The following is a 57,671-nucleotide window of genomic DNA, read 5'->3' as shown; positions in this document are numbered from 1 at the left end:
GATCGGGGACCCGTGTCGGGTGCCGTGGCCGTCGACGGTCGCCTGCTCGCGACATGGGGCGAGCCGGATCGGGCCGATCTGACTTTCAGCATCGCGAAGACGTATCTGGCGCTGCTTGCGGGCGTTGCGCACGATCGCGGCCTGCTGCCCGATCCCGACGAACCCGTTTGCGCCCGCGTGCGCGGCATCGGGTTCGACGACGCGCACAACGCGTCCATCACCTGGACCCATTTGCTGCAACAGACGAGCGAATGGCAGGGCCACTGCTTCGGGCTCTCCGATCAGGCCGACCACTATCGCGCCGTCACGTTCGGCGAGCCGCCCGATGGCAGGAAAGGCGACTTGCGCCCGTTGCGGCAGCCCGGCACCTACTGGGAATACAACGACGTGCGGATCAACCAGCTGTCGCTGGCGCTATTGCATCTGTTCGCACGGCCGCTGCCTGACGTGTTCCGCGAGGCGATCATGCGCCCCGTCGGCGCAAGCGAAAACTGGCGGTGGGTCGGCTATCACGATGCGTGGGTCGAGATTTGCGGCCAGCGGGTGCAATCGGTGCCGGGCGGCTCGCATTGGGGCGGCGGCATGTCGGTCAGTGCGAACGACCAGCTGAAAGTCGCGCAGATGCTGCTCGACGACGGACTCGCCAATGGACGCCGCGTGCTGTCGTCGCAATGGATCGCGCGCATGCGCACGCCATGTGCACTCGCGCCGTACTACGGCTACCTAGTCTGGCTCAATGCCGCGCAGCGCGTGTTTCCGAGCGTGCCCGAATCGAGCTATTTCGGCGTCGGAGCGGGCAGCTCGTTCATGTGGATCGAACCCGGGCGAAAGATTGCACTGATCGTGCGATGGCTCGATTCGCAGTTCGCCGATGCGTTCTTCGGCAAGATGGTGGCGGCCATCGATGCCGTCTGTGCGCGGTAGACCATCGCCGTCCGGATGGCGCGCAGCCGGGCGATGCCGCTATGCCGCGCGGCTCAGTTCGAAGCGTCGGTGCGTGAGTCGATTGCCGTCAGAATCTTGTGCGCGGCGGCGACGCGATCGGCAATCGGAAAATTGCGGTTGCCCAGAATCACGATGCCCATGCGTTTGCCCGGCACGAACGCGACATACGAGCCGAAACCGTTCGTCGATCCCGTCTTGTTGATCCAGACGTTTTGCTGCGGCGCGAGAGGCGGCCGGATCGGCGTGACGGGCGTCGCGTCGAGCGCCATCGACGGGCCGTTGCCTTCCAGCAGCGACTTCAGCGCGACGGGATACGGGTACTGCTCCCAGATCAGATCCTGCGTCATCGGACCGGCGTCGAAGTAGCCGCTGTGCGTGTCGGTGATGGCGCGCTGCAAGGCGCCGTCGAGCTTGAGCATATCCATGTTGGCGGCGATGAAACGCAGCATGTCGGCAGCCGTCGATTTGACGCCGTAGGCCTCCGGCGCCAGCACGCCGCCCGTCATGCGGATCGGCTTGCCGTCCTTCGTGTAGCCCTGCGCGTAGTCGCCCGCCTTGTCGACGGGAATGTCGATGAAGCTGTTTCGCAGCCCGAGCGCGGGAAAAAGACGCCGCTCGATCAGCACGGTGAAGTCCTGCTGCATGCTGGTCGCCGCGATCAGACCCAGCGCGCCGATGCCGGGATTGGCATAGGTGCGGTACGTACCCGGCGCGTGGGCCGGGCGCCACGCCGCGAAGTAGCGCATCAGTTGCGCGTCGTCGTGGATCTCGTCGGGCACCTGCAGCGGCAAGCCGCCCGGCGTGTGCGTGCCGAGATCGAGCAGCGTCACGCTGCCGAACGGCGTGCCGCGCAGCACGGGCAGATACTTGCCGACCTTATCGGACAGCGACAGCCGGTTGTCGACCTGGGCCCACGCCGTCAGCGTCGCCGTGAAGGTCTTGCTCACCGAGCCGAGTTCGAAAAGCGTCTCCCCTGTGACAGGCCGGCGGCTTTGCGTCGACGCGACGCCGTAGTTGAAGACGCGCGGCTTGCCGTCGACGATCACGCCCACGGCCATGCCTGGAATCCCGTCTTTCGACATCATCGGCTCGATAGCCGCATCGACGGCCTGTCTGACATGATCCGCCCGGCCGCCCGCTGCGTGACTCGCGCCGGGGATCATACAAAGCGCGCAAAGCATCGCGGCGATGCGCGCGCGTGTCGTTGCCAACTTCATCTGCTGCTTCTCCTGTTCGGTTTTTTGGCGGCAAGCGCACGAGCGTCAATGTTCGCCGATGATGGCCGCGCCGCATGGTCAAGGCGTCCGAGCCGCAACGCCAGCTAACCCACGCGCGGCCACGGAACAAGGCGCGCCCTCCCCGTGTCAGCGTTGTGCATGCTCGAAGAGCCGCCACTATCGCGTTTTCGAAGCCGCCTGACAAACGATGATAAATTGCCCGATGACCCAGAAAATCTAATGACCGGACCATGCGACCCTATCTGCCTCTTAATGCGCTGCGCGCGTTCGAATCGTCGGCGCGGCATCTGAGCTTCACGCGCGCCGCGCTCGAACTGAACGTCACGCAGGCGGCCGTGAGCCAGCAGGTGCGCATGCTCGAGGAGCGGCTCGGCGCGACGCTCTTCAAGCGCCTGCCGCGCGGGCTCGCGATTACGGACGAAGGGCTCGCGCTGCGCCCCGTGCTGAGCGACGCGTTCGACCGCATCGAAGCCGTATTGCGGCAGTTCGAAGGCGGGCATTTTCACGAGGTGCTGACGGTCGGCGCGGTCGGCACGTTTGCCGTCGGTTGGCTAATGCCGCGCCTGAAGGCGTTTCACGACGCGCATCCGTTCGTCGAACTGCGCATGATGACGAACAACAACCTGGTCGATCTGGCCAGCGAAGGTCTCGATTTCGCGATCCGCTTCGGCGACGGCACATGGCCGGGCTCGCGCGCGCAAAAGCTGTTCGACGCGCCGCTATCCGTGCTGTGCGCGCCGGAGATCGCGCAACGCCTGGGCACGCCTGCCGATCTCGCAGGCGAAACGCTGCTGCGCTCCTATCGCGCGGACGACTGGGCAAGCTGGTTCGGCGCGGCGGGCCTCGCCCCGCGCACCGTGCGCGGCCCCGTGTTCGATTCGTCGCGGTTGATGGTGGAAGCCGCGATGCAGGGCGCGGGCGTCGCGCTCGCGCCGTCGGCGATGTTCGAACGCGATCTGTCGATGGGGCGGCTCGAGCGTCCGTTCGATATCGACGTGCAGGCGGGCAGCTACTGGCTCACCTGGCAAAAGGCGAAGCCCGCGACACCTGCGATGCGCGCGTTCAGCCAATGGATCATGGCGGAAGCCGAATGCACGGATGCACGCGACGACGCCCCGCTCAGAACCGATGCGCCAAACCCGTCACTGCAAGCGTCTGGCTCCTCCCGAGGCCCGACACCGTGACGCCCGGCCAGCTCATCGTCGACGTGCCGTTGTTCCGGATGTAGCCGGCGCGTGCATAGATCAAGGTCCGCTTCGACAGACTGTGCTCCGCGCCCAGCTGCACGCCCCACGCATTGTCATGCACGCCACGCGCGACGCGCTGGATGCCCGCGAGCTGGATGGCGTCGACCGCCGTGGCCTGGACGGTCGCGCCCGCCTCCATGACGCTGAACGGATGCGCTGCGTTGAGCCGCGCGGCGAGCGAGCCGGCGGGCGCATCCGCGGGGCGGTGATATACGTAGTTGAACGATAGATTCACGATGCCCACGCGATACGCGAGCGCACCCGTGAAGTGTTCCGTGGACAGCGACGGCAGCGCCGACGGCAAACCGGGAACTGTCTTCAGACCCGGATGCTGTTTCTGATACGCGAGGGCGGCGTACAGGCCGTACCCGGTGTACGTGACGGCGAGATCGAGCATATTGCCCGTCGTGGCCGGCAGCGGCTGCGTGACGCTCGCCGCGAGCGCATACATGCCCCACAACTGCACGCCGCCGACATTCGGGCTTTTGTACACCATCGCGTTGCTCGATCGGCCGCCGCCCGTCTGCACGGCGAACGTGTTGCGGTCCACCGCGGTCGCGGCAGCGGCGAGCGGCGACAGCACCTCGTTCGCGCGAAATGGATCGGTGGGATAGATCGCCCAGAACGTCGGCTGATACTGGCGGCCGAACGAGATCGAGCCGTACCTGTCGTGCGAAAGCCCGACCCATGCCTGACGATAGAACATCGCCGTCGAATCGACGAACGACGTCCCGTTGTTGATGTTGAAGCCGTTTTCGAGCGTGAAGACGGCTTTGACGCCGTTGCCAAGATCCTCGCTGCCTTTCAACCCGAAGTTCGAGCCGCTGCTGCCGCCGCTGCGCTGCGACCACGAACCCATTCCGCCGTTGTTCAGATACTGGACGAATACGTCGGCCAGACCGTACAACGTGACGCTGGTTTGCGCCTCGACGCCGCTCGCGGCGGCGAACAGCGCCGCGCCGACCATCATCCGCCTGCTGGAATGCATGTTGTCTCCCTTGTGTACGTCTGCCGGACGCGCGCGCTACTCAAAACGTCGGCAGCAGAACTGTTCGAATGCAATGCGCGGGCCGACGAAAGCGCAACACCTTACGTCGACCTTGCAGACGACAGTGTGCCCGGGAGGATAGCCGGAGAACCTACCCTAAAGGAGGGGGGAACAGCAGGCAGGGAAAAACAGCGGCGGCCCGCAGCAGGGCCGCGCCATGCGTGCCTGGTCGGAAGGTGCGGCGCAAGGCGCGGCGAACCGCGCCGGGCGATCACATTTCGGTCAGATGCGCGGCCGCCGGGGTCTCGCGCGGCTGGCCGCCGAGCTTGATCGGCGGCACCAGCATCACCGACAGGACGGCACCCGCGCAGATCACGAAGATCGACAGGAAGGTCAGATGCAGCGAGTGATGCAGCGCGGCGCGCACCATGTCGTTGCCTGCAAGCGACGCTTGCGCGGCGCCGGGCGTTGCGTCGAGCAGCGAGCGCAACTGTTCGGAGGTGATCGACATGCCCTTGAAATGGCTCAGGCCGAAGTTCAGCACCGCGCCGAAAATAGCCGCGCCGAGCGTGCTGCCCAGATTGCGCGAAAAGAGGTTCGAAGCGGTTGCAGAGCCTCGTTGCAGCGGCTGCACGATTTCCTGGATCAGCATCAGCGAGCTGACGCTGACCATGCCCATGCCGAGGCCCATCACGAGCGAGCCGACGCCCGCCAGCACGGGCGAGCTCTGCGGATTGAGCACGGCGAACGGCACGGCGCCGAGCGGCAGAAAAAAGCTGCCGCCCACCAGCATGCGCCGCAGCCCGAGACGATGGAGCGATCTCGCGGCAAAAGTCGCGCCCGACGGCCAGCCGACCATCATCATCGTCAGCGCGAGGCCCGCGACGACGGGCGACTGATGCAGCACGCCCTGCACGTACATCGGCAGAAATGTGGTGAGGCCCATCAGCGCCATGCCCGACAGCACGGTCGCGGCGTTACACGCGGCGATGGGCCGGTGGCTCCACAGCGAAAACGAGATCATCGGCTCCTGCACGCGGCGCTCGTGCCAGGCGAACAGCGCGCCCGACACCACGAAGAGCGCGACTTCGAACAGCGCGCGGCCGTCGTTTTCCGAGCCGGCGTCGGTGAGCGCCATCATCAGCGCGCCGATCGCGATGGTGAACAGCACCGCACCGAGCATGTCGATCGAGGGACGCTGATGACGCTTCTCTTCATGCAGATACGAGACGAAGCCGCACGCGGCAAGCAGGCCAATGGGCACGTTGATCCAGAAGATCCACGACCACGACAGATCGCGGATCAGCAGGCCCCCCGCCATCGGTCCGATCACGGCGGAAATGGCCCAGACGCTTGCGAGGTAACCCTGGATCTTGCCGCGCTCGCGGGCGGGATAGAGGTCGCCGACGATGGTCAGCGTCACCGGCTGGATCGCGCCCGCGCCGATACCCTGAATCAGCCGGAACACGATCATGGCCGGCATCGACCACGCGAAGCCCGCACCGAGCGAGCCGATCAGGAAAATCGCAATGCCCACCAGCACGGTCGGCTTGCGGCCATACAGGTCGGCGAGCTTGCCGAACACGACGGTCATCGCCGTCTGCGCGAGCAGGAACGATGAAAAGACCCAGCTATACAGGCGCAAGCCGCCGAGCTGCGTGACGATCTGCGGCATGGCCGTGGAGACGATGGTGGCCTCGATGGCCACCATCGCCATCGACGCCATCACCGACGCGATGACGAGATGGCGCTTCGTCTGAGGGTGGTTCGACATGGGGAGATTTCGTTGTGTACGGCGCGCGATGGGTTGCAAACCCGCTTGCAGACCTATTTGCAGGCCCGTTTGCAAGCCCATGCGCAGCCGGCGCGCAAACCCGGCTGGCTTCTTGCGTTTCGACGTGCATTTCGACGCAGCCAGGCGACGCGCCCAAAGAATTGTATGCTAGCGCTTAATTCGCGCCCTTGCACTTGGTTGTGCGTGCATCCACGCTGCCCGAATGGATTTCCGCCCCGGCGAAAGCGCACGGAAAGCTCAGTCAGCCAATGCCGCGAGCGTGCGCGCCAGCGCCTGCGCACCCGGCATGTCGAGGCGCAGCGACGCGTACGCGCTGCGCTTCACGTCGTCGGGCAAGGTCCAGTCCCATTTCTCGTTGTCGATGTTGCCGATCGCGCGCAGCGCGTCGGCGATTTGCGCGGGCGTCGATACGGCGATGCGCTGCAGCGTGTCCTTCAGCGATTGCGCGCCCGCCATGCGCACGCTCACGAGCGGCCCCAGATTCCATGCGTCGAGTCCTTCGGCGCGCAGCAGCATGACGAGGGCATCGTTGATCCAGTCGCCCGACCAGGTCGCGAGTATCGTGTTGCCGCCGTGTCTGAACACCGAGCGCGTAGCCAGTTCGTTCGACGCGAAATACCGCCGCGCCTCTTCGAGCAGCTCGCGGCCCGTGGTGTCGAGAAACACGACGGGCGCGCCATCCTTCAGCACGTTGAACATCTCGCGGCGCACTTCGTCGTGCACGAGCGAGCCGCCGCCGTCGAACACGGGCGGCACGCCGCCCTGGTCGGCTGTCACGTAGACGGTTTTCTTGCCCGCGTCGACTTCCTGCACACGCCAGCGCTGGCCGCCGAACACGAGGCCCTGCCCGGCCGTCAGCGGCCGCGCGACGGGCAGCGAACCGAGCACCTTCGCGCCCGCGACGATGCGAAACTCGTCGTCGGCGCTGAAGGACGCGTAGAACTCGTAGTGATTGACGAGCCGCTCGCCCGCCACGCCGTGCAGCAGCAGTCCGCCCGCTTCCTGCACGAGCAGATCCTTCGCGCCCAGGCTGCGCAGGATCGCGGCGAAACTGGGCTTGTCGATTGCGCCGAACGGGCCTTGTGCGACGAGCGTGTCCCACAGCTCGCCCGCATGCGCGCCGCCGCGCTCGGCGACGATCGACAGGATCTGCTGCACGAGCGTCGACGGATGCATGCCGCCCGCGCGCGGCGGCTCGAACCAGCCGCGCAGCAGCAGATTCACCATCGCCACCGACTGCACGAGACTCTCGCGCAGCCGGTCCGACAGATCGGAGCCACTGTGCAGTTCCGCTTCGACGCAGTAGCCGCGCAAGATCGCGGCCTCGCCTTTCCGGCGCCCGGAGCGTCCGAGCCGCTGACGCAAGCTCGCCACGGACGGCGGCGCGCCGACCTGCACGACGCTCTTCACCGCGCCGATGTCGATGCCGAGTTCGAGCGTCGTCGTGCAGACGGCGCTCGCGGGCCGGTCGCCCGCCTTCAGCGCCTGCTCGGTCTGCTCGCGCAACTCCTTCGACAGGCTGCCGTGGTGCGGCCAGAACTCGTTCGGATAGCCGTCGCGCTCGCACGCGCGGCGCAGCAGGTCGGCGTACAGCTCGACCTGGCGGCGGCTGTTCGGAAAGATCAGATTGTTCGAGCCGCGCAGCACCTTGACCATGTGATTCGCGACTTCGACGGTGCTCAGCGGCACCATGTCTTCGAGTCCGGGTTGTTCGATGTCAGGTTCGAACTGGATGCGCGGCGGCTTCTCGACGTAGCCCTTGATGAGGATCTTGAGTTCCTGCCCCGTGTTGCCCGATTCGATGATCTGCACATCCTGCGCGCCTCGCGGGCGCAGAAATTCCGCGGCGAGCCGCATGTCGCCGAGCGTCGCCGACAGCCCGACGCGCGGCACGCGTCGGCCGCACGCGCGATCGACGCGCTGCATCAGCGACTGCAGTTGCATGCCGCGCTCGGAACCGATGAACGCATGCAGTTCGTCGACGACCACATAGCGCAGCGCGGCAAACGTGTCCGCGAGCGCGGCGCCGCGCGTGACGAACATCGCTTCGAGCGATTCGGGCGTGATCAGCAGCACGCCCGTGGGCTTTTTCAGGAAGCGCTGCTTGCGGCCCGACGACACGTCGCCGTGCCACCCCGTCACGGGAATGTCGAGCGATGCGCACAGGTTGTCGAGCCGCTGCCACTGATCGTTGATCAGCGCCTTCAGGGGACTGATGTACAGCACGCAGCCGCTGCACGGCTCGTCGCGCAGCAGGTTAGAAAGAACCGGCAGAAATGCGGCCTCCGTCTTGCCCGCCGCCGTCGCTGCCGCGATGATCGCGTCGCGTTTGGCGTCCAGCAACACCGGGACGGCGCGTTCCTGCGCATCGCGCAACTCGGTCCAGCCTTCGCGCCAGATCCAGCGGCGAATGCGCTCGTCGAGCAGGTCGAAGCTGCGCGAATCAGTTGAGCCGGAAGCTGGCGAGCTCATCGTCGCTGTCGGAAGCGGCGTCGCTGACGATGTCCGCCGCGCCGCCCGTGTCGCGCTCGATCTCCATGCTGCCGATCAGCGCGCGCCAATCCGCCGACGGGTTCTGCTCCAGCACGGCCAGAAAGTTGATGAACGCGGTGATCGTCGTGCGCGGCGTGCGAAAGTACGCGTCGCCCAGACGCGTCGCGCAATGCGCCATGAAGGCGGGAATCGCTTCCTCGGGCACGAGCGCCTTGTTCGCGTCGCCGAACGCGTACACGAGGCGCAGCTTGTCGAGCAGCACGTAGAAGTCTTCCGGCGTGAGCGCGGCGAGGCGGATCACGGGGCCGCTGTAATCGACGAGGCCATCCGTCGCAAATGCGTTTTCGGCCAGACGCGACTGCAGCGCCGCATAGCTGTACAGGCCGCGCCGCGTGTCGAGCAGAAACTCGGGCGTGCCGCCGAGCACGAAGCCGAGCCCTTCGGCCGTGCCTTGCAGCGAGTCGTTGAGAATGCGCAAAAGCTGCTCGTAGTTCGCGTTGCGCGCCTGCACGTTGGCGAGCTTGTACAGGTTCACCATTTCGTCGAGGCACACCATCAGGCCGCTGTAGCCCGCGAGGCGCACGAAACGGCCCAGCAGCTTCAGCTGGTCGTACATGTTCGCGTCGTCGACGATGGTGCGCACGCCGAGCGCCTGGCGCGCGTCGGTGCGCGTGGCGAATTCGCCGCGCAGCCAGCGCACGGCGTCGCTCTTGAGCTTCTCGTTGCCTTCCTCGAAGCCGCGGCAATACGCGGCGATCACGTCGGCGAAGTCGTAGCCGTTGACCATCTCCGTCAATTGCGACAACTGCGCGCGGATCAGGTCGTCGCTCGCGCGGCCCGTCGCTTTGGCTTCCGTCTTGGCCTGGCCGATGAACTTCTCGACCACGCCGGACAGCGCGCCGCCTTCGGGCTTGGTGCGCGTCGCCATGTTCTTCACGAGTTCCGCGTACAGCGAGCGCGCCTGGCCGCCCGACGCGTGCAGCCGCCGGTCGGGATTCAGGTCGCCGTGCACGGTGACGAGCTTTTTCTCGAGCGCGATCGCGCGCACGAGGTTCAGGAAGAACGTCTTGCCCGCACCGTACTCGCCGACGACGATGCGAAACCCCGAGCCGCCGTCCGCCACGCGCTCGACGTCCGTCAGCATGGCTTCGAGTTCGCGTGCGCGCCCGACCTGGATCAGATGTTGCCCGATGCGCGGCACGACGCCGGCACGCAGGGATTGCAGGACCGCGTCGCGGTCCCTGGGGCGAATCGTTGTCATGCAGCCAACCTCTGTGCGACTTCCTGATTGATTTCGACGGGATCATCACCGTCCGTGAGCGGCTCGTCCCAATGATCGAGCGAGGCCTCGTTCACCTGTTCGATCGCGCCGTCCAGCATCAGTTCGAGATGCGACGCGGCATCGGCGAGCTCGGCGCGCGTCCACGATGCGCGTGTCACCAGCAGGCGCAGGAAGGACGAATGCGCGTCGTCGAGCCCGAGCAGCGCTTCAGGTGCATCCGTCGGCCCTTCCGGCATGGCCGCTTCGCGCGTCGGCGGCGCTTGCTGCGCGAGCGTCACCGCCTCTCCGGCAGCCGCCGGTTCAGCCGGCAGGACGTCCTGTTGCGCGGCGTGCGCAACCGTCTGTCGAACCGTCTGTCGTTCATGCGCCGACACAGGCGCCGACACCGGCGCCGACACCGGCGCGGGCGCGGGCGCCTCGTGCGCTTCCTCGACGAACACGTCGGCCAGCATCGACGACACGCGCGCCGTCTCTTCCTTCAGCGCGGCGATGCGGGCGGCGTCGAGCACGAATTCGTGCTTCGCAGCCGCGCGCTGTGGCGCGCCCTTGTGCTCGCTGATGTGCTCGCTGATGTGCTCGCTTCTGCTTGCCTTCGTGCCGGCCTTCGCGCTGCTATCCGGAACGGGCGCCCCGCTCGCATGCTGGTGCAGATCGGTGTACAGGCGCTGCGAATCGATGCCGAGCAGCCGGTAGACTTTTTCGAGCAACCGAACCTCCTCGCGCGACACAACGCCGTCCGCGTTCGCCGTATGCACGAGGAACGACGCGATGGTCGCCTTCACGTCCGGCGACAGCGGCGCGAGCTTCTTTTTCAGGCCGGCGCTGGCCGTGGGCTGCGCAAGCTGCACGCGATTGCGCGCCTTGAGCCGCGTGCGCTGCGCCTGCGACAGATGCGGCCACGCATCGATCTGCCACTCGATCACGGCCCGCTCGCGCTGCGTGGCGTCGCCGTCCGCACGCGCCACCGTTGCCGCGAGATCGACGATGATGGTCGCGACCTCGTATGCGTCGTCGACGGATAGCGGATTCGGGCCAGGCTCGGCCGCAAATAGCGCGACGGCGTCGGTCGGCTTCGGCGTGCGCGCGCCCAACCGCACGTCAGGCTCGATCGCGATGCCCGCCGCCGCCAGCGCCGTGACGAACACGACGGCCTTGTCGCGCGTCATCTTGCCGCCCGAGCCGAAACGCGCCAGCACCGCGCCGAACGTGCTGACGGCCGTTTCGTGCGCGACGTCGGCGCGAGCGAGCCGATGGCATCGTGCGTGGCCTGCGGCCACAGGCCCGGCGGCAACGTCAGCGTGGCTTCCAGCGTGCCCTGCGCTTCCGGATAGCGGCCCAGATAGCGGCTGTACGCATCGAGCGCGGCGGCGCTTTCGTGCATCAGCAGTTGCAGCTTGTTGCGCGTGCCGTTGACGGCGGCGATGTCGGGCAGACCGACGAGAAAGCCCGGCACGGGCACGCTTTTCAGCGCGCGAAACGACGGCTGCGGCGATGCGTCAAGCTTCGTCCGGTTCTGCGGCAACAGCATGCCCGCGCCGAAGCGGTCGCGGTACTGACGCATGAACACACGGTCGAATTCTTCGGGGCAACGCGCGACAGCCGTGCGCCGCACCATCATCGGATCGAGCTTGACCCAGGCGAGCGCCCAGTCGGCCGGCAGCGGATGCTGGTCGAGCGCCGCCTGTCCGAACGCGACGCGCACGTTCAGCGGCACCTGATACCCCGTGGCGAGCCCGTCGGGCGCCGGCTGCAGATACATCCGCGTGTGCCGCGACGCCATCAGCGCCACCGAATCGAGGAGCCCTCGCACGTGCTTTTGCCAGCCGTAGTTGGCATCCAGATTGAGCAGGCGCCGCAATTCCCGCGCGATCGCGTCGAATTCGTCGGCGCCGACCTTGCCCGCCGCGCCGTCGACGAGCACGCGCCGCTCCAGTCCGTACAGATAGAAGAACAGGTAGCCCGCGTTGATGTCCGATTTCTTGCGCTCGGAGGCCAGCCATTCGAGATACGCGCGGCGCTGCTCCGGCGTGAGCGCGCCATAGCTGAGCGCGACGCTGCCGAGTCCGGCCGCCGGGTCGGCGGCTTCGCGGGCGAGGTCGAAGCGCGCATCGAGCACGCACGCCTCGATCGAATCGGCGTGAGAGCGCCAGCACGTCGCCCGTGTAGAAAAAGCCTCCCGCGATCGTGAGATCGTGGATATCGACGCGCTCGCCCGGCCTCACCCAGCGCGCGGCCACGCGCGCAGCCGTGCGCGCGCCGCCCGGCGCGTGGCCGATGCGATAGGCGTCGGCGGCAGCGCCCGCCGTGCTGATCGATACCATCGGCTCGTCTTCGTATGAGCCGGGAGAACTTGTCATGAAATAGTCTGGCTCCTTCGAGCCCTGTGATATCCGGAAGAAAACCGCGACGCGGCATATGACGCAACCCCGCCACGCCAAGCGCCCGACTTGGGCCGCCGGCGAGGACACGCACCGACGCGGTTCGAACTGCGCCCCCGACAGGCGGTGCGAAGCGCAACGTGTCGTTCGATGCAAGCTTCAGGGAAACATCGGGGAAACATCGGGAAAACCAGCGGAACCCGCACTAGCCGGCCCCCAAGGCGGGCGCCGCAGCGACGGGAAGTGCCCAGTGCACCCGCCCGTCCGGCGCAGGGACGGCCGACGCCAGCCATGCAGGCATCGCGCCGATGACGACGGCTGCGCCCTCCCGATACTGCTTCGCCCGGCTCGTTGCTCTCCCGTCCGCACCGCCCTAAATCCGTTGTCCATCGCGGCCGCGACCTTTGATTATATGTTCTTTTCCGGGATCGCTCCCGCGGCGCCAAAACGGTTCCGCGTAGCCGACGCGACTGCCCGACAGCGCGTTCGGTACCGCCTTGTTTTGCGCAAAGCTTACAGACGACTTGGTGCGCGAGCGCACCATCCGGCCCTAACTAATTCGCATATTTTGCAAGCTCTTTTTGCTAACTGGGGTTACACTCAAGCCCATGCCACGCGCGCGCGGAATCGCGCTTGCGCGCCGCAGAATCGGAAGTCCGACGCGTTACGTTCGACTTTCGCACCGTCTCTCAGGTTCTGGACGGCCCTCGGAATGCCAGAACCTATTCACGCCAGCGGAAGCTGGCGTCTTTTTGTGCGCGGCCGGAGGGACACATTCTGTCCCGCCGCGACCACACCTTGCGCGCCCTGCACGCTTTGCGCACGTTGTGTTACCGGTGCCGGCGCTGCGCCCGACCCGGCCAGCGCGATCGGGCGACGCCGCACCGTGGCGTAGGTGGCGAGCGCGAGTCCGCACCAGATCAGCCCGTATCCCGTCAGGTCGATGGCCGTCAGCCGTTCGTGGAAAACCGTCAGCGCGAGGATGAACGTGACGGTCGGCGTCACGTACTGCATCACGGCCGACTCCGTCAGCGACACGAGCGGCATCGCGTACGCATAGAGCGCGAGCGGCACGACCGTCAGCGGGCCGGCGAGCATCATCAGCACGGCCGCGTCGATGCCCGCCGACGCGAACGCCAGTGAATGCCGCGACGCGAGAAATCCGAAATAGCCGAGCGCGAGCGGCATCATCACGACCGTCTCGCGCCACGTGCTGACGATCGCATTGCGCGTCGGCCAAACCTTGCGGACCAGACCGAGCAGCGAGAACGTCAGGGTCAGCATCACCGCGAACATGGGCAGACCGCCGTGCGCAACGCACTGCACGATGGTGCCCGCAAGGCCGAGCGCCAACGCCGCCGCTTTCAGGCCGTTGAGCCGTTCCTTGAGAAAGAGGATGCCGAGCGCAGCCGACATCAGCGGATTCAGGAAATAGCCGAGGCTCGCCTGCAGCGCATTGCCCGAGACGGACGCGAGGATATACACGACCCAGTTCCCCGACAGCAGGATTGCCGGCAGCAGCGCCAGCGCGAACGTGCGCCAGCCGCCGATTTGCCGCCGCAGCGCGGGCTTGAGCGCAATCACGGCCGACAGCAGTGCAAACGACCAGAACACGCGATGCGCGAGCATCTCCGGCGCGCTCACTGCCTTCAGATGCCAGTAGTACAGCGGCATCAAGCCCCACCAGCACAGCGCGACAAGCAGCGCGGCATAGCCCGGGCCCTCTTTCTGTTTTTGATCGTTAGGGTTCATGGCTGTAGCGCCTCGTCGAGTCGATCCATCAGAAGTTCCACTTCGTTCATGCCGAAGATCAACGGCGGCGACAGGCGCAGCGAATCCGGCGAAGCGGAATTCGGCATGGCCAGCACGCCGCCGTCGATCAGATCGAGCCATATGTCCGACATGCGCTTGTTCGTCGCGGCGCCGGGCGTGAGGCTCAGCGCGAGCCCCTTGCCGTGCACGCTCAGGCGCGGGCCGAAGCGTTGCGCCAGCTGCGCGCGATCAGTTCGCCCATCGCGGCCGCGTTCTCGACGAGACGTCCGCTCTCGACGAGTTCGAGCACGATCAGCCCGCACTGCATCGCGAGCCGGTTGCCGCCGAACGTCGAGCCCTGCACTTTCGCCTTGCCGGGTGCGCCGAACACGGCGTCGAAGTCGCCGTCGTTCATCAGCACGGCCGACAGCGGCACGAGGCCGCCCGTCAGTCCCTTCGAGACGGCGACCATGTCGGGCACGGCGCCGCCCGTCGTGCCGTCCATGCCGATCGCGTCGAAGCCGAACCAGCTGCCTGTGCGGCCGAGCCCGCAATAGACTTCGTCGGCGATCAGCTTCGTGCCCGTCGAGCGGCACAGCGCGGCGAGCCGCGCCGACGTCCGCGCCGTCCAGTGCTGCGCCGACGACGAGCCCGCCACCGGCTCGAACACGACGGCCGCCACCTTGCGGCTCGACAGCAGGTCTTCGAGCGCTGCGAAGCTGGCGGCGTCGACGTGATGGACGTTGCCAGGTTTCCACGGCAGCGCTTCCGTCCAGAATGGATTGCCCGTCATGAACGACGAGAACATCGACAGGCCATGAAACGAGCCGTGAAACGCGACGACGTCGGTGCGCGCGGTGGCCGTCATCGCGAACTTCACCGCGCTTTCGACCGCCTCCGCGCCCGTCGTCGCGAAGAACACTTTCTGGAAGCGCTGGCCGCTGAGCGCGAGCAGCTTGCTGGCGAGCGCGAGTTGCGATTGCGCGCACTCGAACGGGAACACGTTCACCGACGTGTGCTGCAGGGCATGCGCGAAACGCGCGAGCAACGGCGCATGCGCATGCCCGAGATTCGCGGTGCCGAAACCCGCGAGGCAATCGAGCAGCACGCGGCCGTCCGGCGTTTCGATGTAGCAGCCGTTGCCGCGCGCGCCCGTCATGTCGAGGCCCGCATCGTCGAGAAACGTCTCCCAGTACGGATTGACGGGATCGAAGCGCGAGCCGTGCGCCGCATCGCCGTCAGGCGCGCGTTCAGACTTCAAGCGCCCTCCTGCCGTTGCGGATGCCATGAAACTGGAGCCGCGTCTGATCACCATAGAAGAACGCGACGCTCTCCAGTTGCCGCATGTTCACTTCGAGGATGAAAAGCGCGGCTTCCAGGCTGTAGCGCTGCTGCTGCGCGCTCACGTGCGACACGTCGGCGAGGAACAGTCGCGACAGGCTCGGATGATTCAGTTCGTCGTTCGTCTCGCTGTGCTTCGCGACGACGTCGCCCGCATGCAGCGCGTTTTCGACGAGCGAGGCGATGTGCTCGTGCACGGGACTGTGCTGGTCGCGCAAGCCTTCCGTGACCATGATCGACGCGAAGAACGCAGTGGGCAGACGCTGCGCGAGCACCGTGTAAGCGTCGATATATAGCGCCGTCAGCGGCAGCGGCACGGACGCGCGCACGTCGGCTTCGCGCATGCCGAGCGCGACGCAGGTGGCAAGCTCGAACGCTTCATGACCGTACTCTTCCTGAAAGTACTGGAAGAGCCGCGCGCGCAGATTGCGCTTCAGACGCCGCGACAGCAGCGGCCCGAGAATCTCGACGAAGCGGTTGGTGACGTGGTACTGCTCGATGTACAGGCCCTTCACGAGCGGCGTGATCGCGTTGCTCGCGAGCGCGGCCGCTGAGTAGCCGTTGTTGCCGAGCTGATCGAGCGCCCTCAGCAGCAGACGCTCCGCGCGCGCCGCGAGCGCGAGGCCGCTGCACGGTTCGCTCAAACCCTTCGTCTGCGCGGACGTCATGCGCCTGCCGACGCGCAGCGGCGCGATTTCGACGAAATGCGCAAACGACAGCAGATATGTTTCGAGATCGACGGGATCGAGTGATGCGATGTCGCGCAGGCGGTCGGACGTGGAATCGCGCGTCATGGTCGTGGACGTTGTGACCGTCGCGAGATGCCCGCCGGCGTGCCGGGACACTTCGCGCAACACCTGCTGCCACGCGACAATGAGCGGCGGCGCATGACGGCGCGCGTATGAGATCTGGAAATGCAGTGCCTGCAGCGCGAAGTTGCCGGCGAAAGGCGCGCGCGCTTCGTCCGCGTCCGCGTCCGCGTCTGCGTCTTCGTCCGAGAACGGGAACGCCTGTGTCGTTGCGTCGTGGTCGTCCGCTTCGCTCGCGAGCATCCTGTCGACGAGATCGAGCACGCCGCGATACATCTGCACCCGCCGCCCGACGACAGCGCCAAGACGCCGCCCCACGTCGTCGCACAGCGCGATGGCTTGCTGCGCCTCGCGCGCGACGCTGTCGATGCCGGCATCCGTCTCCTCGATCAGCGACAGCGCATCGAGCTGCACCGTCAGCGCGCGGACCCACGCGGGGCAGGCGCCCGCGCCGAGCTTCACCCAGATGTCGGACGAAGGCCGCATTAGCTGGGCAACCACGTCTGCCACTTCGCCACCGCCGATACCTTCGAACGACAGATCGACGATCGTCGCGCTGCCGATCGTCAGGCGCCCGTCGCCCGGCGACATCTCGCACGGCACCAGCGCCGGCCGCGTGTATCGATCGATATCCCAGCGTTCCATGACGGCTCTCAGGCGAAGATGCGCGGTTTGACGATGGACTGTTTGCCGTAGTGATCGAGAATCTGGTTCTCTTGCAGCACCATCGTTTCGATGGCCAGCATGAGGTGCTTTTTCACCGTCATCTGTTCTTCCGGCGAGACTGACTCGATTTCGGCAAGCAGGCTGAGCGAAATGTCGTCGTGATCGAACTCGTCGTTGATCGACGCGTGACGGACGATCGGACGCCAGAAGCCTTCGGGGATGCGCGTCTCGCGGCAATAGTTCGCGAGTTCGATGTGAAAGCTCGCGCTCGGCTGCTCGAACAGGAACAGCAGCGACTTGAAGCTCAACGGGTGCTGCCGCGCGTACACGCCCAGCGACGCACACAGCGCGAACGTCGCGGGCAACGGCACCAGATGCTCGAGGTTGTCGGTGCGGATGGAAACGGCTTGCAGCGACTGACGCAGCATGTCGTCGTGATTCAGCTCCGAGGCGAGAAAGCCTTGCAGCAGCTTCTGCACCTTGACGGGCCCCGCATGCGCGAGCGCGGGCGCGATCAGCCCAGGCGCCTCGCGCACGATGTAGAAGTATTCGAGCGCATAGCCGATCAGCGCGCTCCTTGGCAGCGTACGGTCGCATAGCCCCTGATAGAGCCGCGACTTCGAGTTCGCTTCGACCGTGTCGGCGGCGAATTTTCTGAGCCGGTGATAAAACTCGACGCCCGACAAACAGCCTTTCGGCTCGGCGAACGCGCTCTCCGTCAACAGGCCGAGGCGATCGAACTCCTCGATCAGCCCGTCGATTTCCGGAGCGAGCTCGGGATGGCGGCGCTTGAGCTCCGGGATCGACGTGTCGCCGCGTCTGAGCGAATCGACGAACGCTTTCAGCGCGCCCTGCCCGTCGGTTTCGACGGAACATGACTGCTCGCGATAGTCCAGCGTCAGCCCGTCGTCGTCCTCGATCATCTGCACGCCGGCGCGAAAGCGCGGCGCGGCGAAAAGGTCTGCTGCTGTCGTGGCCCGCATCACGCTTCTCCCTCGACATCGAGCTTGCGCAATAGCATCGGCGACGTCGAATAGTGTTCCCAGATGCCCGCGTAGAACTGGTCGTATAGCTCGATGAACAGGTGCGTCTGCGCGCGCATGCGTTGCACGTCGGCTTCGTTAATCGCGGGAATGCGCGCGAAGATCTTGCGCGTGAGGCTGCCGTGGCCGCCGTTCAGATTGATGTCCGAATGCGCCTTCACGGGCTTGAGCAGCACGGGATCGACGCCGATCCGGTACGCCGCGTCGAGGAAGGAATCCTGCTTGATGTCCTTGCCTTCGAGAATGCCGAGCGTCGAGAAGAAGAACAGCGGATCGCTGTGCGCCCAGAATGCGAGCGCGTTGCACAGCGCCATCGTCTGCGGCAGCGGCACCGTGCGCGCGAGGTCTTCGCGCGTGACACCGAGCGTTCCCAGCGACTTGAGCAGCAGTTCGTCGTGACCGTACTCTTCTGCGTAGAACTCGTTCATCGCGAGCCGCACGCCCGTATTCGCGACATACGACAAAACGGGCGCGTCGAAATAGCTTTCGCGGAACAGGAAGTGATAGTTCTCCACGATCATGCCGTGGACCACGTTCAGGGGAATATCGTCGCGTGCGCCCGCCGACGTGCACTTCTCCCAGAACACGTTCGCATAGAGCGTGCGATACAGCAGTTCGTTGGCGAGGTCTTCGAGTTCGAGCAGCACGTCGAGGCCGCTGCGGGCGAGCGCCGGCTTCACCGCGCGCACCAGTTGCAGCTCCTTCAGACGGTCGAACACTTGCTGTTCATAAGCCGAATGGCGCACGAGCACGTCTTGCGCCTTCAGACCCGAGCGCAGTGCGCGGATGAGGGGCGCCGCGTCGTCACCTTCGGCGGACGCCGGAAATTCATATTGATGCTCGTCGTCTTCGATGACGAGCGAAGGCGACGTGCTGAGACACCTTCCCGCCAGCACAAACGCTTGAGGTTCAAAAATGTCGTCGACCACGAGAGCCTCCGTTCGCGGCCGGCACGCGACGATGCCGGCCAGGTTCATTACAGATGAACGGGAATCAGCACCGGGCGCGCCTTGCGCGGCTTGACCACGACCGTGATCTTCCTGTCTTCCTGCCTGGCGGTTTGCGACTGCGTCTGAGCTTGTTGTTGTGGCGGGACTTGTTGAACCTGCGTTTGCGTCGTCATTGCGATTCTCCTTCGGTTGGCATTAACTTTGCACTGCTTAACAAGCTGTCCACCAAAGTGGCCAGTCCTTCACACCTGGAGCCAGAAACCCAACTCGTGTGGCGCGCAGCATCGCCGCCGCCGTGGCCGCGGGCGATGAGCGCAACAGGCAATCGTGTAGCCCCGTTATCCGTCGTCAATGTCGACCGGGGCGCGGCTTCCACAGCCCGGTTCCGGTTCGCTCAGACGGTGTGTTTTCCAGCCGATGCCGCTCTTCGCCTCCCAATGCGGTCATGCGCGCTGTGGTCGAATGCGTGCCCGAGTGTCGCACTCGAGGCCGCGGCCAGACTCTGCCGACGTGCAAAAGGGAGCGCTCCCGCGATGGGGAGCGCACCTCAAGGTCGATTCAGCCTGGGCGGTCCGGTTGGATTCTCGTTATCGCCGCTCTTCGATGTTGCTCTCAGGTTCTGCTCTCTCAGGTTCTGCTGGGACGCGTCTTTTGCACGCCCTCGGAAAATTTCTCGCTGCACAATTCCGCTTTTGCGATTCCGGACAAAGTGTTCGTTCTTTTTTCACAGTGTCCGCCGAAATTGTCTAATCTTATATAAACCACTGATTTCACACGTATTAGCGCGGACAATCCGGACAAACAAACTCGCTCGTTGGGCCTATTGTTCCGGTAAACTGCCGGGACTGGAATGAACACTTTTAATCAATTTGCGTGAAGTGTTCGGCGAACTTGGCTGAACACTTTGTCCGCAATCAGGTTTGATGAGACCCGCGCGCGGGCGCAAGCCAGCGCTCGGTACAGGGAGGCGAATGAAGATCACCCTCGACGTCGCGACCTCCACGCCGCTGACGGAACAGATCGTCGGACAGGTCGAAGCGCTGATTCTGTCGCGCGAACTGCGCGTCGGCATGCGGTTGCCGTCCATCCGCAAATTCGCGGCGGAGCACAACATCAGCCGCTTTCCCGTGATCGAGGCGTACGACCGTCTCGCCACGCGCGGCCTGCTGCAGCCCAAGCACGGCTCCGGCTACTACGTGGCTGAACAGTTCGACAAGGCGCCGCGCGCCACGCGCGGGCTGGATGCGATTCGCTCGACGCCCGAGTCCGACCAGATCCTCAGGCAATTCGAGCGGCCGGACGAAGTGCTCAACCTCTCGATCGGCTTCATTCCCGAGGCGTGGCGCGACGTCGAAGGCATCGCGCAGGCGATCCGCGAGGCTTCGCGCAAGGACGCGCGCAGTCTGATCGACTACGCGATTCCGCAAGGCGACCCCGTGCTGCGGCTGCAGATCGAGCAGCGTCTCTCGTTCGTCGGCGTGGCGGCGGAGCCGCAGAACATCATGGTGACCAACAGCGCGAGCGAGGCGCTCGACCTCGTCGTGCGGATGCTGCTCAAGCCGGGCGACACCGTGTTCGTCGAAGATCCCGGCTATTTCAACCTGTTCGGGCTGCTCAAGCTACAGGGGATGGAACTGGTCGGCGTACCGCGCCTGTCGACGGGACCCGACGTCGATGCCGTCGAGGCGCTCCTCAGGCAGCACCGGCCCAAGCTCTTTTTCATCAACACGGTCTTTCACAACCCGACGGGCACGAACGTCGCGCCGCACGTCGGCTTCCGGCTGCTGCAGCTTGCGCAGGAGCACGACTTCATGATCGTCGAGGACGACGTCTACGCGGATTTCCAGGCCATTCCGACGCAGCGCCTCGCGTCGCTCGACCGGCTCAGGCGCGTGGTCTATATCGGCGGATTTTCGAAGAGTCTGTCGTCGTCGCTGCGGCTCGGCTATATCGCCGCCGAAGCGGCCCTCGTCAAGCATTTCGTCGAAGTCAAGGCGCTGACGAGCCTGGGCGGCACGCGCTTTAGCGAGCGCGTCGTCGCCGCGCTGCTCGAGCGCGGCACCTATCGCAAGCATCTGGAGCGGCTGCGGCGTCGCGTGAACGGCGCGATTTCAACGGCCGTCGAACTGCTCGCGCATCTGGGCTGGGAAGTGTTCGACGAGCCGTGCGGCGGCACGCTGCTGTGGGCGCGCGTGCCAAGCGTGCCGAACTCCGACGTGTTCGTCGCCGAAGCGGCGCGGGCGGGGATCACCGTGCAGCCGGGCAGCTACTATCGGCCGCACGGCGAGCCGACGCCCTGGGTGCGCTTTAACACGGCGTATCTCGACAACGAGCGCGCAGTGGGATTTCTGCGGCGAGCGGCGGAACTGGGCGAGTGAGAAGCGCCGCACACGGTCGGTTATCAGCCCACCGCTAACCTCGGGCCGTTGAGCACAGACCGCTGAACACAGACCGTCGAGTCAGGCGTGACGGGGAAACGGCGGGCGGACGATTCAGCCGCCCTTCTGCCGCGCGAGCCGCGCGCGCGCATCGCCGAGATTCTCGAAGCGGTCGTCTTCGTCGTTAAACACGGCGATGCGTCCGTGTCCGATGTCGTAGACCCAGCCCTGAATGTCGAGGCGCTTTTGCGCGAGCCGCCCTGCGACGGACGGATGCGTGCGCAGATGCATCAGCTGCAGCCGGATGTTCTCTTCGACGAGCGCCTGCACGAGGTGCTCGCTGTCGACGTTGCGCGCCTGCACGACGCTGCGCGCCGTCTCGGCGTTGCGCAGCCACGCATTGACGGTCGGCATGTCTTCCGCCGTCATGGGCGCCGTGCCCGCGAGGCCGCGCATCGCGCCGCAGTCGCTGTGCCCGCACACCACGATCTGCCGCACGTTCAGCGCCAGCACGGCATATTCGACGACGGCCGACACGCCGCCCAGCATCTCCCCGTAAGCCGGAACGATATTGCCGATATTGCGGCAGACGAACAGTTCGCCCGGATGCGTCTGGGTAATCATTTCCGGCGACACGCGCGAATCGGCGCAGGTGATGAACAGCGTGTGCGGCGCCTGCCCTTGCGCAAGGCTTTCGAACAGCGCCTGATTGGAAGGGAACACTTCGTCGCTGAACTGTTCGACGCCGTCCAGCAGATGCAGCAGGTCCGACCTCGCAGGATCACGAAGCCGACTGATGTTGAGCATATCGTCCGACATGGGGCCGTCTCCCTTCGCAGCGCATCTGAATGTGATGGATGAAGGAGTGTACGACGGGAATGCGTCAGCAGGCGCTCATGCGTCACGCCGAGTCGCCCGGACTACCGCTCGCGCAGCACGGCTGCACGATGAACGCGCGACCTGCACGCGCCATAAAAGAAGCCCCGGCCGGACGTGATCTGAGCGGCGCGGGGCTCGACAAAAGCTCGCCTGTTCTCAAGAGGCAAGCTCACGTTACGCGCGTCAAAAAAGCTGGGCAACCGAAAAAAACCCCGGGCGCCGGGTGGCGGCGACCGGGGGAAGCTCTCTCGCGCGCGACGGGTTCACATCGCGCACGGTCACCACTCTATCGGCTCGTGCGACGCGGATTAAGCCGTCGTGAGGAAACACTCCTTTCCGGGGCGCGCAATGCGCGTCGGCACGTCAGCGGCAACGCTTCGCGCGAGGCGTCACCGGGCGTGGCGGCGCCGCAACTGCGCAGCCGCATCGTCATTTCACGCGCGGCCTCGCGGGATGCACGCGCGCCGCGCATTCCCCGCACACGCCCTGCAACGCGAGCGTCTTGCCGACAAGATGCAAGCCGAACTTCTTCGCGATCACGACGCGCCTGTGGTCGATCGTCGGGTCGGAAAATTCTTCGACGCGGCCGCACACGACGCACACGAGATGATCGTGCGCCCTGCCCGTGTTCAGTTCGTACAGACTGTGATGCTTGCCGAGCGGGACGTTCGCGACAAAACCGGCCTCGACCAGCTGATTGAGCACGCGATAGGTGGTCGAGAGATTCATGCGGTCGCCGTCGGCGGCGATACGCCGGTGAATCTCCTCGGCGCTGAAATGGCCGTGCTCCGCGCGCCGCAGATAGTCGAGCACGGCGACCTGCGCCGCCGTGCCTGGCAGGCCGGCGCGCCGGAGCGCATCGAGAATACGTGTCGGGGAGGAGGAACGAGGCGGCATGCGCGGCCGTTCTGGATCGAATCGTTGGGGACCGGCTTTCAGCCTATGACATCGGCACGAAGTTTTCCGGAACCTAGTTGATTGCGATTCGCATTCGACAGAATGGCCACACACGCGCGAACGAGTGCGTGGCGCAGCGGGACAACTCAGCGCGAACGGCGCCGTCCGGCAGCATCGCCGCGACGCCTGGCCGCATGTTCGGCGGGTTGCAGCACGGCGTCCTTGTGCCATGCGCCGCGCCGGTTGCGCACGAGTTCGGCCGCTTGCCACGAAGCCAGCGCAAGACAGCCGAACACCACTTCGCGCATGCGCTTGACGAGCGCAAGCGATAGCGCCGTCTGCTCGTCGACGCCGAACATCCGCGCAAGCAGCACGACGACGGCTTCCTGCACGCCGACGCCCGACGGCACGAAGAACGCTGCATGGCGTGCCGCCTGCGTGAGCGCCTCGACGGCGAGCGCGCCGCCTGGCGACACAGGATGCCCGAGCATCCACAGCGCGAGGTACACCTCGGACGCGCCGACGGCATACCCGGCGAATTGCCAGATGAACGCGCGCAGCAGCAGAGGCGGCTCGCGCAAGAGCGCATCGATGGCGGCGTCGAGCCGCGCGCCGCCGATGCGCCCGACATCCCAATGCGCGCTGACGGGCAGCCGCGCGCACCAGCGTTCGATGGCATGAAACAGCCCGCCACGCCGCAGCAGCACGAACACGACGACAGGCAGCGGCACGGACAGCAGCAACGCCGCGCCGATCGTCACGAGCAGATCGTCGTGTCCCGTCTGCGCGACGATCAGCACGAGTCCGAGCGCGGCGAACACATACTGGACGGCGAGCGTCACCAGCACCTCGACGATCACCGAGGCGGCGACCACGCCCGTGTCGTCGAGCCGCCAGCGCGCCAGCCGCACGCCGACGATCTCGCCGCCGATGCTCGCCACGGGCAAGAGCCTGCTAACGGCCTCGCGCACCGTCGCGACCCACCACAGATACGCGAGCGACACGCGCTTGCCGAGCAGCACCCACCACGCCTGCGCATCGAGCAGCAGCGGCAGCGCGTGCAGCGGCACGAGCCACAGCAGCGCGAAGCCCGCCGAACGGATGGCGTGCAGCACGTCGCCCACGCCGCCATGCAGCGCGAGCGCGATCAGCACCGCGATGCCCGCGGGAAGGCCCAGCCATTTGAGCCACTTCATCATTCGTAAATGCGTTGCGCGAACACATCGGCGAAACCGCCCGTGATCGCGCCGCTCGCGGCAATCGCCGCGGCGACGCGCGCGGACAGCAGCGCGTCGAGTTCGTCGCTGTGCCGATAGGTCTGCATTGTCGGCGTGATCGGTTCCGCGCCCGCCACGGCGGGATGACTGTAGACTTCGCCGACGCCGTCCGGCAGCCGCGCGAGCGCGTCGAGCAGCGCGGCTTCGTCGAGGTGTCCTGTCTGCGACAGGCCGATCACATAGTCGTTATGTGCGATCCCTGCATTATCCAGTTGCTTGCGCATGCGCGCCATCCAGGGCCTGATCCAGCGCGGCGCGCCCGCTTCGTACGGCAGCCGCATCGCCTGCAGTCCGTAGTCGCGGCCCACCTCGATGATCAGCGCCAGCACCGTCGGATGCAGATGAAAATGCTTGTGCGTGTTCACGTGATCGAGCTTGAGCCCCGTGCGCGCGAACGCCTGGAACTGCGCGCGGATCTCCGCCTTCAGTTGCCGGCGAACTTCGGGCAGCAGAAAAAAGCGAAAGCCGTCGCGCACCATCCGGTCGCCGAGCCGCCCGTGCCGGTTGACGAGCGCGGGCACGAGATGGGTTGCGAGCATCGGCGCGCCATCGGCGAGCACGATATGCAAGCCGACGCGCAGCGTGGGATTGCGCTGCGCGCGGCGCACGGCGTCGAGCGCCGCGGGCGCCGACACCATCAGGCTCGCCGCCGTCAGCACGCCGTTCTGATGCGCGCGCTCGACGGCCTCGTTGATCCGCAGATGCAGCCCGAAGTCGTCGGCCGTCACGATCAGCGCGCGTCGCGGCTTGTGCGTCGCGTCTTGCGACGAGGCTCGCGGCGAACTTCGTGTCATGCCTCGTGAGCCCGCAGGAAGCGGAAGAATTCGACGCCTTCGCGCAGGCGCCGCTTCATCATTTCCCAGCTCACCAGCATTTCGCGGACGATTTCCCAGATTTTCGACGGCCGGAAATAGAACTGCCGGTAGAACTGCTCGAGATGGTGATAGATCTCTTCGCGCGACAGGTGCGCATAGCCGATCGCCGCGAGCTGGACGCCTTCCTTGCTCACCAGGTTGATCACCTTGTTCTCTTCGAGCCAGCCGTTCTCGACGGCCTGCTTGTAGAGCGTCGTGCCGGGATACGGCGCGGCGAGCGACACCTGAATGGTGTGCGGATTGATTTCCTTCGCGTACTCGATGGTCTTCTGGATCGTCTCTTTCGTTTCACCGGGCAAACCGAGAATGAAGGTGCCGTGTATCTTGATGCCGAGCTTGCGGCAGTCTTCGGAGAAACGCCGCGCGATGTCGGTGCGCAAGCCCTTCTTGATGTTCAGCAGGATCTGGTCATCGCCCGATTCGTAGCCGACCAGCAGCAGGCGCAGGCCGTTTTCCTTCATGATCTTGAGCGTCGAATACGGCACGTTCGCCTTCGCGTTGCACGACCACGTAACGCCGAGCTTGCCGAGCCCGCGCGCGATTTCTTCGACGCGCGGCTTGAAGTCGGTGAACGTGTCGTCGTCGAACATGATCTCCTTCACTTCGGGCATGTTGTCGCGAATCCACTTCACTTCTTCGAGCACGTTCTCGACGGAGCGCGTCCGATAGCGATGCCCGCCCACCGTCTGCGGCCACAGGCAGAACGTGCAGCGCGAGCGGCAGCCGCGCCCCGTGTAGATCGACACGTACGGGTGCTTCAGATAGCCGATGAAGTAGTTGTCGATCTTCAGGTCGCGCTTGTAGACAGGCGCGACGAACGGCAGCTCGTCCATGTTCTCGAGGATGGGCCGCGCTTCGTTGTGTTCGATCGAGCCGTCGGCGGCGCGATAGCTCAGGCCCTTGATCTGCGCGAACGGCAGACCTTGCGCGATCTCCATGCAGGTGAAATCGAACTCTTCGCGGCAGACGAAATCGATCGCGTCGCTCGCCGTCAGCGAGTTGTGCGGATCGACGGCCACCTTCGCGCCGACCATGCCGACCAGCACATTCGGCGCACGCTCTTTCAGGTGCTCGGCGAACAGCGCGTCGGTCGGAAACGACGGCGTGCTCGTGTGGATCACGACGAGGTCGTATTCCTGCGCGATCGCGAGCGACGCGTCGACGGACAGGCCGTCGGCGGGCGCGTCGAGCACGCGGCTGCCCGGCACGAGGGCAGCCGGCTGCGCGAGCCACGTCGGATACCAGAACGAGCGGATCTCGCGCTTGGCCTGATAGCGCGACCCCGCGCCGCCGTCGAATCCGTCATACGACGGCGCCTGCAAGAACAAAGTCTTCTTCATGTTCGCATTTCCACGAGTTTTTGATTGAGCCGACCGCATGCGACGCGCGCCGCGCATCCGTGCGTCAGTGTCCTTCCGTTACTTCGAGTGCTTCGACAGGCTCGCGCCGGAAAACCGCCGCGTTCTCCGTCTCCACGACAGGCACGCGCACGCCGCGCCACACCACCGTCGAGCCGAATGATCCCGCCACCCATTGCGCAAACAGCAGCACGTCGCGCACGGGCAGCAGCGCGAGATCGCGCCAGAACCCGTCGCGCCCGCCGCGCATCATCGAATGCAGGATGACACGCGCGGCGATGCCCGCGACTGTCGCCACCGCGAGCCCGCCCGACAGCATGGCGTGCGCGCCCTGCAGCGCATACGCGAGCCATGCGCCGCACAGCATCCACGGCAGTGTGATCGTCACGAACAGGAATGTGAAGCCCGCGCGATTCACCGAGCGGATCGTGCGCAGCCAGCGCGTCTCGCGGTCCCAGAGCGCGCCGAGCGTGTTTTCCGTCACGTCCGTTTCGACGACGACGGGCGACAGCACCGTTTGCAGTCCCAACTCGCGCACGTGGCCCGCGAGCCAGAAATCGTCGGCGAGCGTGTTGCGCAAGCGCTGGAAACCGCCGATGCGCTCGAGCGTCGTGCGCCGTAGCGCGAGCGTCGCGCCGAATCCGAAGCGCGTCGAGCCGAACAGATGCGCGACGCGCACCGACGGCACGAACCATTCGTTGATGAACTGCGCACCCACGCGCGACCAGTACCCGGCGATGCCCTTCGCACGATACAGGCACGTGACGATGCCCACGCGCGCATCGGACAGCGGCGCGCACACGCGCATCAGATAGTCGGCCTCGACGGCGATGTCGCTGTCGGCGAGCACGAACACGTCATGATGCGCCCACTCGGCAAGGTTGATCAGATTGCTGACCTTCAGATTCGTACCATGAATGCGCGGATCGACGACGAGCGAAATCCGGCATCGCGGATACGCGGCCTGCAACTGGTGCACGATCGCGATGGCGGGATCATCGTCGCGCGACACGCCGCAGATCAGTTCGAAGCAGGGATGCGTCTGCTCGCAGAATGTCGCGAGGTTTTCGAACAGACGTGGCTCGGCGCCGCACAGCGGTTTGAGCACGCTGACGGATGTCGGCGCGGCAGGTCTTTCGGCAGCAGCAGCGCGCGCCGCCGATACGAGCGATGCCATCACCGCGAGCACGGCATACGCCGCGGCGCCGAACGCCAACGCTGTCGGCAGCCAGTAAAAGTGCAGCAGCGTGTCCTGCATGATTTCAATCGCTCCGGCTTCGAATAAGGATGGCCATCAAGTCAACGTCACGGCCACAGCGACCATTCGGAGACCAACTGGCGGCGGCGTCACCAGCCCGTTGCATCGACGGCAACGTAAGGCATCCCGGTGAAACGCAGATGAAGCATCACGAGTCCCCGCGCCGGACAGACACTCGATACGCTCACGGCGTCGCGCGCCGGCCCGACAAAACGTGCGTGACGGCGCTTCACAGCCGCGCGGAACGCGACCTGTGCCGCATGGCGCGTCGCCAGAACGACAGCCAGCAACAAGACGAACGTAAGGAGCCGGAACGACGTTGTCTCGAACAGCGTCTGCGGATACCGGCTGAAAACAAGCAGGCTTACGACAGCGGCGTCGATCGTCGTCGCGGCAACGGAGGCAGTGACGAGATGCGCGCGGATCATCTGAACGGTGGTTTGCTTCATTACACGACCGGCTCGACAGGGTGCGCACCGGGCGCTGCTTATTGCGCGAATGTGAAGCGAGCGTGACGGTGCGACGGATTCGGGCGTGTCCACGCTCGTGGACACGGCACACCGATGTTAGCGAGACGAATCTGAAGGGAATATTAAGCCCCTCAATGGTTGAAGCCATTCATTCACCTTGCAGCGCATTGCTGGCAGCTTGCGCATCGGACGCCAGAAGAGGCACGCATCGACGGGCGTCGATGCGGCGATGCTAGCGGCGTGATCCTGAAGAAATCCTTAAGGCCCTCGAATCACGGTAAGCGCGAAACCACCCACGGCATTCCCGCGCTAGACTGCCGTGGAACACGTACATTGCCAAATCCATGCGCATTCTTCTCATTGAGGACGACGACCTGATCGGCAGCGGACTGGAAGTCGCACTGCGCAACGCCGGCTTTACCGTCGACTGGGCGCGCGATGGACAGCATGCCGACCTCGCGCTCGCCACCACGCACTATGTGCTGGCGATTCTCGACCTCGGCTTGCCCAAGCTGTCCGGGATGGATCTGCTCAAGGCCCTGCGCTTGCGCGGCGACGCCACGCCCGTACTCGTGCTGACGGCGAAAGACACGGCCGCCGACAAAGTGCACGGTCTCGACGCCGGCGCCGACGACTATCTGGGCAAGCCCTTCGATCTTGCCGAACTCGTGTCGCGCTGCCGCGCGCTGATCCGCCGCTCGCAGGGACGCGGCGCCGAGCTGATCTCATGGCGCGGCCTGAGCGTCGACCCCGTCGCACAGACAGTATCGAAAGACGGCGCGCGCGTGCCGCTCACCGCGCGCGAATGGGCCGTGCTGATTCACCTCCTGACGAATGCGGGCGTGCCGCAGCCGCGCGCGCGCATCGAGGAAAGCCTGTATGGATGGCACGAGGAAGTCGAGAGCAATGCCGTAGAAGTGCACGTGTCGAACCTGCGCAAGAAGCTCGGCGTCGACGTGATCCGCACCGTGCGCGGTTTCGGCTACATCGTGGACAAGAACTGATGCGAACGCGCCCGACGTCGATCCGCCGCCGCCTGATGGGGCTGATCCTCGTCAGCGTCGGCGCGGTGTGGGCCGTGATGTTCGCGTGGAGCGTCAACAATGCGGCGCGCGAAGTGGACGAATGGGACGACGCGCGCCTCATCCAGCTCGCGCATCTGCTCGTCCAGCTCGACGGCCCTGACCTCGCGCGCCTCGCCGCCGCGGGCCTCGACGTGCGCAACGAATACACGCGCGCGTCGCGCGCGTGCACGACGACTCAGACGCGCAACCGCGCGACGCGCTCTTCGAGGTGCGCAACGCGGCGGGCGAAGTGATAGCCGCGAGTCCGGACATCGCGGCGCTGCGCGAGCCGATCGCGCGCGACGAAACGGCTGAAGGCGTGCACAGGCTCACGCTGCACGGCGAATCGTGGCTCGCATACGCGCTCGCCGACAGCGCGACGGGACGCCGCGTGCGCGTGCTCGAACCCGCCAACCTGCGCAGCGATCTGACCTCGGGCGTCTCCAGCCGCATCGCACGACCGATCGTCTTTGCGCTGCCCGTGCTCGCCCTGCTCGTCTGGTTCAGCATCGGGCACAGTTTCCGGCCGCTGTCGGCGATCTCCAAGGCCGTGCGCACGCGCGATGCGCGCAATCTAGAGCCGATCCACGTCGATCCGTCGCCCGCCGAAGTGCGGCCGCTCGTCGACGCCATCAACCAGTTGCTCGCGCGCGTGCAGCAGTCGATCCAGCGCGAACGCGCCTTCACGGCCGACGCCGCCCACGAGCTGAAAACGCCGCTCGCTGCGATCAAGGTCCAGGCGCAGGTGGCCCTCGCCGCGCACGACGGCGCGCAGCAACAGCAGGCGATGCAGCGCGTGGTTCAGGGCGTGGACCGCAGTGCGCATCTCGCCGAGCAGCTGCTGCTGCTCGCGCGGCTCGACGAGCGCGAGACGCTCGTACATTCACGCGTGCGGCTGCACGAAGTCGCGAGCGAGGCGGTTGCGTTTCGCGCGCCGCATGCCGAACAGAAGTCGATGGCCGTTGCGCTGACGGGCGAGCGCGACGCGGAAGTCCACGCGGACCGCGCGCTCGCGCGCACACTGATCGACAATCTGCTCGACAACGCGATCAAGTACGGCGACGTGGGCGGTCGCGTGCACATCAGCGTGCTCGCGGACGCGCAAACGGTATCGGTGACGGTGTCCGACAACGGCCCCGGCGTCAACGACGAGGAGCGCGCGCGTCTGACCGACCGCTTCTTTCGCGGCGCGTCGGCTTCGGCGAGCGGCAATGGCAGCGGCCTCGGCCTGTCGATCGTTTCTCGCATCGCGGCGCATTCGAACGCGCGGATTCATATCGGTTCGGGCATCGGCCGGCGCGGGCTCGCGGTGCAGATCGCGTTTCCGCGCGCGCCCGATTTGCGAGCGAAGGCCGCGGAGAAATCGTGAGCGCATGAGCGGTCGACGTAATCGGCCGACACGCGAAAGCATGCGTCTGTCGGTCCGTTTTCAACAGCTGGGTCCCGTATGCGCGCCTCGAGTCGGGACACACGCGTGATTAACTGCAACAGCAGCAGAAGCAGGAGTGAAAGCGGACGGGACGGCGCCATAGCCGCGCATCGTCCGACGACGCGCGCGGAAACGGGCTCAGGGAAAAAGCGGCAAGGACATCGGCCGTTCGACGCCCGATGACTGCTGTCGAGCGGGCCTCGCGGCGCGGGGCTGATTGCGGGACTGAATACGGAGCGTATCGCCGGGCTTTTGCTGGCGCATCGCCGAACTCGCGCGCTCGAGGCCTCGGCGTACGCGGGCCAGCGCGGACGAGAACGATGCCGGCTGCGCCATCAGCGACGGCAACGAAGCCTCCAGTTCCATCAGCAACATCGGCAAGCTCGGCGCCGGGGATGGTCGGGTCTTCCGTGGTCGGTTTGTCATGGACGCCTCTCGAGAACGCTGCGCGCACTGTAGCACAGTGCCGCTTCGCGCTTCCCGGGCGGGACGGGTGGCATCGCGCAGCGCCTTTGCGCGGCGTCGGCGCGCCAGACAGAGCGCTATATACCCAACGAAAAGCACGGAAACCGACAGGGGCGCTAGACGAGCGCTTCGTCGGCGACGGCGAGCATCGTGCCGCGGCATGCAGGCGATCCGCAGCGGCAAACATATTGCCGGCGTGTCTCTTCATCCTCGGGATCATCGACGCACAGACCGTACGAAATCAGCAGCTCCTCGCCACACTGGATATCGACCGCCGCTTCGATGAACACGCGCCCGTCCACTTCGACGGCCTCGCAGTTCGCACTGCACGCATGATTCAGCCACCGCGCGCTATTACCGCCGATGCTGCCGTCGATCACCCGTCCATCGGACAGCCCGAATACGAATGTATGCCCATACTCGCCGCTGCCCTGCACGATGCGCTTCGCGGCGCGTCGCCATGACGTCACCTCGCCCTTGTACTCGATGATGCGCTCGCCGGCTGCGAGCGTGCATAGCGCGAACACACCTTTGCCGTGAATCGGCGACCGCCTGACTGATAAACGACGCATGGGCTGCTTTCGATGAGGGACGATCGATGCAGTATAGGGCGCGAAAAAAAATCCGCTGTTATCGATGTGCGTATATTCGTCCTCGCGCGCGCATCGAAATCGTGAGGATGCGCCGTTGCTTCCCTCGCCTGTCGCAAGGGCGTTGCCGCTATACGCGTCTGACGGTCGCAAAGCTCATGGCGATCGAACCGCGCGCGTTTGCGCTGCGCGGCTCGAATGTCGCGGCACCGGCATGCGATGCGCGCGCGAGCCGCGCATACAGATCGGGACGCCGCGCGTCGAGCCAGCGCTGCCCAGGGCTCGTGCCGATCAGCGCGGGATCGAGGTCCGCGACGATCATGCCGTCCGTCGGCTGCCCCATGTTCGCCTCGCGCGACGATGCGCCCGAACGGATCGACGATTGCGCCGTAACCGCCGTCGCTGTAGACGACGAACATACCGTTGTCGAGCGCACGCGCGGGCAAGGCGTGGCGCGTCCACGCGTTCGTTTCGTCCGCTTCGCTGCCCATCGTCGCCGCGTCTGGGCACGCGTGCGGCGCAACCAGCAATGCCGCGCCGAGCAGCGACGCCATCCGCGCGTTCTCCACCAGATAGTGGTCGCCGCCCACCAGCACCGCGAGCCGCCAGCCGGCGGGCGTATCGAACACGGTGAAGCCGTCGCCGCGCGCGATGTGAGGCTGGCCGTCCGTCTGCAGCATCCGGTGCACGTGCCGCTCGCCGCCCGGCAGGCAGACGGCGTAACTGTCATATAGTTCGCCGCTTGCCGCGCGCTCGATCAATCCGACGCCCGCCGCCACGCCCGTGCGGTCAACGGCAGCGGCGACGGCGCGCACGCAGGGACTGTCGATGCCCACCGCGAGCGCCTTCAGCTCCGCGCGGTGCGGCCTGCGCGCATCGCCGGCCGATGCCGTGCGCGAATCGATACCGCCCGTCAGCGACGCTTCGGGAAACACCGCGAGCCCGACGCCCGCGCGCGCCGCGCATTCGATGTGCGCGACGACGCGCGCAACGTTATGGTCGACGGCACCGCGCTGTGCGGCAAACGGAATCGAGGCGACGCGCAGCGTCGCGGCAGGCATGGAGCACATGATGGAGATCGCGTTGACTCAACAGGATGGCTCTATTGAAGCGTCCGCCGTTCGATAAGTAAAATGAATAATCTGATCGAAACGATAACGGTGAAGAATGGAAATCCGCCTGCTGCGCGCGTTCCTGACCGTCGCGAACTTGCGCCATTTCGGCCGCGCCGCTGACGCCTTGCACCTGAGCCAGCCTGCGCTGAGCAAGCAGATCGTCGGCGCTCAGCGAGCGTCGGCGGACGCCTGTTCGAGCGCGGAAGGCACGGCGCCGAGCTGACGGCGTTCGGCGCGGCATTCCTGCCCGACGCCGAGGCGCTGGTGCGCGAACTCGACGACGTGCTCGCCCGCGCGCGCGAGGCAAGCGGCGGACGGCGCGGCCATCTGCGCATCGGACTGTGCCTGTCGACGCTCACGCTCGCACCGCCGCTGATCGCCGCGTATCGCGCGCAGCATCCGCACATCGGCGTCACGCTGAATGATCTGTCGTCGGCGGAACAGACACGGCGCATGTTCGCGGGCAAGCTCGATGTCGGGTTCGTGCGCTTGCCGGCGGCGCCGGGACTGTCGGCGTTCGCCGTGATCGACGAGTCGCTCGCGCTCGCCGTTCCGCAGCAGGCGAAGTGGAAGCGCCTGCCCGCAAAGCTGGAGGAATTCAACGAGCTCGGCTTCATCGCGCTCGCGCGTCATCGCGGGCCAGGCACGGCCGCGATGATCGACGCGTGGTGTGCGGAACGCGGCTTCACGCCGCGTGTGATGCAGCAGGCCGACGATATCCAGTCGGTGCTGGCGGGCGTGGCCGCGGGCGTCGGTGTCGCGTTCGTGCCGTCGCGCGCGCGATCTGCTGCGCGACGCCAAGGTGTTGCGGCTCAAGGATGCCTCGGCGCAATGGCGCGTCGGCCTTGCGTGGCAGACGGAGCGCGACGATCCCGTGGTGGCGCGCTTCGTCGATTACGTGCGCGCCGCGATGAAGCAAAACGCGCAGGCGGCGCGCGCCGCGGTTACGGCGTGACGATTACAGCGTAAGGCGTGCTTCGAGTCCGCCGCCTTCGCGGTTGCGCAGCGTGAGCGTTGCGTTCATCGACTGCGCGAGCTGCTTCGCGATCGCGAGGCCAAGCCCGGTGCCGCCCGTTTCCCGATTGCGCGAACTCTCGACGCGATAGAACGGCTGGAACACGGCTTCGAGCAGCGATGGAGGAATGCCGGGCCCGCGATCGAGCACCGTGATGGACAACTGGCGCTTGCGCCCGGGATCGACGCAGACATCGACGGTAACGGCGCCGCCGCCCGAATACTTCAGCGCGTTGTCGATCAGATTGCCAAGGATGCGCCGCAGCGCCTGCGGACGCGTCGTCACCGTCTCGCCGATGTGTCCCGTCAGCGACACGGGGTCGCCCGCATCCGCGTAGTCGCTGACGATGCTCTCCAGCAGCGCATCGGGATCGATCCGGCAGGGCTTTTCGTCGGCACCGTGCAGCGTGCGCGCGTAGGCCACCCCCTCACGCACCAGCAACTCCATTTCCTTCAGATCTTTTTGCAGACGCGCACGCTCCGTTTCGTCGTCGAGCAGATCGGCGCGCAGCCGCATGCGCGTGATGGGCGTTTGCAGATCGTGGGAAATCGCCGCGAGTATCTGCAGGCGCTCGCGCATATAGATGCCGATGCGCGCCTGCATCGCGTTGAACGCCTTCGACGCGCGCGCCACTTCTTCCGGGCCGTCCTCGGGCAGCGCGGCGGGCGCGAGGTCGGGGCCGAGCGTGTCGGCAGCGCGCGCGAGCCGCTCGAGCGGCCGCGTCGCGAGCCGCACCGCGAGCCATGCGCAGCCGGCGAGCAGTGCAAGCTGCGCGGCGAGCACGAGCGGCAGCCACGGCGACAGCGGAATGCCGTGCATGGGATGCATGTCGATGGTGAGGGGCGTGCCGTCGCTCAACGTCATATGCACTTCGAGATGCTCGGCGTCGCCCGGCACGGCATTGGCTGTCACGTGATACTTCGAGCCGACGTCTTTCGCGATCGATTCGCCGATTTCCTGCGACAGCTTCGCGTCGGGCGGCATGCCGCTCGTGCCCTTGCCGAGCACGAACCGATAGCTGCGCCGCGCGAGCTTCGGCAGCCACGCTTCGCGCTCGGCGGGCGTCAGACGGTCGAGCAGCGCAACGGAACTGGTCACTTCCTGACCGATGTAGCCGACCATCACATGCATGGTCGCGTCGTTGCGCTCGGTCACCGTGAGCCACACGGAAAGCGTCTGCGCGGCCAGCAGCCCGGCGAAGAAGATCAGCGACAGCCGCACGAACAGCGTGCGCGGCGCCCACAGCGCGCGCAGCGGGAGCGAGGCGGTGTTCATCCCGCGCTGTCCTCGGCCGTGACGAGCGACGAGAACACATAGCCCTCGTTGCGCAGCGTCTTGATATAGCGCGGCTCGCGCGCGTCGTCGCGCAGGCGCTGGCGCACGCGGCTCACGAGCAGGTCGATCGAGCGGTCGAACGGTTCCGTCTGGCGTCCTTGCGTGAGCGTGAGCAACTGGTCGCGCGTCAGCACGCGCTGCGGATGATCGACAAACACGCGCAGCAGCCGGTATTCGGCGCCGCTCAGCGCAACCATCGTGCCGTCGCTGTCGATCAGGTTGCGGCCGATCGTATCGAGCCGCCAGTCGCCGAAGCACAGGAAGTGGGCCGTGCTCTGCTGCTCGTTGCCAGGCGGCATCATCCGCGCGCGGCGCAGGATCGCGCGGATGCGCGCCAGCAGTTGCGCACGGCGAACGGCTTGGCGAGATAGTCGTCGGCGCCCATTTCGAGCCCCACGACGCGGTCGGTCTCCTCGCTGAGCGCCGTCAGCATCAGGATCGGGATGTGCTGGAATTCGCCCGCGCGCAACTCGCGGCACAGGTCCAGACCGCTTTCGCCGGGCAGCATCAGGTCGAGCACGATCAGGTCGGGGCGCTCGACGGCAAGCGCCGCGCGCATCTGCCGGCCGCCCGATGCGAGCGTCACCCGCACGCCGCTCTTGCCCAGATAGGTGCCGACCAGTTCGCGGATGTCGCGGTCGTCGTCGACGATCAGAACGTGATCCGTTTTATCCACACAAGGCTCCTTCCGCCGTTGCGCCTGTTGATGGTCCGCTTATCTTACGCGTCGCCGACGACCGACAGGCTCTTGCCGTCCGACACCGACGCCTCGAGCGCGTACGGATCGACGTCGTCCAGACAGCCGATGTTCACGCGCCACAGGTTCGGGTCCTTGCGGGTCTGATGAAACGGATAGATGCCGCAGTGCTTGCAGAAATAGTGCTTCGCGACGCGCGTGTTGAACTGATACAGCGTCAGGCTGTCCTCGCCTGACAGGATGCGCAGCGCGCCCGACGCAAAGAACGGCGTCATCAGCGCGCCCTTGCGGCGGCACAGGCTGCAGTTGCAGCGCGCGGCGGGCGTAACGGGCGTTTCGACTTCGAACTGGACGGCGCCGCAATGGCATGAGCCGTGATGAATAGGGGAAGTCATGGCGTGCTCCTCGATGCGATGCCGCCTTTATACCCTGGCGCTGATCGGGCGATGTGTCCCAATGTATCTGGCTGGTACAGCGATACAAAATCGCCGCTCAGGCACGCGTGGCGGGGCTCGCGGGCTCGCAGGGCTGCAGGTTCGCAGACAGTGGCGGCGGCGTGCGCGTCGCCGCCGCACGGGGCCGGCGCTGCGCGCGCTACTGGCTGCACCCGTCCTTCGCGTCGGGCGCCCTGACGGCCGTCAGATCGAAATCCGCCTCCTGCAAGCCCTTCGGACTCGTCTCGACCCAATGCAGCTGCGTGGGCGAGCGCACGAGGCCGACACTGCCCGTGTACGTCCACGCAATCGGCGAAGGCTGGGTGCCCGCCAGTTCGATCGACGTCGGCGTGAGCTTCAGATGCAATAGCCGTCCATCCTGTGCCGGCGTATACGCCCGCGCGCCGATGACCGCGATGCCCGCCTCGCGCACGGAAGCCGGCATGCAGTCGAGCGTCGCCGTCGTGTTGCCGTCCGCGTCGACCAGTTGCGCGAAGCCGTGGCCCTTGTCGTCCGTTGCGACGACGATGAAACGATCGACGGTCGGCACATACGCGGCCGCATACGTGTAATACAGCAGCCGGTCCGCGATCACGCGCGGCTCGCTCAACACGCCCGTCGCGGGATCGAGCGTCGCCACCTTCAGCCGCGCGTAGGTCTCGCCGCTCACGTACTGCTGCCACACGAGCAGCGCGCGCGTCGGCGAGCCCGCGATCATCGGCCACCATTCGCGCACGCGCGGCGCAACCTCGACGGCCTGCAGCAGCGCACCGTCGGCGTCGTACGTCTTCGCATAGACGCCCTTGCCCGTGCCCAGATTGTCGACACCGCCGCCGTCCACCCAATCGTTCGAGTAGAACACGACGAAGCGCGAGCCGACGGCGGCGACGTGACCCGAGTGACCGCCCGCCAGCACGTCGTTCGGATAAGGCTTCACGTCTTTCAGACCGGACGTGTAGACGCCGTAACGCTGGCTCACTTCATTGGCCGTATTCCAGCCGTCCTCGAACGACACCATCACGCGCCCCGTGTCGTTCTGCGCGACGGAAACGGGCTCCTGCGCTTCCGGCCGGCTGATGAACACGCGCGGCCGCCCGAGATTCGCCTGCTGCGGCGTCCAGCGCGCCACATAGACATCGTGCGTCCAGTTGCGGTCGCGGCCCGGGCCGCGCGGCGGCAGGCCCGAACTGCTGAAGAACACGGTCGTCACGCCCTGCGCATCGGTGATCGCGCCGATGCCGTGCTGCCAGGCGCGCAGATCGCCCGACGGCACACGCGCCGTGCTGGCGGCGGACGCCGAACGGGCCGGCTTCGTGCCGGCCGCGCTCGCGCCCGGCACGGCATGCGCAGCGGCCGCGACCGCGAGGGGGACCGCGAGTACTGCAAGCATGGTCCGCATGGGCGCCCTTCACTCCACCGTGACCGACTTCGCGAGGTTGCGCGGCTTGTCGACGTCGGTGCCGCGTGCGCAGGCCGTGTGGTACGCGAGTAACTGCAGCGGCACCACGTGCAGGATAGGCGACAGCGGGCCGTAGTGCGCCGGCAACTGGATCACGCGCAGCCCGTCGCTGCTTTCGATCTTCGTGTCCGCATCGGCGAACACGTACAGCTGGCCGCCGCGCGCGCGCACTTCCTGGATGTTCGACTTGAGCTTTTCGAGCAGCGCGTCGTTCGGCGCGATCGTGATGACGGGCATCTCGTCGGTGACGATCGCAAGCGGCCCGTGCTTCAGCTCGCCAGCCGGATACGCTTCGGCGTGGATGTACGAGATTTCCTTCAGCTTGAGCGCGCCCTCCAGCGCAATCGGGTAATGCACGCCGCGTCCGAGGAATAGCGCGTGATCCTTGCGCGCGAGCGCCTGCGCCCACGCGACGATCTGCGGCTCCAGCGCCAGCACGCTGTTCAGCGCGGCGGGCAGATGATGCAGCTGGCGCAGCGCCTGCGTTTCGTCGTCGGCGCGTATGCGGCCGCGCTCCTTGCCGAGCGTGAGCGCGAGCAGGAACAGCGCGACCAGTTGCGTCGTGAAGGCCTTCGTCGACGCAACGCCGATCTCCGGCCCCGCGCCCGTCAGATACTGCAGTTCCGTGAGCCGCATCATCGAGCTATGCGGCACATTGCAGATCGCGAGCGTATGGTGATGACCGATCTGCTGCGCGTGCTTCAACGCGGCGAGCGTGTCGGCCGTCTCGCCCGATTGCGACACGACGACGACCATCGCGCACGGATTCACCACGCTCTCGCGATAGCGATACTCGCTGGCAATTTCCACCTGGGTCGGAATGCCCGCAATCGATTCGAACCAGTACTTCGCCGTCAGTGCCGAGTAATAGCTCGTGCCGCATGCGAGCAGGAGCAGCGAATCGACCTCGCTGAACGCGTGCTGCGCATTCGCGCCGAACAGCGCCGGGGTGATCGCGCGCACACGTTCAGTTGCATCGGCAACCACGTCCGGCTGCTCGAAGATTTCCTTTTGCATGTAGTGGCGATACGGGCCGAGTTCCGCCGCGTAGTGGCTCGCACGCTGCATATGCACTTCGCGGCGCACGCTCTCGCCGTCGCGATCGACGATATGCGCGCCGTCGCACGACAGCACGGCGACATCGCCCTCTTCGAGGAAAATGAAATGCTCTGCCGTGCCCGACAGCGCCATCGCGTCGGACGCGAGATAGTTGCCCCGCTCGCCGACGCCGACCACGAGGGGCGAACCGGCACGCGCGCCGATCACGCGGTCCGGTTCGCTCTTCGCGAACACGGCGATCGCATAAGCGCCGCGCAAGCGCAGCAACGCGCGCTGCACGGCTTTTAGCAGGTCGCGCGACGCATCCTGCTCGCGCGTGTGATGGATCAGATGCGCGATCACTTCCGTGTCGGTCGCCGATTCGAACACGTATCCGAGCGCCTTCAGCTCGTCGCGCAGCGGTTCGTGATTTTCGATGATGCCGTTATGAACCAGCGCGATCTCGTCGTGCGAGAAGATCGGGTGCGCGTTGTCCGTGACGGGCGCGCCATGCGTCGCCCAGCGCGTGTGCGCGACGCCGATCGTGCCCGACAGATTCGCTGCCTCGACCTGCCCGGCCAGATTCGCGACGCGTTCCGTGCTGCGCACGCGGCGCGGCGAGCCATGCTGCAAAACGGCCACGCCGCATGAGTCATAGCCGCGATATTCGAGCCGCCGCAAACCTTCCGTCAGCACGCCGACGACGTCGCGCTGCGCTACTGCTCCTACGATTCCGCACATGTTGGTCTCCGTGGTGCGTGTCTTGTCCTGGGCAGCGGCGTGCCTACGCGGCCTGGCGCTCGAACTCGGGCACGCTCATCACGTGCGAGATCATGCCGTCGTCGTCGTGATACGCAACGAGGCAGCGGCCGGCATCGCCTTCGGGAATGTCGTGCGTCGCCGGTTGCGGGGCTTCCGCCGCCTCGGGCATGCGGCGCACGCGGCTCGTGTTCAGCGCATCCATCTGACGGCCGAAGGTCCACAGCACCATCGACAGTACGACGATGCCAATGCCGACGATGCCCGGCATGAATGCGTCGAGCGACATCTCCTCTTCGCTCGCGTTCGCGAGACACCAGCGGATATAGACGGCCGCCAGCACCCACGTGCCCAGCACGAGCGCAGGCCGCGCGAAGCGATACCACGCGACGGAGCGCATGGCTTGCGCCTTGCTGCACTCCGTGGCGAACTGCGAGACGGACTGCTTCGACACATCGATGATCGGGTATTCCATGTTGTATTTCCCCTGTCCTGATTGTTGGCTATGCGGTAGTCACTGCGTTGACGTCATTCCGACTGCGGCGCTGCGGGTTGTGCGAGAAGCGGTGCCGATGCATCGGCCGTCACGGCGCCGCTGGAGCGGATGCCGCGATCCGGGCTGACCCAGCGCGCGCGCTTTCTGCGGCGCTGGCTGACCACGCCCGGCAGCGCGATCACGGAGGCGATCATGCTGATCGCCCAGAACGCGGCGGGATACCAGACGGTGTCGATGAAATAGCGCATCAGGTTCTTGTCGTAGCGTCGGTCGATCAGGCAGCCGAGAAAGATCTGCGCGCAGCAGGTCGCGAACAGCAGCACGCCCGTGCCGCGCGGCACGAAGGCGAAACGCCACGCTTCCGCCAGCGGGAACAGCGCGGTGGCCGCCATCATCACGAGCGTGAACAGCATGCAGTACGCCCACACGATGCTGATCGCGTACTCGACGAAGATCGGCCACATCATCATGTTGCGGCGGGACAGCACCGCGCCCGCGTACTTGAAGAGCACCTGGATGCCGCCCTTGGCCCAGCGCAGACGCTGCTTGTAGAGGCCGCGCAACGTCTCCGGCATCAAGATCCAGCTGAGCGCGCGCGATTCGAAATGCACGCCCCAGCCCTGCACCTGCAGCTTCCAGCTGATGTCGATGTCTTCCGTCAGCATGTCGGAACTCCAGAAGCCCACTTCCTGCAGCGCGCGCTTCCTGAACATCGACACCACGCCCGACACCGTCAGCAGACGCCCATACATGTGCTGCGTGCGCTTGATGAGACCGACGATCGACGAGAACTCGCCCACCTGCATGCGCCCGAGCAGCGACGAGCGCGTGCGGATGCGCGGATTGCCCGTCACGGCGCCGACGGAGGCGTCGTCGAGGAAGTGGCGCAGCATCCAGCTGATCGCTTCCGGATCGAGCAGCGAGTCGCCGTCGATGCACATCAGGTACTCGGCGTCGGACAGCATCGCCGCCGTCGTGAGGCCGATCGCCTTGCCTTCGTTCTGATGCTGGTGCACGACGACGAGCTTCGGATACACGTTGACGAGCTGGTTCAGGATCGCGCCTGTGTCGTCCCGGCTGCCGTCGTTGATCGCGATGACGTTGTAGTTCGGATAGTTCAGCTTGTCGAGGCACGCGATCACTTCGCGCACGTTGTCCGCCTCGTTGTAGCAAGGCACGACGACGGACACCTTCGGATAGGCCGCGAGCGGCGGCGCCGCCTTGCGGCCCGCATCACGGCGCTCGATCAGCAGATAGTGCAGCAGTCCTCCTGCCATCCACAGATATGCCATCAGCAGCGGATAGTAGAAGACGAAGTTCGAGATGACGCTCATTACATTTTTCATTGTGGTCCCCTGGTCCGGGTTGGCATCGCTTTGATCGACATGCATCGCCCGATGCTCAACCCAACATCCCCTGATTCGATCTCAACGTGCTTTGCACCGACATCACGTCGCGCAGCACGGTCGTGTCCGGACGGTTCTTCAGGAAGTCGTCCGGCCCATAGCCGAGATGCACGACGCCCGCCGCGTTGAGCCGCTTCATCTGCGCGCGCAGCACGGCCGCCTCGACGGGCTGCTGCGTGTCGTGGTTGATGGCGGGCAGCTCGAACACCGTCTTCATGGCGGCGCCCGGCTGCTTCATCACCGTTTGCCGCAGGCTGTCGAGCCACGCATCGGACAGGCGTTCGTTGCCCACGGCAGGCGCCGCTGTCAGCGCGACAAAGTCGTAGTTCGCAAGCGACGAAGCGAGGCTCAGCGAGAAATTGCGTTCGGCGTTCGCATCGAGCGCGGCCTCCGCGGGCACGGTGCGTGCCGTCAGCACGTTGCCGCCGCCCTGATAGGCGCGCACGCGTTCGGCCAGCTGGTTCGTGAACGCGTTCAGATAAGCCGTCTTGCCTTTCGCCCAGCGGTCCATCAGTTCGTCCGATGCGCGAATCTGGGCGAGTTCGCCGGGCAGTCCCCACGAGCGGTAGACGGACATGGCGGGCGCGCTCACGTCTTCGTATGCGTTCAACGTCGCGTCGGGGCCGAACACGACACCGTTGAAACTCGAATAGCGCGTGAGGTCGTCGTAGAGGTCCTGGATCGTTTGACGCGCGACGGGATCGAACGGACTCAGGCGCGGCGTGCGGCCCTGCCGCGCATCGCGCGGGCTGTTGGCGGCCACTTCGACGACATGGCCCGCGGCGGCATGACCCGTCGGCAGATCGAACGCGAGCAACGGCATGCGTGCGTAGACCTGCACACCGGCGCGCGTGATGAGTTGCCATGCGACGCGGTTGAACAGGTCGGCGCGCATCGGCATGTGGCGGTTCGGGTAGTACATCGCGCGCGCCACGCCCGTGTTGTCGGGGTCCCAGTAAGCCTTCAGGTACACCGACTTCGGCTCGAGATCCTTGATGCGGTCGAGCAGACGGCCGAGCTTCTCCTCGCTCCTGTTCGGATCGATGTCGTACATCTCGTCAAGCGACACGTTGACCACGCGCTCGACGGGATTGTGCTCGCCGCGATACAGACGTGACGAACGCATTTGCGCGATCAGCGTGCCCACATCCCAGTCGTACGAGACGAGCAGACGGCGGATCTGCGTGAGCGGCACATCGGGCGTGTTCGGGCCGTCGTCGAGCGTGAAATGCACCGACATGCCGAGCGCCTGCGACGCCTTGATCAGCGCGGCGTTGTACATCCCGTACGGCCACACGGCCGAACGCACGGCGACGCCCGTGCGATCCTGAATCAGATCGACGCTCTTCTTCAGGTCGTCATGCACGCGCGCCTGATACTCGCCGTCCGTCTCGTAGCGCGCCAGCTGCGGGTAGTACAGATGCGCGCTCGCGGCGGGCAATTCGTTGCCCTGCGGGTTGGCGAGCGCGCCATGATGCATGTCGTGCGTGTGCGACGCGACTTCGACGAGACCCGAGTTCGCCATCTCGCGCAGATCGTCCCAGCTCATGAAGTAGCCCGGCGGCATCACGGACTTGTGACTGATGCGCACGGGGTCGCCCGCGGGCGTATCCGTCCAGCGCGTGACGACGCCGATCAGCGCGGGATAGCCGTACTGCTGCAGCAGCGGGAATGCACGCGTGAACTGGCTCTTGTAGGCGTCGTCGAAAGTCAGCAGCACGGCGCGCGGCGGCAGGCGCGGCCCGCCGTTGCGCGACGCGACGATCTGGTCGACGCTCACGGGCCGGAAGTCCTTCGCCTTCAGCCACGCGAAAATCGTGTTGAGCGTCGTGGTGCTGATCGCGCAGGTATCGGCAACCGTGCCGACATCCGCGTGCAGATCGTCGCGGATATCGTGGATGGCCAGCACGCGGAACGTGAGGCCGTCGTCGGCGTCGGGCTGCGGCAAGCGGTCGAGCGTGATGCGCGCCTGCGCGGCGGGCACGGCGGCAAGGCCAGCGGCGAATGCAAGAAAACGTCTGCGATTGAGCTTGTCCATGATGACCTACAGGGGAATGTTCAGGTTCAGGTAGATGAGCTTGCTGGTCTCGCGCGTATGGTCGAGCCGTTGGCTCGACAGGCCCAGGCCATACGCGAGGGACGCGTGCGCGTTGAACTGCCACTGCTGTTCGAGGCGCACTTCCCACAACATGCTGTTGCCGATATCCGTTTGCCGGTAGCCGCCGACCGTCGCGTAAACGCGGTTCGCAAGCGACTGGTCCGCATTGCGCCACGACGTCCACTGGTACATCGCGGTGAGCTGCGCGGTCATGTCGCGAGACGGCGCGAAGTAGGCCGTGTTCGCGAGCGTGTTGCTGCTCGTGTTCAACTCGACCCACGTCGCGACGAGATGGCTCGGCGTGTTGATCAGGCGCTCGTACCACGTGCCTACCCACGCCTGGTTGAAGTTCGTGTCGCTGTAGCGCGAGGCGCCGTAGCTGAGATCGAAGTAACGATAGTCGTCGATGCTGTAGCGCACGCTGCCCGTCGCCGCGCGGCCCGTCACGCCCACCTGGTAGGCCTTCCACGGCAGCGTGTTGACGTTGCTGTCGACGCCCGCAGAAAAGCGCCAGCGGTCGTCGGGCGCGTAGCTCACGCTGCCTGCGCCGCCCGTCTTCGCCTGCCCTCCCGTCGAGCGGTCGACTTCCGCCGCCGCGTCGATGCCGTGAAAGCGGAAGTCCGCGCCGATGCCGTTGCGAATGCGGCTCACGCTGTTGCCGTCGCCCGTGTTCGCGCGACCGCTGAACTGATGCGCGAACACGCGCCAGTAGTCGGCGAGCGGCATCGAGTAGAGCTGCGTGTCGATGCCCCAGTTTTCGTCGGCGAGAACGGAGTTGCCCTTCTGTCCGTTGCCCGCGACGATCAGCTGCGGGCTCTTGTATGCCTCGTAATCGCGCTGGAACGTCTTCACTGTGTTGTTGTCGGGGAAGCGGTCGCTAAAGGTCGCGTTGACGTCGGCTGCGCGATCGTACTGACCCAGTTCGAGCGACGTACGCCCGAGTCCCGCGAGCGTTTCGATGTCGCCGGGGTGATCGACCAGCGTGCCTTCGTAGACCTTCTGCGCTTCGTGCGGCCGCTGCTGCACGAGCGATGCGTCGGAGCGCGCGCTGATCAGCGCCGGGTCGAACGGCGCCTCGTGACGCAATTCGTCGAGCGCGGCGACGCCCTCGCGCGTGCGGTCCGTGTACAGCAGGTACTGCGCCTGCAGTTTCTTCACGCGGCCGTAGTCTTCGTTGATGTCTTCGGGATGCTCGGACAGATCCGCGCGAACCGGCGTGCTGGCCGTAATCTGCTTGAGCAATTGCTGCGCGTTGTCGTAGCGGCCGGCATCGAGGTAGGCGAAGAAAAGTCCTTCCTGCACGTCGATGCGCTTGAGCGCGTGCGGCTCGAGAGAAGGCGTGAGCGGCTCGATGGGCGTCTGCAACGCATGTTCGTAGGCAGGTGCGGCTTTGCGCGGCTGGTCCAGATACGTGTACGCATCGCCTGCCGCCGCATAGGTGCGTGCGGGCATCGGCTGGCTCGAACGCGACAGGTCCTCGTAAAGCGCCGTTGCTTCCTGCATGCGGCCGACGCCCTGCAACGCAGCCACTTTCTCGACAAGAATGGAACGGCGCACGTCGGCATAGTCGTCCGATGCGGGCATGCGCGCGAGCATGTCGTCGATATGTGCGAGCGCCGTCTTCGTCTGCCCGAGACGGTCGGGCTCGTCCGAAGCGAGCGATTGCTGCCGGCCCCAGTGAACTTCCGTTTCGACGACGAGCGCTTCGAGCTGGAAGAGGTCGTGATCGGAGAACACATCGCGGCTCGCACGCGCCTCCTGCAACGCAAGCTGCGCCGCGCCCGCGCCGGCTTCCGCGAAAATGCGCTTGCGGAGCTGATCGCGCTCCGTGTCTACCTTGCCTTGTGCGACTTGTCCTTCTGCGACATTCCCCGTGGATTCGGACGCAGTGGTCGGCTGCGCGGCGCAGTAGTCGCGCGCAAGCAGCATCAGCAGCAAGGCGGTCGCCTTGACTGCGGCGTGCTTGTGTCGGCTAGAGCGTTTGGTTTTCATGGTTCCTCGCTTGTCGATGCCAACTCCAGACAAAGCGAGTCCCTGCACCATGCGAATGGCGCATGGAGAGCAACAACGTCGCGTGGCCCGGTGAAAGGCGGAGTTCAGCGTCTTGTTTCGATGTTTCGATGGCCGGTTGTTGCATCGCGCACCGGCCCCCGTCCATTTGCGCGGCGACGTCTATAGCGAAGTCCGTACCAGCACCCCGCTCCACCTTCTGGCTCATGGGTTTGACAGACAAATCACGCTGCAAGCAAACCGTAATTCGTCAAATACGTTTCATCGCTGAACCCATCAAGCCGTGCCAGGCAACTCCATAGCGAGGTCCGATGAATCGAAATGGCGCGTGACATCTCGCGGAAAGCCACGCGCTGCAACAAGCATGCTTGTGCATCGCAACAGCTTTGACGCTTTGATTCAAACGTGAAACAGCGTGCACTGCGCGCCTCATTGGTCTGAAGCAAGCAGCAGTGCAAAGGTTGCACAAGGTGGTTGAACGGACGTCGACGATCAGGCGTGAAATCGTTTGAGACGCGCAGGGAGATTCGACGCATCGGGCGATGCGCGCACGAAAACACCTGCAAAATAAGGATGAAAACGCACATCGCATGTTCAGATGCAATGCGGGAAGTGTGCGCTGGCCCACTAGAGCACTGTCTTCATTTCATGTGCGCCAGCGTACAGAGCGGGCTTTGCAGCCTCGGGTATCGTCTCGCTGCACAATGACGACGAACATCAGCGTGGGCCTACGAAGGCACCGCGAGCAACGCATCGCCATCTGCCAGGCAATGCGAAATAACAGATGATGACGGGGTTATCGATGAACTTTTGAGACCGCCTGGGAAGCGGACGCCGCACGTTTGCGCGAACGACCGCTCCCGTCACGCATCCGCGCGCAAGCTCGAATCGCGAGTCATAACGTCAGATCAAACGACCGCACGAGCACGCCAGGGAGCTTCATCCCGCCCGTCGCACGTTCGCCCCATGTCCAGTCGTTCAACTGCAGTTCGGGCTGCGCATCGATCTGTTCCAGTTCGCTGCCGAGCATACGATACAGACTGTCGTCGAAACGCATTGCCGCGACGGGCGCGACGATGCGACCGCGTTCGACCCAAAAGGTCGCGAAGCGCGTCATACCCGTCATGCGGCAATTCATCCGGTCCGAGAAGTTCACGTACCAGAGGTTGCCGACGTAAAGGCCCGTGTCGAGCGCGCCGAGTACATCGCCGGACGCAAGATCGCCGCCTTGCATCGACAGCGCCGCGGGAGACTCAGCCGACGTTGCGCCGTTTGGCACAAGGCCATATTCGCGAGCGGTGCGCGCGCTCGTCAGTTGATGAACAGCGCGCCCCGCTTCGATCAGCGGGACGCTTTCGCGGCGATAGCCGTCGCCGTTGAAACGCGGCGTGATGTCGAGCGAGAGATCTTCCGTCAGCGCGACGCGCGGATCGAGCGATACTTCGCCGATGTTCAGGCGATAGAACTCGCTGCGCGCCGTCGCTTGCGAGCGCGCGGAGAATGCACCGGGCGACACCGCCTCCATCAACTCCTGCATGGCGGCGGGCGCGAGGTAGGTTCGATAGCGGCCCGGTGTGAGTACGCGCGGCTCGCCGGCGAGAAAAGGCAGACGTGCAGCCGCTTGTTTGACTTTGCCGGCGAACACAGCATCGCTCCATGTGTCGCCTGCGTAATGGCTTCGGATTGCGCGGCCGCTCGCGTCGTACAACGACCAGCTGAAATTGAAGTTGTCGACTTCGTACCAGCCCCTGCTGCCAAGCGACGATGCGAAGCCACGTGAGATGGCGCCGCCCGCGTAGAAGCCGACGAAGTCGAGTCCGCGTGCGTAGTGCGCGACGAGAAGCGGCAGTGCGTCCGGTGACGGCAGCGTACCCGCGCGTTGCGTCGATTCGGACCAGACGGCCGTATCGAAGAGAAGGTGCGGGTCGTCGGACGCGTCGCGCAAGCCATCGCGCAACGCCGCGATGGCTCGTGCCACGGCATGCGTGTCGGCTCGCATGTCGCCGCATGGCGTGAGCGTCGCGTACGCTTGCCGTTGTCCGTCGATCAGCCTCAACGTCAGGCTGGCTTGCGAAACGTGGCCTGTCTGCCGAACCTTGCCTTCGTTAAAGCGGATGAAGTCGGACTGCTCGGAAGAGAATGATGTCAGCGCGATTTCATGCCCGTTTAGCCGATGCTCGATTTCATTGGCGAGCGACATGAAATACGCGTGCATAGCAGAAGAGGAAGAAGAGGAAGAATGTGGGCTGTCTCGCATCATGCCCCTCCGAATACGTCGACCTGGCTGAACACACAGGCAGGCGACGCGTGACCGACGCGGATGATCTGCATCGGCTCGCCCTTTCCGCACATCGACGTGCCGTAGACGCCGCGTGTCGCTTCGTTACCGACGGCGACGAGACTGCGCCAGAAGCTCGCTGAAATGCCGCGATAGTTCGGCTGACGCACGATCTGCGTGAGCTTGCCCTTCTCGATCAACTGACCGTACTCGCAACCGAACTGGAATTTGTTGCGATGGTCGTCGATCGACCATGACGTGTTCGTGCGCATCAGGATGCCGTTCTCGATGTTCCCGATCATCTCTTCCAGCGAACTGTCGCCGGGCTCGATGTTGAGATTCGCCATCCGGTCGATGGGCGGCCTGTTCCAACTCGACGCGCGCGAGTTCGCGACGCCCGCCAACCGCGCGCGCTGCTGCGACAGCGAACCGCCGAGCGGGCGCATCAGCACGCCATCGCGTATCAGATACTCGCGCGCTGCACGGGTGCCGTCGTCGTCGAACGCATAGCTTGCGGCCTCTTCGCGCTGCGCCGGATCGAACGTCACGTTCAGCAACTCGGACCCGTAGCGGTACGTGCCGAAGTGCTCGCGCTTCACGAAGCTCCAGCCCGCGAAGTTGCGTTCGTCGCCGAGAATGCGGTCGAGTTCGAGCGGATGACCGATCGATTCGTGTATCTGCAGCATCATCTGATCGGGCATCAGCAAAAGATCGCGCGGACCGGATGGACAGTTCGGTGCGGCAACCAGCTGCAACGCCTCTTCGGCCACGCGCGCGCCCGCGCCGTCGAAGCCGAAATGCGCGAGCACGTCCAGGCCGCCCTGCGCGAGCGTGCCGTAATCGCCGCCAAGCGTGCGCACCTGCGTCACGCCCTGCGCGTGCGCCGTCACCGACATCTGCGGCAACAGAAATCGAAAGCGTTGATCGATGCGAATGCCGTCGCTCGTCAGATAGAGCTGTTCGCTGTGCGTGATCTGCACGGCGGCCGTGCGCTCCACGATGCGGGCATCGCCATTCGCTGCGGCGCATTCGTACTGCAAACGCTCGAGCCATTCGCGCCGGGTGGGCAACGTTTGCGCGATGGCGGGCGATTCGTAGACGCCGCTTTCGGCGGGACGGGCAATCTGCGAATGATCGATCAGCGATACGGATGCACTTGCCTTCGCGCGCTGTGTCGCGATCTCTAGCGCCGCCTGCAGGCCGCGCTCCGACATGTCCGCTGTCGCGGCATAACCTGCGCCTGCGCCGCTCCACGCCACCAGCATCGCGCCGCGATCGCTCGCGAGGCGCATCGGCTGTGCGACGTCGTTACGGACGGCGTGATCCTCCGTACGTTCGTCGACGATGCGCAGCGACCAGAAGTCCGCTTCGCTGCGCAATACATGCGTCAAGCGGTCCAGCAATGAATCGACCATATAGCTGCCTCGTGGGTGTCATATGCGAGTGCGAAGATTGCCGCGCCCAGCGGGCGCGACGACACGCGGCCATGCTGTATGGTACGCGACATGCGCGATGTGTTCAGATACACACTCAGTGCGTCGAAACGTCTGCCACTGCACATAAATCCGCGCGGCGGCATGCAAGCAGAAACGCGCTTTTTACGTTTTGCGCCTGTTTTTCAGGGGTTCTTTATGTTGGTGGGCGTGCGCAAATTGATGCATTTTTGAACCATCACCTCGCAGCTGATGCGCGCCGATGCGTGGTTCGACAGAGTCGATGCGCGTTCGCTCACACTTCGTGCGAGTGCTCAAAGCGTGTCGATCGGCTATATGTGAATGAATGGCGACGGGATCATCGGGGAGAAAACGCTTCAATGCGGTAGCGGCAGCCGGCGAACGACGACCGCCAACTCGCGCAGCGGCCTGCGCGGCGGCTTTCGCTACTCAAGCGACGCGTGGTTCGTGGCCTGGCACCTGCGCGTAATCGAAGGTCGGGCGCGCGTAGAAAAAGCCCTGTGCCAGCACCTTTGGCCATTGCACGAGCCATTGCGCGAGCGCCTTCGTTTCGACGCCCTCCACCACCACGGCGACGTCCAGGCGCTGGAGCATCGACAGCACGCCCGACACCACCGTCGAAGCGCGCGGACATTCGGGCACACGGTCGAGCATCTGGCGCGCGACCTTGACCGTGTCGACATCGATCGTGCTGAGCAGCGCAAGCGACGAATAGCCCGTGCCGAAGTCGTCAATGGCGAGGCGCATGCCTGCTTCGCGCAGCGCACGCGTCAACGGCGGCGCAGCCAGCAGACGCGTTGCGTCCTCCGTCTCGACGAGTTCAAGCTCGAGCAGATCGGGTTCGACGCCGTGAAGCCGCGCTATCTGCATCACAGTGGCAGCGAAGTGCTCGTAGCCAACGACCCCCGGCGGCACGTTGACGGCGATCGGGCACACGGACTGCCCTTCGCGCTGCGCGTGCGCAATCGCGCGGCACGCACCGTCGATCACGTGATAGGTCAGTTGCAGTGCGACGAGGGGATGGTCGAGCGCAACAAGAAACGCATCGGGAAGCAGCAAGCCGTAGTCGGGATGCATCCAGCGGATCAGCGCCTCAACGCGCGCGAGGCTTCCCGTTTTGACGTCGTAGATGCCCTGAAAGGCGAGTGGAAATTCACCGGCGAGCAAACCTTCGCTCACGCGTTGTTCAAGTGTGGTCATCGGGCGCGGCAAGTGCGGCGCCGTGTCCGTTGCATCCGTGGCAGCGTGGTGGTTGTTCCCGGCAGCGTTGGCGTGGCGAGCGTCCATCGTTGGATTGAGCGTGCGATTGGATGTGGATGGGATCGGCTTTCCACACCCGTCGCACGTTTCATACCACGTGAACGGCCGTGCTCGTTCAGCGCGGCGAAAGCCGCGCCGCGCCTTGCTCCGCGGCCTGCCGGGCATAGGGTACTCAAGGCACTGTCCGGCAACAAACGTTTCGTGCGCGAAACACGGGCGCGACACGCGAAGCGAGCCACCGCGCGCGTTCTTTTGCCGTTCTCCTCGCTTGCCCGCACTGCGTTTGGACTGTCAAAAGTGCTTCAGGTGGGAATCGATTGGCGTATTCACATTACCTCCGAGGTAATCGATTCGCGTGGCGCCCCGGCGATAAGCTCATCTCATTCGTCAACGACCGGGAGAACAGCATGTCGACATTCGCCGTTGCGCACCTGCATGAAGTGAAGATGGGTTCGCAGATCGTCGAGTACCTGCAGCGCATCGATGCGACGCTTGCGCCGTTTGGCGGCCATTTCGTGCTTCACGGTGGCCGTTATGAAAGGCTCGAAGGCGATTGGCGCGGCGATCTGATCGCCATCGAATTTCCGAATCGCGATCTGGCGCGTGCGTGGTACAGGTCGGATGCGTATCAGGCGATCCTGCCGTTGCGCATGGATAATTCGATCGGCGATGTGATCCTGATCGATGCGGTCCCCGCATCGCACGTCGCAACGGATGTGCTGTGCGAATGAACATCCACACGCAGGGAGCGGGAAGCGTGCCGTGCGCATGCGCGCGGCACCGCATCCGCTGAATCCATCATCGCGCTCAGCTGCCGAAATACACGGTGCAATAGCTAACCGGGCCGACACACGACGACATGCCCGCAGGCGCGCCCGTAGCAGGTATCCGGGAACCCGCCGCGTGCGTGCCCGACATGCCCGCGCCCACGCTCTCCCGGGCCGACTTTTGTTGCGCGACCTGTTGCTGATAGATGGGCGCGACATCGGGATAGGACGCATCCGTCACGAACTGCGATCCGTTCTGCTCCGCCTGAATCAATTCCTGCCGCACTTCAGCGCGCGTCTTTTCCTGTGCGAATGCGTTCGTTGCGAAACCCGTCGAAACGACTGCGGCGATCGTGGCGGTCAACAGTGCAAGCTTCTTCATTTCCAGCTCCTTCAGATTTGAGGTGACAGATGCGTCGCACGATGTGTGGCGCTTCACGGTGATGAACAAAGCGACCTCGAAATCTATTCCCGCTTTTTTTCATGCTCGGTCCGCCTCGCTGCAACCCGAAAGCACAACGTGCAGATGGAATAAACCGCGCGGCACCGTGTTGGCAGGCGAAGAACGTCACCGACAGAATCGAAAGGAGCATTCGCGATGAACTCAAAGACCCGAGCGTCGGCGCCACGCTGCATGGCCTGCAGATACGCCGCGATCGGTGCGGCCGTATGCGCGCTAGCCGGCACGTTCGCATACGCGGGCGGCTGGCTCACGCCGTCGCGCCTCACGACGTACCGCATCATCAATCAGTTCCAGTACGACAACGGGACGCACCTGGGTTATCGCCGCAACCACGCCAAAGGGCTGTGCGTCGAAGGCTATTTCGACAGCAACGGCAATGCGTCGTCGATTTCGCGTGCACAGGTATTCCAGCCGGGACGCACGCCGGTCATTGGACGGTTTGCGATTCCGGGGGGCAATCCATCCGCGCCCGATGCCAGCGTGCCGGTCCGCAGCATGGCGCTGCTCTTCACGCAACGCGACGGCCAGCAGTGGCGCACTGCTATGAACTCCACACCTGTATTCGCCGTGCGCACGCCCGGGCAGTTCTATCAACAACTTGTCGCCGCGCAGCCTGATCCGAAAACGGGCAAACCCGATCCGGCGAAGTTGAGGGCCTTTTATGCAGCCAATCCAGAAACACGGCCGTTTCAGGAATGGGTCAAAACGCATCCCGCGTCGTCGGGTCTCGCTAACGCCGCTTACTACAGCATCAACGCATTTCGCTTCGTCGACGCAGGCGGCCACGAGCATGCCGTGCGTTGGGCCGTCGAGCCTGAAACGCCGTATGCACCCGTCGATCCGCAAGAAAAGAGCGACCCCAACTTTCTGTCGAAGCAGCTGGAAGCGCAGCTCGCACACGGTAGCGTGCGTTGGCACCTGTTGGTGACGGTTGCAAATGCGGGTGATCCGACCAACGATGCGACCCAGCAATGGCCATCCGACCGGCAGCGTATCGATGCCGGCGAAGTCGTGCTCGAACGCAGTTCGCCGCAATCCGATGGCGTATGTCGCGACGTCAATTTCGATCCGACAGTGTTGCCCGACGGCATCACGACATCGGATGATCCGCTGCTTGCGGCGCGCTCGGCAGCCTATGCCGTGTCGTATCAGCGGCGCACACGAGAAGAAGCGCTGCGCGCCGTGCCCGCCACACCGAACACTGAACGGAACGCATCATGACGCAAACGCCTCGCCACTTCTCCGCACTCGCGCGCCTGTTGCACTGGACGATGGCCGTGCTGATTCTCGCGATGCTGTTTATCGGTGTCGCGATGGTCGCGACTGTTTCGCACGCGCACTCGACGCTCATCGCGCTGCATCGTCCACTCGGCGTTGCGCTGCTCGCACTTGCAGTGATTCGAGTCGGCGTGCGCCTGAAAAACGGCAGCCCTGCTTTACCGGAAGACATACCTGCGTTGCAGCGTTTTGCGGCCATGGCATCGCACTGGATGCTTTACGGACTGTTCATCGCCATGCCGTTGATCGGCTGGGCGATGGTCTCCGCGGGAGGCTATCCTGTGACGCTGTTCGGCGCATGGCATCTGCCCGCGATCGTGCCGCAGAACGTGGATCTGTTCGCGTTGTTGCGCGCATTGCACACGTGGCTCGCATTCGCACTGTTCGCGACCATCCTGGCGCATATCGCCGCGGCCCTCTTTCATGGACTCATTCGCCGCGACGGCGTATTCTCCAGCATGGCTCGCGGCGAACGCTAAAGCCTGCGCAACACCAGGTGCAATGTAACGGCGGCAGCGCCAGGCCGACATCGAGGAGATACAGCGTGTTCCAACAATGCGAATGGTTCAATGAACCGTCGACGTGGTCGCTCGATGGCGACACGCTGCATGTGACGACCGATCCCAACACCGACTTCTGGCGAAAAACGCATTACGGGTTCACACGCGATTCGGGTCATTGCTTCGGTGTTCTAATGAAAAATGACTTCACAGCGCAAGTGCACGTGCGCGGGCAGTTTCATGCCCTTTACGATCAGGCGGGTTTGCCAGTCGGACTGGGCGATCGGTTCGGCAATCGCACCAACAGATGGCTTCTGGATGCGCGCGACCGTGACACAAGGCGTGTTGCGCATACAGCATTCCGTCGATGGAAAAACGTGGCCACTCTTGAGGCTTGCGCCCTTTCCCTCTGCGCCGCGCTACTTCGTCGGCCCCATGTGCTGCACGCCCGAGCGTGGCGGCCTGAACATCGCGTGTTCTCGCTTCACGGCAGGCGTGCCGCTGCAAACGGATTTGCACGACCTGAGCTGAACGTCTCGACGCGCAGCACGCCTCACCGTTGCATCAATCAGGCCGAGGCAGCGAAGCTCGCCTTGAGTGCCTGGTAAATGCTGCGGTAACGCGCAAGCCTTTGCGCGAGCAGCGGCGCGAGTGCGCGATCGGGCTCGCACGACTCGAGCGTCGGCGCAGCGAGGCACACTTTGTCGATAGCTTCATTCGTTACCGCGAGTCGCGCGAGACGCGCCGCGCCTAGCGCCGCGCCCACATCGCTGCCTTCGTGGCGATGCATCGTGATACCCGTTGCCGTCGCGCACAAGTTGGCCCAGAACGGGCTGCGCGAACCGCCGCCGATAAACGATGCATGCTTCAAGGTCGTGCCCGCGCTTTGCAACGCTGCATACCCGTCCGCCATTGCAAACGCCACGCCCTCCATCACGCTGTATGCGAGGTCGCCCGTCGTGTGCGCGCCTGTCAAACCCCAGAACACGCCGCGTGCATTTGCATCATTGTGCGGCGTGCGCTCGCCGCTCAGATACGGCAGAAAGATGGGCGCGGTAGCGGGAGCGGCCGTGCCCGCGAGATCGGGCAAGCTCGCGACTTCGCGTCCCACGACCTTCGATAGCCATCCGAGGCTCGATGCCGCAGACAAAATCACGCTCATCTGATGCCAACGTTCCGGCAGGCAATGACAGAACGCGTGCACGCCTTGTGCGGGATTGGGCGCGAAGCGATCGGTGCCGGCGAACAATACGCCCGATGTACCGAGCGACAGAAACGCACTGCCCGCTTCCGCGACGCCCATCCCGATCGCGCTGGCTGCGTTGTCGCCAGCACCGCCGCACACGACCACGGGGCCCGTGATGCCCCATTCGCGCCGCAGCGTGTCGTCCAGTTGCGCAGCTGGCGCGCTACCCTCGACGAGGCGCGGCATATGTGCGCGCGTCAAGCCTGTCGCCGCGAGCATCCGATCGGACCAGTCCCGCTTCGCGACGTCGAGCCACAATGTGCCCGACGCGTCCGACATGTCCGATACGAAATCGCCCGTCAGCCGCCACGCGAGATAGTCTTTCGGCAACAACACCTTGGACGTCGCACGAAAAACATCAGGCTCGTGCTTCGCGAGCCACAGGAGCTTGGGCGCGGTGAAGCCCGGCATCGCGAGATTGCCCGTGATGTCGCGCGACTCGGGCACCAATGCTTCGAGTTCCGCACATTCGGCGAATGCGCGCGTGTCGTTCCAGAGGATAGCCGGCCTGAGCACGGCGCCATTCGCGTCGAGCAGCGTCGCACCGTGCATCTGTCCCGACAGACCGATGCCGCGTAGCGCGGCAAACGCGCCGGGATTGGCGCCGCGCACAGCAGCGACGGCGTCGAGCGTAGCCTGCCACCAGGCTTGCGGATTCTGTTCCGACCAGTGCGGGTGCGGCTGCGAAACGTCGAGACGGACGCCGCTCGTTGCGAGCGTGGCGGAGGCGTCGTCGGTCAGAATTACTTTTACCTCGGATGTGCCAAGGTCGATTCCCAGAAAAGTCACAGCACGCCCCTCTCTGTCTGCAATGAAATGGACGCCGCACGCCGACCCTCGACGACTCGTCAGCACACGGCCACGCGTTCACCGAAAAGCGTTTTGATCAGCATGCCCGTTGAACGCAAAAGCGGATCTGCGCGGGCATGCCAGTCTTCCTCCACAGCCGCCCGGCCAACGCTGGCGGGCGCATGCACGACTTCTTCAAGCGAAACGTTACCACGTCGTCCGCTTTGCGCACGATCGCGCGCGCCTCGTCCCACATTTGCGGGACTAATGGCGTTGCCCATTTTCGATGAATTTGACCGGTTGAAATACGCGGCCGACACTCGATAGCAATGCCTCACTCATATCAGACGAACACCACATGGCATCCTGCCCGCCACGTCCAGGCGGCACGGCCTCTCGAAGACACGACGTTGCGCAAGATCGTGATCGCGTCCGTCGCGTGCAACGCGATGGAATGGTACGACTTCTTTGTTTATGGCACGGCGGCCGCGCTCGTGTTCGGGCAACTGTTTTTCCCTGTGGGTGCCGATCCTCTGATCGACACCCTTGACGCATTCGCCGCGTTTGCGATGGGGTTTGTCGCGAGGCCCTAGGCGGAGTCGTGTTCGGTCACATCGGCGATCGCTATGGACGCAAGGCTTCGCTCGTCTGGACGCTGCTCATCATGGGCATCGCGACGTTTGCGACCGGTCTGCTGCCGACATATGCACGGGTGGGTGTCTGGTCCCCGCTCGCTCTCGTCGTCTTGCGGCTGTTGCAAGGCGTTGCATCGGGCGGCGAGTGGGGCGGCGGCGTATTGATGATCAGCGAAAACGCACCGCCGGAAAAACGCGGCTACTATGCAGCGTGGAGCCGTTAGGTGTCGGCGGAGGATTCGTGCTGACATCGGGTGCTTTTCTCGCGGCATAGGCGCTGACGCATGACGCTTTTATCAGTTGAGGATGGAGGCTGCCGTTTCTGGCGAGCATCGCGATCTTTGCAATCGGCGTCTATATCCGCATAGCTTGCGGGAGAGCCGCGATTTCGCGCAGACCGAAAAGCGAGGAGAGATAACGCATATGCCCATCGTACAAGTCATCAAGCGGCACCCGAAAGAGATCCTGATCGCAATGGAATTGCCCGTGGCCGAAAACGGCGGTGCTTATATTTTTCTCGCGTTTTCGCTGGTGTGAGGAAAGTTCACAGGTGTTGCGAACTCCGTGATGTTGACGGGCGTCATGCTCGCGATGATCGTCGAGATGGGCGCCATGCTCGCATGGGGACGTCTGTCCGACCGCATCGGCAGAAAACCTGTGTACACGATAGGCGCGGCTGGACTTATCGTGATGGCATTCCCGTTCTTCCGGATGCTCGGCTCGATACGCATCGGGCACCCTGGATCTATCTTGCGCTCGTATCAGGAACGGCACTCTGTCATGGCGCGATGATCGGTAGGCTGCCCGCACTCGTCGGAAAGTTGTTCAGTACACAATTGCGCTATTCGGGCGTCGCACTCGGACATGAAGTCGCACCGATTTTCGCAGGCGGCCTGTCGCCGCTCATTGCGACGGCTTTGCTTGCGGAGTACCACGCGTATTGCCCAGTTTCGATCTTCTTTCTGATGATGCTCGGGGCGATTACGGTGGTAACGCTAAGTTTCACGCACGAGACGCGTGGAACACGGTAAAAGCACATCCGACCTTGAAGACGCTAAATGACAAAGACCCCGCCGCGATGGCGCGATGGCGGTCATCCTTGCACAGCGGCAAAGTCGGCACGCCGTAAACGCCACGACCCCGCCTTTTGAGGGGCGGGGTCGGGGTTGTTACGTAAGGAGCCTGACGATTACCTACTTTCACACGGGCAATCCGCACTATCATCGGCGTGGAGTCGTTTCACGGTCCTGTTCGGGATGGGAAGGGGTGGGA

Annotated in this window: 45 protein-coding genes, 1 rRNA gene and 4 pseudogenes (1 of these 50 running past the window's edge); 12 read left to right on the top strand and 38 right to left on the bottom strand. The window is 65.1% G+C overall.

The genetic code is table 11. From position 1 onward, the window contains the following. Window positions 1-924, top strand: partial view of a serine hydrolase domain-containing protein gene (locus H3V53_RS24675; protein WP_336600199.1) — the 3' portion only. It extends 147 nt beyond the left edge of the window; the window shows 924 of its 1,071 coding nt (coding positions 148-1,071); its start codon lies beyond the left edge, outside the window; its stop codon occupies window positions 922-924. 53 nt (window positions 925-977) lie between these two features. Here H3V53_RS24675 and ampC read toward each other — a convergent pair whose 3' ends face one another. Further along, the gene (gene ampC / locus H3V53_RS24670; protein ID WP_419539567.1) at window positions 978-2,162 is read right to left on the bottom strand and encodes a class C beta-lactamase; all 1,185 of its coding nucleotides are present in this window, start codon (window positions 2,160-2,162) and stop codon (window positions 978-980) included. 251 nt (window positions 2,163-2,413) lie between these two features. Here ampC and H3V53_RS24665 point away from each other — a divergent pair, with 251 nt between their 5' ends. Continuing rightward, on the top strand, window positions 2,414-3,367 hold the full coding sequence (locus H3V53_RS24665) for a LysR family transcriptional regulator (protein ID WP_336600198.1): 954 nt from the start codon (window positions 2,414-2,416) through the stop codon (window positions 3,365-3,367). Here the strand turns inward: H3V53_RS24665 and H3V53_RS24660 are convergent. The 13 genes from H3V53_RS24660 to H3V53_RS24600 all read right to left on the bottom strand — a co-directional run bounded on the left by H3V53_RS24660 (window position 3,303) and on the right by H3V53_RS24600 (window position 19,100). Further along, complete coding sequence (locus tag H3V53_RS24660) at window positions 3,303-4,418, bottom strand: porin (protein ID WP_336600197.1); 1,116 nt, start codon at window positions 4,416-4,418, stop codon at window positions 3,303-3,305. The two genes, H3V53_RS24665 and H3V53_RS24660, sit on opposite strands and share 65 nt — an antisense overlap. Before the next feature lie 271 nt (window positions 4,419-4,689). Continuing rightward, window positions 4,690-6,192 (bottom strand): MDR family MFS transporter, encoded by a 1,503-nt coding sequence (locus H3V53_RS24655; RefSeq protein ID WP_336600196.1) that lies wholly within the window; start codon window positions 6,190-6,192, stop codon window positions 4,690-4,692. A 258-nt stretch (window positions 6,193-6,450) separates the two neighbouring features. Further along, on the bottom strand, window positions 6,451-8,685 hold the full coding sequence (locus tag H3V53_RS24650) for a DEAD/DEAH box helicase (protein WP_336600195.1): 2,235 nt from the start codon (window positions 8,683-8,685) through the stop codon (window positions 6,451-6,453). Then, entirely contained in the window at window positions 8,657-9,967 is a 1,311-nt protein-coding gene (locus tag H3V53_RS24645) for an ATP-binding protein (protein WP_336600194.1), read from the bottom strand. Before H3V53_RS24645 ends, H3V53_RS24650 begins: the two co-directional genes overlap by 29 nt. Next, window positions 9,964-11,265, bottom strand: a complete 1,302-nt coding sequence (locus tag H3V53_RS24640) for a tellurite resistance TerB family protein (RefSeq protein ID WP_336600193.1) — start codon at window positions 11,263-11,265, stop codon at window positions 9,964-9,966. The genes H3V53_RS24645 and H3V53_RS24640 overlap by 4 nt, the downstream gene beginning before the upstream one ends. Beyond that, complete coding sequence (locus H3V53_RS24635) at window positions 11,151-12,104, bottom strand: TerB N-terminal domain-containing protein (protein ID WP_336600192.1); 954 nt, start codon at window positions 12,102-12,104, stop codon at window positions 11,151-11,153. Before H3V53_RS24635 ends, H3V53_RS24640 begins: the two co-directional genes overlap by 115 nt. A gap of 988 nt (window positions 12,105-13,092) precedes the next feature. Beyond that, the gene (gene rarD / locus H3V53_RS24630) at window positions 13,093-14,118 is read right to left on the bottom strand and encodes an EamA family transporter RarD (protein WP_336600191.1); all 1,026 of its coding nucleotides are present in this window, start codon (window positions 14,116-14,118) and stop codon (window positions 13,093-13,095) included. After that, a complete protein-coding gene (locus tag H3V53_RS24625; protein WP_336600190.1) occupies window positions 14,115-14,327 on the bottom strand; it encodes a hypothetical protein in 213 nt (70 codons plus the stop codon). The genes rarD and H3V53_RS24625 overlap by 4 nt, the downstream gene beginning before the upstream one ends. A gap of 2 nt (window positions 14,328-14,329) precedes the next feature. After that, the gene (locus H3V53_RS24620; protein ID WP_336600189.1) at window positions 14,330-15,379 is read right to left on the bottom strand and encodes an aminotransferase class III-fold pyridoxal phosphate-dependent enzyme; all 1,050 of its coding nucleotides are present in this window, start codon (window positions 15,377-15,379) and stop codon (window positions 14,330-14,332) included. Continuing rightward, the gene (locus H3V53_RS24615) at window positions 15,369-16,913 is read right to left on the bottom strand and encodes an iron-containing redox enzyme family protein (protein WP_336600188.1); all 1,545 of its coding nucleotides are present in this window, start codon (window positions 16,911-16,913) and stop codon (window positions 15,369-15,371) included. Before H3V53_RS24615 ends, H3V53_RS24620 begins: the two co-directional genes overlap by 11 nt. A gap of 8 nt (window positions 16,914-16,921) precedes the next feature. Beyond that, complete coding sequence (locus H3V53_RS24610) at window positions 16,922-17,917, bottom strand: heme oxygenase-like domain-containing protein (RefSeq protein WP_336600187.1); 996 nt, start codon at window positions 17,915-17,917, stop codon at window positions 16,922-16,924. Continuing rightward, entirely contained in the window at window positions 17,917-18,906 is a 990-nt protein-coding gene (locus H3V53_RS24605; RefSeq protein ID WP_336600186.1) for an iron-containing redox enzyme family protein, read from the bottom strand. Before H3V53_RS24605 ends, H3V53_RS24610 begins: the two co-directional genes overlap by 1 nt. Window positions 18,907-18,953: 47 nt before the next feature. Further along, on the bottom strand, window positions 18,954-19,100 hold the full coding sequence (locus H3V53_RS24600; RefSeq protein WP_336600185.1) for a hypothetical protein: 147 nt from the start codon (window positions 19,098-19,100) through the stop codon (window positions 18,954-18,956). Window positions 19,101-19,898: 798 nt separating this feature from the next. Between H3V53_RS24600 and H3V53_RS24595 the strand changes: the two genes are divergently transcribed. Continuing rightward, window positions 19,899-21,305, top strand: a complete 1,407-nt coding sequence (locus H3V53_RS24595) for an aminotransferase-like domain-containing protein (RefSeq protein WP_336600184.1) — start codon at window positions 19,899-19,901, stop codon at window positions 21,303-21,305. 114 nt (window positions 21,306-21,419) lie between these two features. Here H3V53_RS24595 and H3V53_RS24590 read toward each other — a convergent pair whose 3' ends face one another. From H3V53_RS24590 to H3V53_RS24560, 7 genes are all read right to left on the bottom strand, one after another. Next, complete coding sequence (locus H3V53_RS24590) at window positions 21,420-22,124, bottom strand: carbonic anhydrase (protein ID WP_336600183.1); 705 nt, start codon at window positions 22,122-22,124, stop codon at window positions 21,420-21,422. A gap of 489 nt (window positions 22,125-22,613) precedes the next feature. Beyond that, window positions 22,614-23,081 carry a Fur family transcriptional regulator gene (locus tag H3V53_RS24585; RefSeq protein WP_336600182.1) on the bottom strand — a complete coding sequence of 156 codons (468 nt, stop codon included), beginning with the start codon at window positions 23,079-23,081 and terminating at the stop codon, window positions 22,614-22,616. Between the two features lie 146 nt (window positions 23,082-23,227). After that, complete coding sequence (locus H3V53_RS24580) at window positions 23,228-24,280, bottom strand: lysylphosphatidylglycerol synthase domain-containing protein (protein ID WP_336600181.1); 1,053 nt, start codon at window positions 24,278-24,280, stop codon at window positions 23,228-23,230. After that, entirely contained in the window at window positions 24,277-25,152 is an 876-nt protein-coding gene (gene hpnK / locus H3V53_RS24575) for a hopanoid biosynthesis-associated protein HpnK (RefSeq protein ID WP_336600180.1), read from the bottom strand. Before hpnK ends, H3V53_RS24580 begins: the two co-directional genes overlap by 4 nt. After that, window positions 25,149-26,573: a hopanoid biosynthesis associated radical SAM protein HpnJ gene (gene hpnJ / locus H3V53_RS24570; protein WP_336600179.1), complete on the bottom strand. Its 1,425-nt coding sequence runs from the start codon at window positions 26,571-26,573 to the stop codon at window positions 25,149-25,151. The genes hpnK and hpnJ overlap by 4 nt, the downstream gene beginning before the upstream one ends. Before the next feature lie 64 nt (window positions 26,574-26,637). Beyond that, on the bottom strand, window positions 26,638-27,849 hold the full coding sequence (gene hpnI, locus H3V53_RS24565; RefSeq protein ID WP_336600178.1) for a bacteriohopanetetrol glucosamine biosynthesis glycosyltransferase HpnI: 1,212 nt from the start codon (window positions 27,847-27,849) through the stop codon (window positions 26,638-26,640). A gap of 89 nt (window positions 27,850-27,938) precedes the next feature. After that, window positions 27,939-28,298: a hypothetical protein gene (locus H3V53_RS24560; RefSeq protein ID WP_336600177.1), complete on the bottom strand. Its 360-nt coding sequence runs from the start codon at window positions 28,296-28,298 to the stop codon at window positions 27,939-27,941. Window positions 28,299-28,663: 365 nt separating this feature from the next. Between H3V53_RS24560 and H3V53_RS24555 the strand changes: the two genes are divergently transcribed. Together H3V53_RS24555 and H3V53_RS24550 are read left to right on the top strand one after the other, a co-directional pair. Then, the gene (locus tag H3V53_RS24555) at window positions 28,664-29,323 is read left to right on the top strand and encodes a response regulator (RefSeq protein ID WP_336600176.1); all 660 of its coding nucleotides are present in this window, start codon (window positions 28,664-28,666) and stop codon (window positions 29,321-29,323) included. Next, window positions 29,323-30,752: pseudogene (locus H3V53_RS24550) on the top strand (ATP-binding protein). The gene H3V53_RS24555 and the pseudogene H3V53_RS24550 overlap by 1 nt, the downstream one beginning before the upstream one ends. Window positions 30,753-31,393: 641 nt before the next feature. On the opposite strand, the gene H3V53_RS24545 reads toward H3V53_RS24550, so the two are convergent. Both H3V53_RS24545 and H3V53_RS24540 read right to left on the bottom strand, forming a co-directional pair. Beyond that, window positions 31,394-31,849, bottom strand: a complete 456-nt coding sequence (locus H3V53_RS24545; protein ID WP_336600175.1) for an SET domain-containing protein — start codon at window positions 31,847-31,849, stop codon at window positions 31,394-31,396. After that, complete coding sequence (locus tag H3V53_RS24540) at window positions 31,744-32,937, bottom strand: nitrilase-related carbon-nitrogen hydrolase (RefSeq protein ID WP_336600174.1); 1,194 nt, start codon at window positions 32,935-32,937, stop codon at window positions 31,744-31,746. The genes H3V53_RS24545 and H3V53_RS24540 overlap by 106 nt, the downstream gene beginning before the upstream one ends. 97 nt (window positions 32,938-33,034) lie before the next feature. Between H3V53_RS24540 and H3V53_RS24535 the strand changes: the two are divergent. After that, a pseudogene (locus tag H3V53_RS24535) lies at window positions 33,035-33,937 on the top strand (LysR family transcriptional regulator). Between the two features lie 3 nt (window positions 33,938-33,940). Here the strand turns inward: H3V53_RS24535 and H3V53_RS24530 are convergent. The 11 genes and pseudogenes from H3V53_RS24530 to H3V53_RS24480 all read right to left on the bottom strand — a co-directional run bounded on the left by H3V53_RS24530 (window position 33,941) and on the right by H3V53_RS24480 (window position 49,422). Then, on the bottom strand, window positions 33,941-35,272 hold the full coding sequence (locus H3V53_RS24530) for a sensor histidine kinase (RefSeq protein WP_336600173.1): 1,332 nt from the start codon (window positions 35,270-35,272) through the stop codon (window positions 33,941-33,943). Continuing rightward, window positions 35,269-36,008, bottom strand: a pseudogene (locus H3V53_RS24525) (response regulator). The gene H3V53_RS24530 and the pseudogene H3V53_RS24525 overlap by 4 nt, the downstream one beginning before the upstream one ends. Before the next feature lie 44 nt (window positions 36,009-36,052). Further along, entirely contained in the window at window positions 36,053-36,424 is a 372-nt protein-coding gene (locus H3V53_RS24520; RefSeq protein WP_336600172.1) for a GFA family protein, read from the bottom strand. Window positions 36,425-36,623: 199 nt separating this feature from the next. Then, window positions 36,624-37,862 (bottom strand): hypothetical protein, encoded by a 1,239-nt coding sequence (locus H3V53_RS24515; protein ID WP_336600171.1) that lies wholly within the window; start codon window positions 37,860-37,862, stop codon window positions 36,624-36,626. 9 nt (window positions 37,863-37,871) lie between these two features. Next, complete coding sequence (gene glmS / locus H3V53_RS24510; RefSeq protein ID WP_336600170.1) at window positions 37,872-39,701, bottom strand: glutamine--fructose-6-phosphate transaminase (isomerizing); 1,830 nt, start codon at window positions 39,699-39,701, stop codon at window positions 37,872-37,874. Between the two features lie 43 nt (window positions 39,702-39,744). After that, window positions 39,745-40,194 carry a hypothetical protein gene (locus H3V53_RS24505; RefSeq protein WP_054926200.1) on the bottom strand — a complete coding sequence of 150 codons (450 nt, stop codon included), beginning with the start codon at window positions 40,192-40,194 and terminating at the stop codon, window positions 39,745-39,747. A 53-nt stretch (window positions 40,195-40,247) separates the two neighbouring features. Further along, window positions 40,248-41,549 carry a poly-beta-1,6-N-acetyl-D-glucosamine synthase gene (gene pgaC / locus H3V53_RS24500; RefSeq protein ID WP_336600169.1) on the bottom strand — a complete coding sequence of 434 codons (1,302 nt, stop codon included), beginning with the start codon at window positions 41,547-41,549 and terminating at the stop codon, window positions 40,248-40,250. A 67-nt stretch (window positions 41,550-41,616) separates the two neighbouring features. Next, window positions 41,617-43,659 carry a poly-beta-1,6-N-acetyl-D-glucosamine N-deacetylase PgaB gene (gene pgaB / locus H3V53_RS24495; RefSeq protein ID WP_336600168.1) on the bottom strand — a complete coding sequence of 681 codons (2,043 nt, stop codon included), beginning with the start codon at window positions 43,657-43,659 and terminating at the stop codon, window positions 41,617-41,619. A 6-nt stretch (window positions 43,660-43,665) separates the two neighbouring features. Continuing rightward, the gene (pgaA, locus tag H3V53_RS24490; RefSeq protein ID WP_336600167.1) at window positions 43,666-45,711 is read right to left on the bottom strand and encodes a poly-beta-1,6 N-acetyl-D-glucosamine export porin PgaA; all 2,046 of its coding nucleotides are present in this window, start codon (window positions 45,709-45,711) and stop codon (window positions 43,666-43,668) included. 913 nt (window positions 45,712-46,624) lie between these two features. Further along, window positions 46,625-47,989, bottom strand: a complete 1,365-nt coding sequence (locus H3V53_RS24485; RefSeq protein WP_419539566.1) for a TldD/PmbA family protein — start codon at window positions 47,987-47,989, stop codon at window positions 46,625-46,627. Continuing rightward, window positions 47,986-49,422, bottom strand: a complete 1,437-nt coding sequence (locus tag H3V53_RS24480) for a TldD/PmbA family protein (protein ID WP_336600165.1) — start codon at window positions 49,420-49,422, stop codon at window positions 47,986-47,988. The genes H3V53_RS24485 and H3V53_RS24480 overlap by 4 nt, the downstream gene beginning before the upstream one ends. A gap of 90 nt (window positions 49,423-49,512) precedes the next feature. Here H3V53_RS24480 and H3V53_RS24475 point away from each other — a divergent pair, with 90 nt between their 5' ends. Next, window positions 49,513-49,674 (top strand): hypothetical protein, encoded by a 162-nt coding sequence (locus H3V53_RS24475; RefSeq protein WP_336600164.1) that lies wholly within the window; start codon window positions 49,513-49,515, stop codon window positions 49,672-49,674. A gap of 216 nt (window positions 49,675-49,890) precedes the next feature. On the opposite strand, the gene H3V53_RS24470 is transcribed toward H3V53_RS24475, so the two are convergent. After that, window positions 49,891-50,661, bottom strand: coding sequence for an EAL domain-containing protein (locus tag H3V53_RS24470; RefSeq protein ID WP_336600163.1), 771 nt, complete (start codon window positions 50,659-50,661; stop codon window positions 49,891-49,893). 467 nt (window positions 50,662-51,128) lie between these two features. Between H3V53_RS24470 and H3V53_RS24465 the strand changes: the two genes are divergently transcribed. Continuing rightward, window positions 51,129-51,452 (top strand): DUF1330 domain-containing protein, encoded by a 324-nt coding sequence (locus H3V53_RS24465; protein WP_336600162.1) that lies wholly within the window; start codon window positions 51,129-51,131, stop codon window positions 51,450-51,452. Window positions 51,453-51,528: 76 nt separating this feature from the next. Here H3V53_RS24465 and H3V53_RS24460 read toward each other — a convergent pair whose 3' ends face one another. Then, complete coding sequence (locus tag H3V53_RS24460; protein ID WP_336600161.1) at window positions 51,529-51,870, bottom strand: DUF4148 domain-containing protein; 342 nt, start codon at window positions 51,868-51,870, stop codon at window positions 51,529-51,531. A gap of 216 nt (window positions 51,871-52,086) precedes the next feature. Here H3V53_RS24460 and H3V53_RS24455 point away from each other — a divergent pair, with 216 nt between their 5' ends. The 3 genes from H3V53_RS24455 to H3V53_RS24445 all read left to right on the top strand — a co-directional run bounded on the left by H3V53_RS24455 (window position 52,087) and on the right by H3V53_RS24445 (window position 54,337). Further along, window positions 52,087-53,172, top strand: a complete 1,086-nt coding sequence (locus H3V53_RS24455) for a catalase family peroxidase (RefSeq protein WP_336600160.1) — start codon at window positions 52,087-52,089, stop codon at window positions 53,170-53,172. Beyond that, window positions 53,169-53,708, top strand: a complete 540-nt coding sequence (locus H3V53_RS24450) for a cytochrome b (protein WP_336600159.1) — start codon at window positions 53,169-53,171, stop codon at window positions 53,706-53,708. Before H3V53_RS24455 ends, H3V53_RS24450 begins: the two co-directional genes overlap by 4 nt. Window positions 53,709-53,773: 65 nt before the next feature. Beyond that, entirely contained in the window at window positions 53,774-54,337 is a 564-nt protein-coding gene (locus tag H3V53_RS24445) for a DUF1349 domain-containing protein (protein WP_473766662.1), read from the top strand. Here the strand turns inward: H3V53_RS24445 and xylB are convergent. Further along, the gene (xylB, locus tag H3V53_RS24440) at window positions 54,298-55,764 is read right to left on the bottom strand and encodes a xylulokinase (RefSeq protein WP_336600158.1); all 1,467 of its coding nucleotides are present in this window, start codon (window positions 55,762-55,764) and stop codon (window positions 54,298-54,300) included. The two genes, H3V53_RS24445 and xylB, sit on opposite strands and share 40 nt — an antisense overlap. A gap of 329 nt (window positions 55,765-56,093) precedes the next feature. On the opposite strand from xylB, the pseudogene H3V53_RS24435 reads away from it, so the two are divergent. Next, window positions 56,094-57,430 (top strand): annotated as a pseudogene (locus H3V53_RS24435) (MFS transporter). A 149-nt stretch (window positions 57,431-57,579) separates the two neighbouring features. Here the strand turns inward: H3V53_RS24435 and rrf are convergent. Continuing rightward, window positions 57,580-57,671: ribosomal RNA gene (rrf, locus tag H3V53_RS43985) — 5S ribosomal RNA — on the bottom strand; the annotation flags it as partial.

The sequence above is a fragment of the Paraburkholderia bengalensis genome (assembly GCF_037126505.1).
GTDB lineage: Bacteria > Pseudomonadota > Gammaproteobacteria > Burkholderiales > Burkholderiaceae > Paraburkholderia > Paraburkholderia bengalensis.
This window is presented reverse-complemented; position numbering and strand designations above follow the sequence as displayed.

What these genes read in the sequence shown, in the direction of transcription:
- ampC (WP_419539567.1), bottom strand. Translation starts at nt 2,162, where the DNA reads ATGAAGTTGGCAACGACACGCGCGCGCATCGCCGCGATGCTTTGCGCG.
- H3V53_RS24665 (WP_336600198.1), top strand. Translation starts at nt 2,414, where the DNA reads ATGCGACCCTATCTGCCTCTTAATGCGCTGCGCGCGTTCGAATCGTCG.
- H3V53_RS24660 (WP_336600197.1), bottom strand. Translation starts at nt 4,418, where the DNA reads ATGCATTCCAGCAGGCGGATGATGGTCGGCGCGGCGCTGTTCGCCGCC.
- H3V53_RS24655 (WP_336600196.1), bottom strand. Translation starts at nt 6,192, where the DNA reads ATGTCGAACCACCCTCAGACGAAGCGCCATCTCGTCATCGCGTCGGTG.
- H3V53_RS24650 (WP_336600195.1), bottom strand. Translation starts at nt 8,685, where the DNA reads ATGAGCTCGCCAGCTTCCGGCTCAACTGATTCGCGCAGCTTCGACCTG.
- H3V53_RS24645 (WP_336600194.1), bottom strand. Translation starts at nt 9,967, where the DNA reads ATGACAACGATTCGCCCCAGGGACCGCGACGCGGTCCTGCAATCCCTG.
- rarD (WP_336600191.1), bottom strand. Translation starts at nt 14,118, where the DNA reads ATGAACCCTAACGATCAAAAACAGAAAGAGGGCCCGGGCTATGCCGCG.
- H3V53_RS24615 (WP_336600188.1), bottom strand. Translation starts at nt 16,913, where the DNA reads ATGGAACGCTGGGATATCGATCGATACACGCGGCCGGCGCTGGTGCCG.
- H3V53_RS24610 (WP_336600187.1), bottom strand. Translation starts at nt 17,917, where the DNA reads ATGCGGGCCACGACAGCAGCAGACCTTTTCGCCGCGCCGCGCTTTCGC.
- H3V53_RS24600 (WP_336600185.1), bottom strand. Translation starts at nt 19,100, where the DNA reads ATGACGACGCAAACGCAGGTTCAACAAGTCCCGCCACAACAACAAGCT.
- H3V53_RS24595 (WP_336600184.1), top strand. Translation starts at nt 19,899, where the DNA reads ATGAAGATCACCCTCGACGTCGCGACCTCCACGCCGCTGACGGAACAG.
- H3V53_RS24590 (WP_336600183.1), bottom strand. Translation starts at nt 22,124, where the DNA reads ATGTCGGACGATATGCTCAACATCAGTCGGCTTCGTGATCCTGCGAGG.
- H3V53_RS24585 (WP_336600182.1), bottom strand. Translation starts at nt 23,081, where the DNA reads ATGCCGCCTCGTTCCTCCTCCCCGACACGTATTCTCGATGCGCTCCGG.
- H3V53_RS24580 (WP_336600181.1), bottom strand. Translation starts at nt 24,280, where the DNA reads ATGATGAAGTGGCTCAAATGGCTGGGCCTTCCCGCGGGCATCGCGGTG.
- hpnK (WP_336600180.1), bottom strand. Translation starts at nt 25,152, where the DNA reads ATGACACGAAGTTCGCCGCGAGCCTCGTCGCAAGACGCGACGCACAAG.
- hpnJ (WP_336600179.1), bottom strand. Translation starts at nt 26,573, where the DNA reads ATGAAGAAGACTTTGTTCTTGCAGGCGCCGTCGTATGACGGATTCGAC.
- hpnI (WP_336600178.1), bottom strand. Translation starts at nt 27,849, where the DNA reads ATGCAGGACACGCTGCTGCACTTTTACTGGCTGCCGACAGCGTTGGCG.
- H3V53_RS24560 (WP_336600177.1), bottom strand. Translation starts at nt 28,298, where the DNA reads ATGAAGCAAACCACCGTTCAGATGATCCGCGCGCATCTCGTCACTGCC.
- H3V53_RS24555 (WP_336600176.1), top strand. Translation starts at nt 28,664, where the DNA reads ATGCGCATTCTTCTCATTGAGGACGACGACCTGATCGGCAGCGGACTG.
- H3V53_RS24545 (WP_336600175.1), bottom strand. Translation starts at nt 31,849, where the DNA reads ATGCGTCGTTTATCAGTCAGGCGGTCGCCGATTCACGGCAAAGGTGTG.
- H3V53_RS24540 (WP_336600174.1), bottom strand. Translation starts at nt 32,937, where the DNA reads ATGTGCTCCATGCCTGCCGCGACGCTGCGCGTCGCCTCGATTCCGTTT.
- H3V53_RS24530 (WP_336600173.1), bottom strand. Translation starts at nt 35,272, where the DNA reads ATGAACACCGCCTCGCTCCCGCTGCGCGCGCTGTGGGCGCCGCGCACG.
- H3V53_RS24520 (WP_336600172.1), bottom strand. Translation starts at nt 36,424, where the DNA reads ATGACTTCCCCTATTCATCACGGCTCATGCCATTGCGGCGCCGTCCAG.
- H3V53_RS24515 (WP_336600171.1), bottom strand. Translation starts at nt 37,862, where the DNA reads ATGCGGACCATGCTTGCAGTACTCGCGGTCCCCCTCGCGGTCGCGGCC.
- glmS (WP_336600170.1), bottom strand. Translation starts at nt 39,701, where the DNA reads ATGTGCGGAATCGTAGGAGCAGTAGCGCAGCGCGACGTCGTCGGCGTG.
- H3V53_RS24505 (WP_054926200.1), bottom strand. Translation starts at nt 40,194, where the DNA reads ATGGAATACCCGATCATCGATGTGTCGAAGCAGTCCGTCTCGCAGTTC.
- pgaC (WP_336600169.1), bottom strand. Translation starts at nt 41,549, where the DNA reads ATGAGCGTCATCTCGAACTTCGTCTTCTACTATCCGCTGCTGATGGCA.
- pgaB (WP_336600168.1), bottom strand. Translation starts at nt 43,659, where the DNA reads ATGGACAAGCTCAATCGCAGACGTTTTCTTGCATTCGCCGCTGGCCTT.
- pgaA (WP_336600167.1), bottom strand. Translation starts at nt 45,711, where the DNA reads ATGAAAACCAAACGCTCTAGCCGACACAAGCACGCCGCAGTCAAGGCG.
- H3V53_RS24485 (WP_419539566.1), bottom strand. Translation starts at nt 47,989, where the DNA reads ATGATGCGAGACAGCCCACATTCTTCCTCTTCTTCCTCTTCTGCTATG.
- H3V53_RS24480 (WP_336600165.1), bottom strand. Translation starts at nt 49,422, where the DNA reads ATGGTCGATTCATTGCTGGACCGCTTGACGCATGTATTGCGCAGCGAA.
- H3V53_RS24475 (WP_336600164.1), top strand. Translation starts at nt 49,513, where the DNA reads ATGCGCGATGTGTTCAGATACACACTCAGTGCGTCGAAACGTCTGCCA.
- H3V53_RS24470 (WP_336600163.1), bottom strand. Translation starts at nt 50,661, where the DNA reads ATGACCACACTTGAACAACGCGTGAGCGAAGGTTTGCTCGCCGGTGAA.
- H3V53_RS24465 (WP_336600162.1), top strand. Translation starts at nt 51,129, where the DNA reads ATGTCGACATTCGCCGTTGCGCACCTGCATGAAGTGAAGATGGGTTCG.
- H3V53_RS24460 (WP_336600161.1), bottom strand. Translation starts at nt 51,870, where the DNA reads ATGAAGAAGCTTGCACTGTTGACCGCCACGATCGCCGCAGTCGTTTCG.
- H3V53_RS24455 (WP_336600160.1), top strand. Translation starts at nt 52,087, where the DNA reads ATGAACTCAAAGACCCGAGCGTCGGCGCCACGCTGCATGGCCTGCAGA.
- H3V53_RS24450 (WP_336600159.1), top strand. Translation starts at nt 53,169, where the DNA reads ATGACGCAAACGCCTCGCCACTTCTCCGCACTCGCGCGCCTGTTGCAC.